This window comes from Amycolatopsis sp. A133 (assembly GCF_031082405.1).
Classification (GTDB): domain Bacteria; phylum Actinomycetota; class Actinomycetes; order Mycobacteriales; family Pseudonocardiaceae; genus Amycolatopsis.
Map to the genome: position 1 here is coordinate 57672 of NZ_JAVHJU010000002.1, position 55634 is coordinate 113305.

General features: G+C 70.9%; 53 protein-coding genes and 1 pseudogene (2 of these 54 cut by a window edge). 24 read left to right on the forward strand and 30 right to left on the reverse strand.

The window, feature by feature from the left end; all coding sequences use genetic code 11:
* The 4 genes from Q5425_RS02125 to Q5425_RS02140 all read right to left on the reverse strand — a co-directional run.
* On the reverse strand, positions 1-199 hold the 5' portion of the coding sequence (locus Q5425_RS02125) for a GNAT family N-acetyltransferase (protein WP_308670338.1). The gene continues 296 nt to the left of window position 1, outside the view; the window shows 199 of its 495 coding nt (coding positions 1-199); it begins with the start codon at positions 197-199; its stop codon lies off the left edge, out of view.
* Positions 192-2372: an NAD-dependent DNA ligase LigA gene (gene ligA / locus Q5425_RS02130; RefSeq protein ID WP_308670339.1), complete on the reverse strand. Its 2181-nt coding sequence runs from the start codon at positions 2370-2372 to the stop codon at positions 192-194. Before ligA ends, Q5425_RS02125 begins: the two co-directional genes overlap by 8 nt.
* Before the next feature lie 11 nt (positions 2373-2383).
* Complete coding sequence (locus Q5425_RS02135; protein WP_308670340.1) at positions 2384-3088, reverse strand: hypothetical protein; 705 nt, start codon at positions 3086-3088, stop codon at positions 2384-2386.
* 84 nt (positions 3089-3172) lie between these two features.
* Positions 3173-4210, reverse strand: a complete 1038-nt coding sequence (locus tag Q5425_RS02140; RefSeq protein ID WP_308670341.1) for a methionine synthase — start codon at positions 4208-4210, stop codon at positions 3173-3175.
* A gap of 121 nt (positions 4211-4331) precedes the next feature.
* Here Q5425_RS02140 and Q5425_RS02145 point away from each other — a divergent pair, with 121 nt between their 5' ends.
* The 5 genes and pseudogenes from Q5425_RS02145 to Q5425_RS02165 all read left to right on the forward strand — a co-directional run bounded on the left by Q5425_RS02145 (position 4332) and on the right by Q5425_RS02165 (position 8757).
* Positions 4332-5156, forward strand: a complete 825-nt coding sequence (locus tag Q5425_RS02145; protein ID WP_308670342.1) for a phospholipid scramblase-related protein — start codon at positions 4332-4334, stop codon at positions 5154-5156.
* A gap of 104 nt (positions 5157-5260) precedes the next feature.
* A complete protein-coding gene (locus Q5425_RS02150; protein ID WP_308670473.1) occupies positions 5261-6304 on the forward strand; it encodes an MBL fold metallo-hydrolase in 1044 nt (347 codons plus the stop codon).
* 78 nt (positions 6305-6382) lie between these two features.
* Complete coding sequence (locus Q5425_RS02155; protein WP_308670343.1) at positions 6383-6784, forward strand: GNAT family N-acetyltransferase; 402 nt, start codon at positions 6383-6385, stop codon at positions 6782-6784.
* 10 nt (positions 6785-6794) lie between these two features.
* Positions 6795-7248 (forward strand): annotated as a pseudogene (locus tag Q5425_RS02160) (GNAT family N-acetyltransferase).
* Positions 7249-7476: 228 nt separating this feature from the next.
* The gene (locus Q5425_RS02165; protein ID WP_308670344.1) at positions 7477-8757 is read left to right on the forward strand and encodes a DUF222 domain-containing protein; all 1281 of its coding nucleotides are present in this window, start codon (positions 7477-7479) and stop codon (positions 8755-8757) included.
* Here Q5425_RS02165 and mnmA read toward each other — a convergent pair whose 3' ends face one another.
* The 4 genes from mnmA to Q5425_RS02185 form a co-directional block, all read right to left on the reverse strand.
* Positions 8758-9849 (reverse strand): tRNA 2-thiouridine(34) synthase MnmA, encoded by a 1092-nt coding sequence (gene mnmA, locus Q5425_RS02170; protein ID WP_308670474.1) that lies wholly within the window; start codon positions 9847-9849, stop codon positions 8758-8760.
* A 4-nt stretch (positions 9850-9853) separates the two neighbouring features.
* A complete protein-coding gene (locus Q5425_RS02175) occupies positions 9854-11050 on the reverse strand; it encodes a cysteine desulfurase family protein (protein WP_308670345.1) in 1197 nt (398 codons plus the stop codon).
* Positions 11051-11114: 64 nt separating this feature from the next.
* On the reverse strand, positions 11115-12482 hold the full coding sequence (locus Q5425_RS02180; RefSeq protein WP_308670346.1) for an MFS transporter: 1368 nt from the start codon (positions 12480-12482) through the stop codon (positions 11115-11117).
* Between the two features lie 44 nt (positions 12483-12526).
* The gene (locus tag Q5425_RS02185; RefSeq protein ID WP_308670347.1) at positions 12527-13810 is read right to left on the reverse strand and encodes a LuxR C-terminal-related transcriptional regulator; all 1284 of its coding nucleotides are present in this window, start codon (positions 13808-13810) and stop codon (positions 12527-12529) included.
* A 154-nt stretch (positions 13811-13964) separates the two neighbouring features.
* Between Q5425_RS02185 and Q5425_RS02190 the strand changes: the two genes are divergently transcribed.
* Positions 13965-14867 carry an NADP-dependent oxidoreductase gene (locus Q5425_RS02190; protein ID WP_308670348.1) on the forward strand — a complete coding sequence of 301 codons (903 nt, stop codon included), beginning with the start codon at positions 13965-13967 and terminating at the stop codon, positions 14865-14867.
* Between the two features lie 86 nt (positions 14868-14953).
* On the opposite strand, the gene Q5425_RS02195 is transcribed toward Q5425_RS02190, so the two are convergent.
* From Q5425_RS02195 to Q5425_RS02210, 4 genes are all read right to left on the reverse strand, one after another.
* The gene (locus Q5425_RS02195; protein WP_308670349.1) at positions 14954-15838 is read right to left on the reverse strand and encodes a lysophospholipid acyltransferase family protein; all 885 of its coding nucleotides are present in this window, start codon (positions 15836-15838) and stop codon (positions 14954-14956) included.
* On the reverse strand, positions 15835-16617 hold the full coding sequence (locus Q5425_RS02200; RefSeq protein ID WP_308670350.1) for a GNAT family N-acyltransferase: 783 nt from the start codon (positions 16615-16617) through the stop codon (positions 15835-15837). The genes Q5425_RS02195 and Q5425_RS02200 overlap by 4 nt, the downstream gene beginning before the upstream one ends.
* 160 nt (positions 16618-16777) lie before the next feature.
* Positions 16778-17737, reverse strand: a complete 960-nt coding sequence (locus Q5425_RS02205; RefSeq protein WP_308670351.1) for an electron transfer flavoprotein subunit alpha/FixB family protein — start codon at positions 17735-17737, stop codon at positions 16778-16780.
* 29 nt (positions 17738-17766) lie between these two features.
* Complete coding sequence (locus Q5425_RS02210) at positions 17767-18552, reverse strand: electron transfer flavoprotein subunit beta/FixA family protein (RefSeq protein WP_308670352.1); 786 nt, start codon at positions 18550-18552, stop codon at positions 17767-17769.
* A gap of 243 nt (positions 18553-18795) precedes the next feature.
* On the opposite strand from Q5425_RS02210, the gene Q5425_RS02215 reads away from it, so the two are divergent.
* On the forward strand, positions 18796-19641 hold the full coding sequence (locus Q5425_RS02215; protein ID WP_308670353.1) for a DegV family protein: 846 nt from the start codon (positions 18796-18798) through the stop codon (positions 19639-19641).
* Here Q5425_RS02215 and Q5425_RS02220 read toward each other — a convergent pair.
* The gene (locus Q5425_RS02220; protein ID WP_308670354.1) at positions 19619-20044 is read right to left on the reverse strand and encodes a hypothetical protein; all 426 of its coding nucleotides are present in this window, start codon (positions 20042-20044) and stop codon (positions 19619-19621) included. The genes Q5425_RS02215 and Q5425_RS02220 overlap by 23 nt on opposite strands.
* Positions 20045-20096: 52 nt before the next feature.
* On the opposite strand from Q5425_RS02220, the gene Q5425_RS02225 reads away from it, so the two are divergent.
* Genes Q5425_RS02225 through Q5425_RS02235 form a run of 3 tightly spaced genes read left to right on the forward strand, consistent with a single transcriptional unit; the run spans position 20097 to position 22875 of the window.
* Positions 20097-20870 (forward strand): methyltransferase domain-containing protein, encoded by a 774-nt coding sequence (locus Q5425_RS02225; RefSeq protein ID WP_308670355.1) that lies wholly within the window; start codon positions 20097-20099, stop codon positions 20868-20870.
* Positions 20867-22372 (forward strand): glycoside hydrolase family 57 protein, encoded by a 1506-nt coding sequence (locus Q5425_RS02230; protein ID WP_308670356.1) that lies wholly within the window; start codon positions 20867-20869, stop codon positions 22370-22372. The genes Q5425_RS02225 and Q5425_RS02230 overlap by 4 nt, the downstream gene beginning before the upstream one ends.
* A 14-nt stretch (positions 22373-22386) precedes the next feature.
* The gene (locus Q5425_RS02235) at positions 22387-22875 is read left to right on the forward strand and encodes a glutathione peroxidase (protein ID WP_308670357.1); all 489 of its coding nucleotides are present in this window, start codon (positions 22387-22389) and stop codon (positions 22873-22875) included.
* Positions 22876-22904: 29 nt separating this feature from the next.
* Here the strand turns inward: Q5425_RS02235 and Q5425_RS02240 are convergent, their stop codons facing one another.
* Positions 22905-24134, reverse strand: coding sequence for a YbiU family protein (locus Q5425_RS02240; RefSeq protein WP_308670358.1), 1230 nt, complete (start codon positions 24132-24134; stop codon positions 22905-22907).
* An 85-nt stretch (positions 24135-24219) separates the two neighbouring features.
* On the opposite strand from Q5425_RS02240, the gene Q5425_RS02245 reads away from it, so the two are divergent.
* Complete coding sequence (locus tag Q5425_RS02245; protein ID WP_308670359.1) at positions 24220-25338, forward strand: ROK family transcriptional regulator; 1119 nt, start codon at positions 24220-24222, stop codon at positions 25336-25338.
* Positions 25339-25413: 75 nt separating this feature from the next.
* On the opposite strand, the gene Q5425_RS02250 is transcribed toward Q5425_RS02245, so the two are convergent.
* Positions 25414-27174 (reverse strand): sugar-binding domain-containing protein, encoded by a 1761-nt coding sequence (locus Q5425_RS02250; protein ID WP_308670360.1) that lies wholly within the window; start codon positions 27172-27174, stop codon positions 25414-25416.
* 125 nt (positions 27175-27299) lie between these two features.
* On the opposite strand from Q5425_RS02250, the gene Q5425_RS02255 reads away from it, so the two are divergent.
* A complete protein-coding gene (locus Q5425_RS02255; RefSeq protein ID WP_308670361.1) occupies positions 27300-28577 on the forward strand; it encodes a glycosyltransferase family 4 protein in 1278 nt (425 codons plus the stop codon).
* Between the two features lie 266 nt (positions 28578-28843).
* Here Q5425_RS02255 and Q5425_RS02260 read toward each other — a convergent pair whose 3' ends face one another.
* Positions 28844-29623: a class I SAM-dependent methyltransferase gene (locus tag Q5425_RS02260; RefSeq protein WP_308670362.1), complete on the reverse strand. Its 780-nt coding sequence runs from the start codon at positions 29621-29623 to the stop codon at positions 28844-28846.
* Between the two features lie 56 nt (positions 29624-29679).
* On the reverse strand, positions 29680-30138 hold the full coding sequence (locus Q5425_RS02265; RefSeq protein ID WP_308670363.1) for a nuclear transport factor 2 family protein: 459 nt from the start codon (positions 30136-30138) through the stop codon (positions 29680-29682).
* Positions 30139-30379: 241 nt separating this feature from the next.
* Here Q5425_RS02265 and Q5425_RS02270 point away from each other — a divergent pair, with 241 nt between their 5' ends.
* Both Q5425_RS02270 and Q5425_RS02275 read left to right on the forward strand, forming a co-directional pair.
* Positions 30380-31579 carry an IS110 family transposase gene (locus Q5425_RS02270; protein ID WP_396135119.1) on the forward strand — a complete coding sequence of 400 codons (1200 nt, stop codon included), beginning with the start codon at positions 30380-30382 and terminating at the stop codon, positions 31577-31579.
* 99 nt (positions 31580-31678) lie between these two features.
* Positions 31679-32212: a helix-turn-helix domain-containing protein gene (locus Q5425_RS02275; protein ID WP_308670365.1), complete on the forward strand. Its 534-nt coding sequence runs from the start codon at positions 31679-31681 to the stop codon at positions 32210-32212.
* A gap of 162 nt (positions 32213-32374) precedes the next feature.
* On the opposite strand, the gene aceB is transcribed toward Q5425_RS02275, so the two are convergent.
* Complete coding sequence (aceB, locus tag Q5425_RS02280) at positions 32375-34021, reverse strand: malate synthase A (RefSeq protein WP_308670366.1); 1647 nt, start codon at positions 34019-34021, stop codon at positions 32375-32377.
* A 96-nt stretch (positions 34022-34117) separates the two neighbouring features.
* On the reverse strand, positions 34118-35398 hold the full coding sequence (gene aceA / locus Q5425_RS02285; RefSeq protein WP_308670367.1) for an isocitrate lyase: 1281 nt from the start codon (positions 35396-35398) through the stop codon (positions 34118-34120).
* 228 nt (positions 35399-35626) lie between these two features.
* Here aceA and Q5425_RS02290 point away from each other — a divergent pair, with 228 nt between their 5' ends.
* Positions 35627-37051: a short-chain fatty acyl-CoA regulator family protein gene (locus Q5425_RS02290; RefSeq protein ID WP_308670368.1), complete on the forward strand. Its 1425-nt coding sequence runs from the start codon at positions 35627-35629 to the stop codon at positions 37049-37051.
* Here the strand turns inward: Q5425_RS02290 and Q5425_RS02295 are convergent, their stop codons facing one another.
* Both Q5425_RS02295 and Q5425_RS02300 read right to left on the reverse strand, forming a co-directional pair.
* Entirely contained in the window at positions 37052-38035 is a 984-nt protein-coding gene (locus Q5425_RS02295; RefSeq protein WP_308670369.1) for a hypothetical protein, read from the reverse strand.
* On the reverse strand, positions 38032-38523 hold the full coding sequence (locus Q5425_RS02300; RefSeq protein WP_308670370.1) for a SigE family RNA polymerase sigma factor: 492 nt from the start codon (positions 38521-38523) through the stop codon (positions 38032-38034). Before Q5425_RS02300 ends, Q5425_RS02295 begins: the two co-directional genes overlap by 4 nt.
* Before the next feature lie 88 nt (positions 38524-38611).
* Here Q5425_RS02300 and ilvA point away from each other — a divergent pair, with 88 nt between their 5' ends.
* On the forward strand, positions 38612-39868 hold the full coding sequence (ilvA, locus tag Q5425_RS02305; protein WP_308670371.1) for a threonine ammonia-lyase IlvA: 1257 nt from the start codon (positions 38612-38614) through the stop codon (positions 39866-39868).
* A gap of 20 nt (positions 39869-39888) precedes the next feature.
* Positions 39889-40458, forward strand: coding sequence for an NADAR family protein (locus Q5425_RS02310; RefSeq protein WP_308670372.1), 570 nt, complete (start codon positions 39889-39891; stop codon positions 40456-40458).
* Position 40459: 1 nt separating this feature from the next.
* Here Q5425_RS02310 and Q5425_RS02315 read toward each other — a convergent pair whose 3' ends face one another.
* From Q5425_RS02315 to Q5425_RS02325, 3 genes are all read right to left on the reverse strand, one after another.
* The gene (locus Q5425_RS02315; protein ID WP_308670373.1) at positions 40460-41860 is read right to left on the reverse strand and encodes an alpha/beta fold hydrolase; all 1401 of its coding nucleotides are present in this window, start codon (positions 41858-41860) and stop codon (positions 40460-40462) included.
* 147 nt (positions 41861-42007) lie between these two features.
* Positions 42008-42385, reverse strand: coding sequence for a hypothetical protein (locus Q5425_RS02320; RefSeq protein ID WP_308670374.1), 378 nt, complete (start codon positions 42383-42385; stop codon positions 42008-42010).
* A 43-nt stretch (positions 42386-42428) separates the two neighbouring features.
* Positions 42429-43184 carry an acyltransferase gene (locus Q5425_RS02325; RefSeq protein WP_003058890.1) on the reverse strand — a complete coding sequence of 252 codons (756 nt, stop codon included), beginning with the start codon at positions 43182-43184 and terminating at the stop codon, positions 42429-42431.
* Positions 43185-43236: 52 nt separating this feature from the next.
* Between Q5425_RS02325 and Q5425_RS02330 the strand changes: the two genes are divergently transcribed.
* From Q5425_RS02330 to rox, 3 genes are all read left to right on the forward strand, one after another.
* Positions 43237-44199 (forward strand): nucleoside hydrolase, encoded by a 963-nt coding sequence (locus tag Q5425_RS02330; RefSeq protein ID WP_308670375.1) that lies wholly within the window; start codon positions 43237-43239, stop codon positions 44197-44199.
* 62 nt (positions 44200-44261) lie between these two features.
* Entirely contained in the window at positions 44262-45362 is a 1101-nt protein-coding gene (locus Q5425_RS02335) for a C40 family peptidase (RefSeq protein ID WP_308670475.1), read from the forward strand.
* A gap of 204 nt (positions 45363-45566) precedes the next feature.
* Complete coding sequence (rox, locus tag Q5425_RS02340) at positions 45567-47009, forward strand: rifampin monooxygenase (protein ID WP_308670376.1); 1443 nt, start codon at positions 45567-45569, stop codon at positions 47007-47009.
* A 90-nt stretch (positions 47010-47099) separates the two neighbouring features.
* On the opposite strand, the gene Q5425_RS02345 is transcribed toward rox, so the two are convergent.
* A complete protein-coding gene (locus Q5425_RS02345; protein ID WP_308670377.1) occupies positions 47100-48254 on the reverse strand; it encodes an MFS transporter in 1155 nt (384 codons plus the stop codon).
* Positions 48255-48371: 117 nt separating this feature from the next.
* Between Q5425_RS02345 and Q5425_RS02350 the strand changes: the two genes are divergently transcribed.
* From Q5425_RS02350 to Q5425_RS02360, 3 genes are all read left to right on the forward strand, one after another.
* Positions 48372-49142, forward strand: coding sequence for a maleylpyruvate isomerase family mycothiol-dependent enzyme (locus tag Q5425_RS02350; protein WP_308670378.1), 771 nt, complete (start codon positions 48372-48374; stop codon positions 49140-49142).
* Positions 49143-49206: 64 nt separating this feature from the next.
* On the forward strand, positions 49207-49779 hold the full coding sequence (locus tag Q5425_RS02355) for a PadR family transcriptional regulator (protein ID WP_308670379.1): 573 nt from the start codon (positions 49207-49209) through the stop codon (positions 49777-49779).
* Positions 49780-49788: 9 nt separating this feature from the next.
* Positions 49789-51231, forward strand: a complete 1443-nt coding sequence (locus Q5425_RS02360) for an FAD-dependent monooxygenase (protein WP_308670380.1) — start codon at positions 49789-49791, stop codon at positions 51229-51231.
* A 53-nt stretch (positions 51232-51284) separates the two neighbouring features.
* On the opposite strand, the gene Q5425_RS02365 is transcribed toward Q5425_RS02360, so the two are convergent.
* The gene (locus Q5425_RS02365; protein ID WP_308670381.1) at positions 51285-51836 is read right to left on the reverse strand and encodes a GNAT family N-acetyltransferase; all 552 of its coding nucleotides are present in this window, start codon (positions 51834-51836) and stop codon (positions 51285-51287) included.
* A 99-nt stretch (positions 51837-51935) separates the two neighbouring features.
* Positions 51936-52838, reverse strand: a complete 903-nt coding sequence (locus Q5425_RS02370) for a TetR/AcrR family transcriptional regulator C-terminal domain-containing protein (RefSeq protein ID WP_308670382.1) — start codon at positions 52836-52838, stop codon at positions 51936-51938.
* A gap of 139 nt (positions 52839-52977) precedes the next feature.
* On the opposite strand from Q5425_RS02370, the gene Q5425_RS02375 reads away from it, so the two are divergent.
* Positions 52978-53715 (forward strand): DUF2306 domain-containing protein, encoded by a 738-nt coding sequence (locus Q5425_RS02375; RefSeq protein ID WP_308670383.1) that lies wholly within the window; start codon positions 52978-52980, stop codon positions 53713-53715.
* Positions 53716-53724: 9 nt separating this feature from the next.
* On the opposite strand, the gene Q5425_RS02380 is transcribed toward Q5425_RS02375, so the two are convergent.
* The 3 genes from Q5425_RS02380 to Q5425_RS02390 form a co-directional block, all read right to left on the reverse strand.
* The gene (locus Q5425_RS02380) at positions 53725-54570 is read right to left on the reverse strand and encodes a LysR family transcriptional regulator (RefSeq protein ID WP_308670476.1); all 846 of its coding nucleotides are present in this window, start codon (positions 54568-54570) and stop codon (positions 53725-53727) included.
* Position 54571: 1 nt separating this feature from the next.
* Positions 54572-54949 (reverse strand): DUF427 domain-containing protein, encoded by a 378-nt coding sequence (locus tag Q5425_RS02385; RefSeq protein ID WP_308670384.1) that lies wholly within the window; start codon positions 54947-54949, stop codon positions 54572-54574.
* Positions 54950-55010: 61 nt separating this feature from the next.
* Positions 55011-55634, reverse strand: partial view of an HAD family acid phosphatase gene (locus tag Q5425_RS02390; protein WP_308670385.1) — the 3' portion only. 141 nt of this gene lie beyond the right edge of the window; the window shows 624 of its 765 coding nt (coding positions 142-765); its start codon lies beyond the right edge, outside the window — the gene reads right to left on this strand; the stop codon is at positions 55011-55013.

Consider the following 55634-nt stretch of genomic DNA (forward strand, 5'->3'; position numbering starts at 1 on the left):
CGGTGCCGAGTACCTCCCCCGCCCCGTCCACGGCAACGAGGACCTCAGCTTCTTCGACCCGCCGCGCAACATCACGCAGCCTCGCGTCGTAGCCGACGTCGTCGTCCAGGTGGCCGTCGGCTTCGTACGCCTGCACTGTGACCTCGCCCGCCGCGGCGTACTCCTCGGGCCGCGGCGGCCGGATCTCGACATCACCCATCCGTCTCCCCAGTCTCTTCTTCGGCGGTCTCGTCGCCGGTCGGCAGCGCCACCTCCCGCGCCGCGTCGGGGCCCTGCTCCAGCAGGACGCGGAAGCCGGCTTCGTCGAGCACCGGCACCTTGAGCTGAACGGCCTTGTCGTACTTCGAACCAGGCGAGTCCCCGGCGACGACGAACGCGGTCTTCTTCGAGACCGACCCGGCGGCCTTGCCGCCGCGGGCCATGATGACCTCCTTGGCCTCGTCGCGGGAGAAGCCGTCGAGCGACCCCGTCACCACGATCGACAGACCCTCGAGGTGGCGGGGAATCGATTCGTCGCGCTCCTCCGCCATCCGGACGCCGGCGCGTCGCCATTTTTCGACGATCTCGCGGTGCCAGGCGACCTCGAACCACTCCTGCGTCGCGTGGGCGATGGTCGGGCCGACGCCGTCGACCGCCGAGAGCTCCTCCTCGGTGGCCTGCTCGATCCGGTCGATCGACCCGAACTCGCGGGCCAGCGCCTGCGCCGCGGTCGGCCCCACGTGCCGGATCGACAGTGCGACCAGCACCTTCCACAACGGCCGGTCCTTCGCCGCGTCGAGGTTGGCGAGCAGCTTCCGCGCGTTCGCCGACAACTCGCCGGCCTTGGTCCGGAACAGCTCGACCTCGGCGAGGCTGTCCTCGTTCAGGTCGAAGACGTCGCCCTCGTCGGCGACCACCCGCGCGTCGAGCAACGCGACCGCCGCCTCGTACCCGAGGACCTCGATGTCGAAGGCGCCGCGCCCGGCCAGGTGGAAGAGCCGCTCCCGCAGCTGCGCGGGACAGAACCGGGTGTTGGGGCAGCGGATGTCCTTGTCGCCTTCCTTCTGGTAGGCGAGCTCCGTGCCGCATTCCGGGCAGTGGGTGGGCATGACGAACTCGCGCTCGTCGCCCGTGCGCGCGTCCACGACCGGCCCGAGGACCTCGGGGATGACGTCGCCGGCCTTCCGGATGACGATCCGGTCGCCGATGAGCACACCCTTGCGCTTGACCTCCTCCTGGTTGTGGAGGGTGGCCCTGGCCACGGTCGACCCCGCGACCGTGACGGGCTCGGTGACCGCGAACGGCGTCACCCGCCCGGTCCGCCCGACGCCGACCTGGATGTCCAGCAGCGTGGTGATCGCCTCTTCCGGCGGGTACTTGTAGGCGATCGCCCACCGCGGCGCGCGCGACGTCGTGCCCAGCCGTCGCTGCAACGTCACCTGGTCGACCTTGATGACCACGCCGTCGATCTCGTGCTCGGCGTCGTGCCGGTGCTCGCCCCAGTAGGCGATGTGCGCAGTGAGCTCGTCAGCCGAAGTCAGGACTTTGCTGTGCGGCGACACCGGCAGCCCCCACGCGGCCAGCGCGTCGTACGCCTCCGACTGGCGCTGGGGCTCGAAGCCCTCGCGCTTGCCGAGCCCGTGGCAGATCAGCCGCAGCCGGCGCTCGCGAGTGATCTTGGGATCTTTCTGCCGCAGCGAGCCGGCCGCGGTGTTGCGCGGATTCGCGTACGGCGGCTTGCCGGCTTCGACCATCTTCGCGTTCAGCTCGAGGAAGTCCTCGACGCGGAAGTAGACCTCACCGCGCACCTCGACCAGGGCGGGCACCGGGAACTGATCGGTGCCGGTCAGCGTCAGCGGGACCTGGTCGAGGGTGCGGACGTTGAGCGTGACGTCCTCACCGGTCCGGCCGTCACCCCGCGTGAGCGCGCGGGTCAGATGGCCGTTTTCGTACAACAGGTTGATCGCCAAGCCGTCGATCTTCAGCTCGGCGAGGAACTCGGTGCGCCCGACCTCCTTCTCGACGCGTTCGACCCACGCCAGGAACTCGTCTTGGTCGAACACGTTGTCCAGGCTGAGCATGCGCTCGAGGTGGTCGTGCGCGGTGAACTCGGTCGAGAACGTGCCCCCGACCCGCTGGGTCGGCGAATCGGGCGTGACCAGCGCCGGATGCGCTTCCTCGAGCCGCTGCAGTTCGCCCAGGAGCTCGTCGAACTGCCCGTCGGAGATGATCGGCGAGTCCAGGACGTAGTAGCGGAACTGGTGGTCGCGCAGTTCCTCGGCGAGGGCGCTGTGCCGCTCGCGCACGTCGGCCGGGACGTCGGTGACGTCCTCGGCGGCCACCGGGGCGTCGACCGCCGCCACCTGGTCCTGGGGAAGTTCGGTGCTGCTCACGGGTGGTAACCCTAGCCGGAGGTACCGACATTTTCGTCCGGTCCGGTGCCCAGTCCGCGGACCAGTTCACGGAGCTCCAGAAGGGTGATGGCACCGGCCGGCTCGGTCTCCGCGGTCTCGACGCGCCGTAACCGTTCGGCGGCGAGCCGTTCACCGAGTGTCGCGTCGAGCGGCAGGAATGTCATGGTCCGCCGGGTGGCGTCGTCGAGGTCGCCGAAGCCCGGGTGGAAGACTGCGACGTCGACCACGTGCTCGTCGTCGTCCACCTGGGCGACGACGCGGACGTCGGCCAGCGCGATCCGGTGCTCGCCGAGGTTGACCGTCACCTCGGTCGGATCGGGCACCGGCGGCACCGAATCGTGGTACTCCCAGATCGCGTCGTCCGGCGGCGCGGCAGCACGCCACGCGTCGGTGAACGGCCGCACTTCGGGGTCTTCCTGACCGGTCACGACCAGGGCGTAGATCGCCTGGCGACCACGCTCCAGCGAGAAGTGCAGCCGGGGGTGCAGGGCCTCGACCAGCTGGCAGAGCTCGTGCTCGACCCGGTGCGGCTCTCCCTCGCCCAGCGCCGCGCTGACCATCGGGAGCAGCTCGAACCAGCCGTGCCAGAACGCCTCCGCGGCGGCCGCCGGGTCGTCCGGCACGGGCTGCTCGGGCCACGCGGTGCGCGGGTCGGGCGGATCGGCGGCGGCGCTTTTGCGGCGGAACAGGCGCATGGTGACGGGTGGTCCTCGTTCGGTCGGCTACCCCGACACGCTACTTGCCGGCCGGAGGGGACGTCGGCGAGTTGCCGGATCCCGTCACCAGCCTTCCGGCGGCTCCAAGAAGGCCTTGCCGAGGTCCCGCGTCAGCGAGAGGGCCCGGCGCATCCAATCCGGTGTCGCGCCGGCCAGACCGCAGGCGGGCGTCGGTACGGCCCGTTCGGCGAGGACGCTGCGGTTGAAGCCCAGCCGGTCGGCCAGCCGGAACGCCGGCTCGCCGAAGTCCTTCAGACTCGGCGGGGACGCGGGAGAAGTGGCCGGGACCGCACCCAGGAACAGCGTCGCCTCGCCGTCCCACACTTCGCCGATCTCGTCCAGGAACGCGGCAGAGGCGCCGTCGAGCGCGGCGAGGTCGAAGGCCAAGGCGTCCGCACCCGCCTCCCGCAGCAGTCCCAAGGGCGGCTTCCCGGCGCAGCAGTGCAGGATCACCGGACGGTCGGTGATCCGCCGGGCGCCGTCGATCACGGTGGCGAGCAGCTGGCGCGCCTCGGGCTCCGGCACCGCCGGGACGCTCCCGTAGCCGGACGGCGTCGACAGCCCGCCTGCCAGCACCGTGGGCAACGACGGTTCGTCGAACTGGACGACCACCGGAGCCCCGGTCCTGGCCCGCACTTCCGCGACATGTTCGGCGAGACCGTCCAGCAGGGACGACGTGAAGTCCCGCAACGCGCCGCGATCGGTGAGCACCCGATGGCCACGGGGCAGTTCGATCCCCGCCCCGAGCGTCCACGGCCCGGCCAGCTGGACCTTGAAGACGGGCGGGGTGACCCCGGCCGCCTCACGCGCTTCCTGCACGGCGTCGAGATCCCAGCGAAGCAGGTCGACGGCCCGGCGGTGCTCGTGCCCGGGCCGGGACGCAACGCGGTAGCCACTCGGCACGACCTCGACGGCCAGGTCGACCAGCAGCGCGGCGGTCCGGCCGAGCATGTCCGCCCCGACACCGCGAGCCGGCAGCTCGGGCAGGTGCGGGAAGTCGGGCAGTTCGCCGAACACGACCGCCGCTGCTTCGGCGGGGTCGCTGCCCGGCATCGAGCCGATCGCCGTCGCCGCTCCGCTGGGCCAGATTCGCTCACTCACGACCGCCGATTCTGGTCGACCCCCGAGTGCGGGCACCGGCCGGGGCGCCAAGATGCGGACATTCACCGCATTTCCCTTGAGCAACACCATGAGCGGGTCCGCGGCGATAGGCTGACCGGCCATGACGAGTTCGCCACCGCAGCCGGGCTGGTACCCGGACGCGCGGGACCCCCGTCTGCACCGATGGTGGGACGGACAGGCCTGGACCGCCGACACCCGGCCGGCGTACCAATCCCCGCCACCGAGCGACTCCGAGCCGATCGAACTGGACATCGAACGCGCCCACGACCCTGCCCGGATCCAGAACCAGGTCAATCGCGCGACACGCGGTCGAAGCGGCACGCACACCGGCGGCGGCACTCTGTTCACCGAGCCGGTGCTCGTGGTCAACCAGCGCGCCAAGCTGATCGAGATGGCCAACGAGTTCGGCGTCTTCGACCAGCACGGCAACCGGCTCGGCGGGGTCGTCGAGGTGGGGCAGAGCACGTTGAAGAAGGCGATCCGCCTCCTGACCAACTACGACCAGTTCCTGACTCACAAGTTCGAGGTCCGCGACGCCAACCACAGCACCGTGCTCAAGGTGACGCGGCCGGCGAAGGTGTTCAAATCCCGGTTCCTCGTCACCAGGGCCGACGAGACCCCGATCGGTGAGATCGTCCAGGAGAACGTCTTCGGCAAGATCCGGTTCGGCTTCGTCGTCGACGGCCGCTCGGTCGGCGGGATCTTCGCCGAGAACTGGCGCGCCTGGAACTTCTCGATCCGCGACCACGCCGGCACCGAGGTCGCCCGGGTGACCAAGACCTGGGGTGGTTTCCTCAAAGCCGCCTTCACCACGGCCGACAACTACGTCGTCGAGATCCCCCACCCGCTGCCGGATCCGCTGGCCAGCATGGTGGTCGCCGCCGCCCTGACGATCGACACCGCCTTGAAGCAGGACACCGACTGATCTAGTGACCGGCGTCTCATCTCAACCAGGTGGACAGCGGGCCCGGCACGGCTCAGGGTGAAGAAAGGCCGGGACGCCGCAGTCTCGCCGGGACGGAGGTCACCGTGGAACCGTTGCCGGAAAGCAGCGACAGGAACTGGACCGAGCCCGGAATCTACGAGGTCTCGGCCGGCGTCTACCGGATCCCGTTGCCCCTGCCCAACGACGCTTTGCGCGCGGTCAACGTCTACGCGGTCACCGACGGCGAGAAGCTGGTCCTGGTCGACTCCGGATGGGCGCTGACCGTGGCCCGGCAACAGCTCGCGGACGCCTTGGGCGGGATCGGCGCCACACTCGCCGACGTCAGCGAGTTCCTCGTCACCCACGTGCACCGGGACCACTATTCGCAAGCTGTGGTCCTCCGCCGGGAATTCGGCTCCAAAATCGCACTCGGCCAGGACGAAGAGCCGTCGCTCAAGGCATCCGGCAACCCCGACCGGCTGCCGATGGAAGCCCAGGTCGATCTTCTGTTCCAGGCCGGAGCCGGCGAAGTCGTGGAAGCGCTGGCCCGGGAATTCGGCACGAACCGACGACACACGGAAGCCGACCTCTGGGAAGCACCCGACGAATGGCTGACACCCGGTCCTCGTCCGATCCTGCCCGGGCGCCAATTCGAAGTCGTCGCCACTCCGGGACACACCTCCGGGCACGTCGTCTTCGTCGACGACAATGCCGGCCTGCTGTTCTCCGGTGACCACGTGCTACCGCACATCACGCCCTCGATCGGGTTCCAGCCCGTGCCGGCCGAGTTGCCGCTCAACGACTTCATCGGCTCACTTCGCCTGGTGCGCGCCATGCCGGATCGCCGCATGCTTCCCGCACACGGCCCGGTGTCCGAAAGTGTGCACACCCGAGTCGACGAACTGCTGGAACACCATCGACAACGCCTCGAGACCATAGCCGCGCAAATCGTGGCCGGCGCAACCTGCGCGTACGAAGCCGCACACCGGATCGGCTGGACTCGCCGCAACCGCAAGCTGTCCGAAATGGACTCCTTCAACCAGACCCTCGCGGTCCTCGAAACCGCGGCACACCTCGACCTCCTGGTGTCACAAGGCAAACTCGGCGCTCAGACCGTCGAGGGGATTCGGCGCTACGCGGTGGCCTGAAGCCCACATGGCCGGCACTGCGGGTAGCCGCCTAGTTGCAGTTATGTCCGTCGTCCGGCCTCCTGCATACTGGGTGAAATGGATGTCATCAGACGTGCCCGGGCAACGGACAACGAGGCGCTCGTGCGCCTGTTCGGCGCGCCGGGCGAACCGCTGGCAGCCGCGCTCCGCGAACTCATGAACACCCCGCACGTCACGCTGGTCGTGGCCGAGGACGACAACGGCGTCGTTGGCACCGCCCAGCTGACCGTGCTCCGCGGCCTCACATGGGACGGTGCGCCCCGCGGCCTGCTCGAAGGCATCCGTGCCGCTCGGCGCGGCGTGACGAGCGCGCTCCTGACCTGGGGTATCGACGAAGCCCGCCGACGCGGCTGCACGCGAATCCACCTCGACTCGGGCATCAACCGCGGCGACCTGCGAGACTTCTACGCCCGCTTCGGTTTCGAGTACAGCTACCAAGGATTCACCCGCCTCCTGTGATACTGGCGGCGTGGCCGACTACACCATCCGCAGAGCACGACGTGAAGACATCGGTGCGATCGTGCGCATGCTGGCGGACGACCAGTTCGGCGCCACCCGGGACGGATCCAGGCGACCTCGGGCCGTACCTGCGTGCCTTCGACGAGATCGACGCGGATCCGAACCAGTTCTTGGTGGTCGTCGCGTCCGGCGACGAGCCGGTCGGCACCCTGCAGCTGACGATCATTCCGGGCTTGGCCAGGCGTGGTGCACTTCGTGGTCAAATCGAAGCTGTGCGGATCCATGCCGACCACCGGAGTGCCGGACTGGGCGCCGATCTCGTGCGCTGGGCGATCGACGAGTCGCGGCGGCGCGGTTGCGCCCTCGTACAGCTCACGTCGGACACCTCCAGGACAGAAGCGCACCGGTTCTACGAGCGCCTCGGATTCACGCCGAGCCACACGGGGTTCAAGCTCAAGATCTGAGCAGTAACAACGGCTACGCGCACCGGAGCGACGTCTGTCTATTTCGGACACCAATCCTCCCTTGACCCCAACGTGGATGCCCACGCACGCGCACCATCCCGAAACAATTGCGATCCGTCAAGCCTCGAACGGCACGAAAGGGCGGGTTCGCGCCCTTCCGCGCCCTTATACCACCCATTCCTCCGAACTTTGGTGACTTTCCTTGCGAGCCGTCCTACGGTCGGATGCATGACATCTTCACAACCAGTCCACGAGCTCGTCACTGCAACCGCTTCCCAGAGCGCCGACGCCGAGCTTCCGTTCGCGCTGCGATCGGTCCGCGCCGACCCGAACACGTTGCAGCACATGAAAGACGACCAGGTCATCGATCTCATCCGCGACACCGATGCGGAGATCTCGAAGCTGCAAGCGTTGCAGCTACGAGCGATCGCGGATCTGAGCGTGCGCCGGAGACGGGCGCCCAGCACGTCGTCGGAAATCGCGTTGGCCTTGTCCATAACGGAACACCGCGCCAGCGCCATCGTCTCCGCGGCCAACGCGCTGATCGCTCGCCTCCCCCGCATGCTCAACCTCATGGACGACGGCCGGCTCGACCTCTATCGCGCCATGAAGGTCACCGATGCGACGGCATGGCTGTCGGGAGATCACGTACGTGTCGTCGACGCAACGCTCGAGGACCGGGTTCCGGGCCGGAACGCCACCCAGATCCGCCGGGCCGCGGCCTATGCGGCTGCGCAGGCCGACCCCGAGGGCGCAGCGCAGCGCACCGAGCGAAAGCTCCTCGAGCGGCGGGTCACCCTGCACCACCAGGACGCCGGCGTGGCCCATCTGTCGGTCAACAACGCGCCGACGGAGAAGGCGACCGCTGCCTACGCCCGCGTCGATCAGGCCGCCCGTGCGTTGAAGACGCCGGACGAACCGCGAACGCTGGACCAGCTGCGTGCGGATGTGGCCATCGACCTGCTGCTCAGCGGCACCGGCGGCCCGAGCGAACGCACCGAGGTCTTCCTCCACATCGACCTGGCCACCTACCTCGGCCTCAACCAGTCACCTGCCACCTTGGCCGGTCGCGGGCCCGTGGCGGCTGCGCTGGCTCGTCACATCATCGGAGGACCGGATACGACCCTGCGTCGGGTCCTCACGGACCCGCGAACCGGTCACGCGGTCGAACTGTCTCCGACCCGCTACCCGCTCGAGCAGGACGAGTTCATCCGGGTTCGCGACCAAGAGTGCCGGCAGCCCGGATGCACGCGTCCCGCGCAGAGCTGCGGGATCGAAGCGATCCACGCCAAGGGCGAGGCCGAAGGAGTTGCGGATCAGCCGGTCACGTTCTGCTCGCGGCACGGCAAGCTGAAGAGCCAGCCTGGCTGGAACTACGAAGTCACACAGGACGGCATCGTCAACGTCGCGACACCGGGAGGGCAACTGCATTCGACTAAGCCACCGTCAGTGCACTCGGGCCGCCGGCGAGCGAACCGACTTCGGAAGAAGCCGCGGAAGGACCGATGATCAGCGAGTGCCCGAGATCTTCGCGCTGCCGAGAACGACGTCCCCACCCTCGGGATCAGGGCGGTAGAGCACGACGACCTGGCCCGGAGCGACTCCGCGCAGCGGCTCACGCAGGTGCACTGTCATGGTGTCGGCGTCCACGTCGGCGACCGCGTCCACGATGCCTCCGTGGGCCCTGACCTGGACCACGCATTCGGTGGGTTCGGTCAGCGGCCGGCCACTGGGCCAGATCGCGCGGTCAGCCTCGATCACCTTGACGCCGAGCCCGGCCACGGAGCCGACCTTGACGGAGCCCGACACCGGTTCGAGCGACAGGACGTACCGAGGACGGCCGTCCGGCGCCGGAGCGTCGATCCCAAGGCCCTTGCGCTGGCCGACCGTGAATCCGTGCACCCCAGTGTGCTGGCCGAGGACCGCACCCGTTTCCGCGTCCACGAGCTCGCCGGGCCGCTGCCCCAGCCGGTTCTCCAGGAACTTCTTGGTGTCGCCGTCCGGGATGAAGCAGATGTCGTGGCTGTCCGGCTTGTTGGCGACGGACAGGCCTCGTCGCTCCGCCTCGGCTCGCACCTCGGTCTTCCAGGAGCCACCGAGGGGGAACATGGCGTGGCTGAGCTGTTCCGGTGTCAGCGAGGCGAGCACGTACGACTGGTCCTTGCCGCTGTCCGCACTACGACGCAACTCGGGCACACCGTCGACCACCGAGAGGCGCGCGTAGTGGCCTGTGGCGACCGCGTCGAATCCCAGCGCCATCGCCTTTTCGAGGAGCGCTTCGAACTTAATCTTCTCGTTGCAGGTGACACACGGATTGGGGGTACGTCCAGCGGCGTATTCGCCGACAAAGGTTTCAACGACCTCTTCGGTGAAGCGCTCCGCGAAATCCCAGATGTAGAAGGGGATCCCAAGGATGTCGGCGGCCCGCCGGGCGTCGTGCGAATCCTCGATCGTGCAACACCCGCGTGAGCCGGTACGCAGAGTTCCCGGTTTCGCCGACAGGGCCAGGTGCACGCCGACGACGTCGTGCCCGGCGTCGACCGCGCGCGCCGCGGCGACCGCCGAGTCCACTCCTCCGCTCATCGCGGCCAAAACCCGCATTGCCTTACACCTCTTGCTTCTGAATCTGCTTGCGCATTCCGGCGAGGCCCGCCTGCCGGGCGCGCATGACGACACCACCGATCTCCGCAGCCACCGCCTCGACGTCGGCGGCGGTGGACGTGTGGCCGAGGGAAAACCGGAGGGAACCACGGGCCGCCGCCGGGTCGGCTCCCATGGCGAGCAGTACGTGGCTCGGCTGGGCGACGCCTGCCGTGCACGCAGAGCCCGTCGAACATTCGATGCCCCTGGCGTCGAGCAACATCAGCAGGCTGTCGCCGGCGCAGCCGGGGAAGGTGAAGTGTGCGTGGCTGGGCAGTCTCTCGCCATCGCCACCGTTGAGGACGGCGTCGGGCACCTCGCGCCGGATGGCCTCGACGAGCCCATCGCGGAGTTCCTCGACACGCTTCGCGTACTCGGCTCGGGTGGCGACGCTGATCCGGACGGCAGCCGCGAACCCCACGATCGCCGGGACGTCCAGGGTGCCGGAGCGGACATTGCGCTCTTGGCCTCCGCCGTGCAGCAAGGGCGCACAAGGGACGTCGCGTCTGAGCAGGAGTGCTCCCACTCCGAACGGGCCTCCGAGCTTGTGGCCGGTCAGAGTGAGCGCGGCCGCGCCACTGGCCGCGAAGTCGACCGGAGCGGCGCCGACAGCCTGAACGGCGTCGGTGTGGAACGGGATGTCGAATTCCGCGCACACTGCCGCCAGCTCGGCGATCGGGTTGATCGTGCCGACCTCGTTGTTCGCCCACATCACGGTGGCCAACGCGACGGTCTCGGGTTCCGCGGCGATGGCTGCACGGAGGACGTCGGGCGAGACCCGCCCCTGGCTGTCGACGTCGAGCAGAACGACCTCGGCGCCGCTGTGGGCTTCGAGCCATTCGACGGTGTCCAGCACGGCGTGATGCTCCGCGGCACCGCATAGGATGCGACGACGCTGCTCCTGCTCGTCGCGGCGGGCCCAGTAGATGCCCTTGATCGCGAGGTTGTCGCTCTCGGTGCCGCCGCCGGTGAAGATCACCTCGGAGGGACGGGCGCCCAGCGCGTCGGCGATGGTTTCGCGAGCTTCCTCGACCATCCGGCGAGCCCGGCGGCCCGAAGAGTGCAGCGCCGAGGCGTTGCCCACGGTGGACAGCGCCTCGGTCATCGCCGCTATGGCTTCGGGCAACATCGGAGTGGTCGCCGCGTGGTCGAGATAGGTCATCGCTATTTCAGGGTAGTCCGCTCCAGCGCGTGACGGAGCCCGCCCTGGCTCTCGAAGTGGGCTGTCACACCTTCGACGGCCACCGGCCGGTCAATCGGACGCCCACCATCGCGAGCGCGACCAAGGCCACTGTGAGCAGGGCCATTGCCGGAGACGGGTCGAGAACCGAGCCGGCCACGCTGAGCAGGACGCCACCCAGGCCGATGAGCAGCGCGGAGCCGACCCAGTCCGCCAGCTGCATCGCCGAGGTGTTGAAACCGCGCTCACCTTCGGGTGAGTAGCGGAGCAAGAGGACGGAGATGGCGGGCATCGCGATCCCCATGCCGGCGCCGCCGATCGCGCAGGCCACGAACGCCACCCAGCCGGGGAACCACGGCTGCGAGACCAGGCCGAAGCCGACCAGGCCCGCCGCGACCAGCCAGAAGCCGGTGCGCAGCGACGCCTCCCTCGACCAGCCGAGGTACCGGCCTTGCGCCGCCGAGGCCGCGGACCAGCCCAACGCCGTGATCGTCAGCGGCAGGCCGGCGAGGGCGGGGCTGTAACCGTGGACCGCGCTCATCGTCAGCGGGAGATACGCCTCCATTCCTGCGTACGCGCCGGCGATCAGGGCCCGGGAGGCGACGACGGTCGGCAGGCCCGGGCGGGAAGTCAGCGTCCCGGCCGGCAGCAGCGTCCGGAGTGCGTAGCCCAGCGCGATGAGCCCGACCGTGCCGTAGCCGAGCGCAACGAGTGACTGGTGCTGGGCAGCCCACGTCAACGCTGCGACGCCGAGCGCGGCGATGATCGCCCGGGACACGCTCGCCTGTCGGCCGCCGGTGGCGGCTGCGTGCGCAGGCAAGCGCCGGACGACCACCAACAGCATCAGCACCCCGACGGCCACGAGCGGGACCAAGCCCAGGAAGACCCACCTCCAGCCGACGCTGACCGTCACGACTCCGGCCACCGAAGGCCCGATGACCGCCGGCAGGACCCAGGCCGCAGCGTTCGCGGCGTAGATCACCGGACGTTCGTGGTCGGTGAACGTCAGCGCGATCAACAGCGAGACCGAGACCAAGAGCAGTCCCGAGCCGAAGCCCTGCAGCGCGCGGCCGAGGAGGAGCATCGGCATTCCGCTCGCCGTTCCCGCGACGACGAGGCCGATCGCGAACAGCAAGGGGCCAGCCAGCAGCGCCGGCGCCGGACCGCGGCGGTCGCCGATCCGGCCCGAAAGCACTGTCGCGACCACGCTGGAGATCAGGAAGATCGTGAAAGGCCACGAGTAGAGCGACAACCCGTGGAGGTCGGCAACGAGGGTGGGCATCGCCGTGGCCACGCCCATGCTCTCGAACGCGACCAAGGTGACCACGAGCAGCAGCGCGATCGTGGTCAGGCGGTGTTCCGCACTCCAGAGCACACTTCGGCGACGGGGTGCGGAGTCGATCGTCGAGGCCATGATCAGCAGCGTGCAACCTCCAGCCCAGTGGAGGTCAAGGCGATTCAGGCGGAGCGATGCGTCACCGGTTCCAGCGGCAGGTCGCGGGCCAGCGCGGCCGCCTCGCCGCGGGAACTCACGTCCAGCTTGTCGAGGAGGTTGCGGACGTGGAACTTCACCGTGTGCTCGCTGAGCTGCAGTTGCTCGGCGATCTGCCGGTTGCGCAGGCCTTGGGAGATGCCCGCCAGCACCTCCAGTTCGCGCGGGTTGAGCCGGTCGAGCGGGCGCAGCTCCGGCGGTTCCGCCACGCCGAGCGAGAGGACGGCGGTGACTGTCGTGCCCCAGCCGGGTACCGCGTCGACCTCCCAGTGGCCCCCGAGAGCCGTGAGCCGCTCGGTCATACCCCGTGGCGGGACTGCGTCGGCGATTTCGGGGCAATCGTCGCGGACCGTGATCCGCAGCTCCGAGCCGTCCACGCGCCAGGACGCCCGCAAGCGCGTGGTCTCGGGACGGTCCAGGGCGGCGAGCACCAGGCCGCGGGTCAGGGTGCGGGCCGTGTGGGCGATGTCCTGGGGGAGGGACGCGTCGCCGATCGGGTCGGGCAGGTCGACGTCGACCTCCGTGTGCCGGACCAGGTCGGCGAGCTGAGTCTTGAGGACCGCGAACGCCGCCTCCGCCTGCTCTGCGGACAGGACTTGGTCGCGGTCGACGACGCCTTTGAGCTCGAGCAGCGCGTTGGCGGCGAGGTCGACCGCGGTGCGGCGGGCAACGGTGTCGGAGAGCCGGCCGGAGCGGAGCACCGCCAGGAGCGTGACCAAGGTCGCCGCCTGCGTCTGACCGAGGTCGGTGATCGCCTGGGCCCGTGCGGAGGCCGCAGCGAGGCTGCTGGCCAGGACGTCCGGGCCCGGATCGGTCGCACGCTGGCCTGCGTCGGTGCTGACGATGTGCCACAGCTGGGCCGCCAGCTCCAGTTCCGCAGACGGCAGTTCCCCGGCGTCCGGCACCACCGCGAGCACGGCGCCTTGGCCGACTGCCGGTGTCGAGGCGAGCAGGACGAGACGGCGCTCGACGCCGCCGAGCACGCCGTCGAGCACCAGGGCTTTGCCCGGCTCGCTGCGGTCGACCAGGCGCTGCAGCTCGACGCTCGTCACGGCTTGGGTGATCGCTTCGTCGCCGATGGCCTTGAGCGGGCTGCGGGGGCAGTCGCCCGTCTGCATCGCGGCCGCGCGGTGTGGGATCAGCTTTCCCAGCTCGGCGGAGATCCGCCCGAGGAACTGGGGCCGCGGTGCCGACAGCAGCCGCTCGACGACGTCCAGCACGTGCCGCGGATCCGACCAGGAAGCGTCCATGGGGTCCAAGGTAGGCGCGTCCGCGGTCCGGCGACCTGCTCGTCCGGCTAGTGAACACTGCTCGTCCGGACGGTTCGGCGGCTCCGCCGGGCGAGTTGACTTCCCGGAGAGGACATTCGAAGCCGAAGGTCACGAATCGAGGAGCGAAACCACCATGCGAGCGATCATCTTCTCGGCATACGGCGGGCCGGAAGTCCTGCAGCTGTCCGACGTTCCGGCGCCGGAACCGGGCCCGGGACAAGTGCGGCTGGCCGTGCGGGCCGCCGGGGTCAACCCGATCGACTGGAAGATCCGCAACGGCGCCATGCAGCAGAACTTCCAGGTCCCCTTCCCCCACATCCCCGGTCTCGAGGTCGCCGGGGTCGTCGACGCCGTCGGCGACGACGCGGACTTCGCTGTGGGCGACGAGGTGTTCGGCTGGTCGGAAACCGGTGCCTACGCCGAGTACGCGCTGGCGAAGACGATCACGCCGAAGCCCGCGAGCCTCTCGTGGGCAGACGCCGCCGCGCTGCCGGTCGCCGGCGAGACCGCGCTTCGCGTCCTCGGGCTGCTCGGTGTCCGCGAGGGCGAGACGCTGCTGCTCCACGGGGCCAGCGGCACGGTCGGGCGGTTCGCCGCTCAGGTCGCCGTCGCGCGGGGTGTGACCGTCGTCGGGACCGGGGGAAGCCGGAGCCTCGAAGACCTGAAGTCGCTGGGCGTCGTTCCCGTGCGCTACGGCGACGGCTGGGTCGAGCGGGTCCGCGAGGCCACGTCCGGGCCGGTGGACGCCGTGTTCGACGCCGCCGGGCACGGGGTGCTGCCCGGTTCCGTCGAGCTGCGGGGCAGCAAGGACCGGATCATCACCATCGCCGATGCGGCCGCGTTCGAGCTGGGGATCCCGTTCTCCAGCGGGGGCGAGCAGACCCGTGAGGTTCTCGACGAGATCGCCGGCTGGGTGACCGACCGCGGGATCGGCATCGCGCAGGGCCGGAGCTACCCGCTCGCCGAGGCGGCCGCGGCGCAGGTCGAGAGCGAGGGCGGGCACCCCGGCGGAAAACTGACGATCGCCGTCGGCTGAACGAACCCGGACGGGACCTGCCACCGGGTGGCGGTGGCAAGTCCCGAACCTGGGCCTGCCGCCGGATCGCGGCGACAGGGCCCGGATCACTTCGCGGGAGGCGAAGCCAGTGGCGCCGCCTGGCGGCGCGGGGTCCGGCGCCGCGGCTGGGCCGGGATCTGCACTGTGCCCAGCGCGGAATGGACCGCGGCCTCGGCGAGGGCGGCCAGTTCGCGGCGGGTCTCCGCGCGGCCCGGGGCGATTTCCGGGCAGACGTGGACCTCGAGCACCAGGCCGCGCAGGGCCGCGACCCGGCGCAGGGATGCGATCAGCGACTCCGGGCCGATGAACGCCGGGCGGCTCGTCTCGCGGCCGTCGGCGAGGCGGTACCGCAGCGCGATCGGGCGCACCGGGACGCCGCCGTCGATGGCCGCCTGGAACGTCGCCGTCGTGAAGCGGCCCGAGGCCAGGCCGCACCACGTCGTGCCTTCCGGGGTGACGCTCACCAGCGACCCGGACCTGAGCGCGTCGGCCAGCGACGCCATCGTGGCCGGCAGCGACGTCAGCCGCTCGCGGTCGAGGAAGATGCTGCCGCCGCGGCGGACCAGGCCGCCGAGCACCGGCCAGCCCGCGATCTCCTTCTTGGCCAGCGCGCGCATCGGCCGCAGCGCGTTGATCGCGACGATGTCGAGCCACGAGATGTGGTTGTTGACCACCAGCGCGCCACGGCCGGCGGGCGCGGTCAGGAAGTCGGCGCCGCCCCGGATGTCCAGCCGGACGCCGAAGGCCCGCAGCACGCCGAGGAAGATCAGCCGGAGCAGGCGCTCGCGGCCCGGGGCCACCAGCAGCAACGGCGCAGACAGCACGGCCGCGAAAACGACGGAGATCGCCGCCGCGAAGCGCAGGATCCGGCGCGGGAAGCCGACGACCGGGTCGTCGGCGGTGAGGCAGCCGTCGCCGCACGGCGAGGACGGCATCCAGGCGTGGCTCATGCCTGGTCCCCGAGGAAGTACTTCAGGTAGCGCTCGTCGACGTTCTGCAGGTCCAGCACCACGAAGAAGTCCGCGACGCCGAAGTCGGCGTCGAGCGCGGGCGGCCCGTGGACCTTGGCGCCGAGCCGGACGTAGCCCTTGATCAGCGGCGGCAACGTGGCCCGCGCCGGGCGCTCGATGCCGGAGGCGTCCCAGGGGATCAACGGGGTGACGCGGGTGGTCTCGTCGGAGTAGTGCTTGGCGCGCAGGACGTCCCACACGCCGGCGGCGAAGGAGCCGTCGTCCACCAGCGGGACGGACGCGCAACCGGCGAGGTAGCGGTGGCCGGAAAGCAGCATGTAGCGGGCGATCCCGGCCCAGACCAGGCTGACGACGGCGCCGCTGCGGTGGTCCGGGTGCACGCACGACCGGCCGGTCTCGACCAGTGACGGTCGCAGGCCGTCGATCGAGGTCAGGTCGAACTCGCTGTCGGCGTAGAGCTTCCCGGCCTGGACGGCGCGCTCCGGCGGGAGCATCCGGTAGCAGCCGACGATGTCGCCGGTGTTGTCGTCGCGGACCACGAGGTGGTCGCAGAACTCGTCGAACTCGTCGACGTCGAGACCGGGCCGCAGGGAGTGGAGGCGCGCGCCCATTTCCTCGGCGAAAACCCGGTGGCGCAGTTTCTGCGCCGCAACCACTTCGTCGTTCGCGTGCGCGACGAGAAGTGAGTACCGAGGGGCGTCGGCGGGGCGCTCGGCACCCGCCTGATCAGTGCTGACGAGGAGCTGTGACGTCGTCATGGTCAAGGTTTACCTGCGCGGAGGAAGCCGCGGAGAGTGCCATCCGATGACCGATCAGTGCACGTTCAGTTAATGGCGGGTTCTCAGGCTTCTCTCAGGTCCCCGGAATGCACGAAAGGCCTCCCGGGACGTGCCGGGAGGCCCTTCGAGGAGGCTGGAATCAGCCCTTGCGCTTTTCGACCGCTTCGGTCAGCTGCGGCGCGACGTTGAACAGGTCGCCGACGATGCCGAAGTCGGCGATCTCGAAGATCGGCGCTTCCGCGTCCTTGTTGACGGCGATGATCGTCTTCGACGTCTGCATGCCGGCGCGGTGCTGGATCGCGCCGGAGATGCCGAGCGCGATGTACAGCTGCGGCGAGACCGTCTTGCCGGTCTGGCCCACCTGGAACTGCGCCGGGTAGTAGCCGGAGTCGACAGCGGCACGCGACGCACCGACAGCCGCGCCGAGCGAGTCGGCCAGCTTCTCGACGACGTCGAACTTCTCCGCCGAACCGACACCGCGGCCACCGGAGACCACGATCGAGGCCTCGGTCAGCTCGGGGCGGTCACCGCCGGTCACCGGCTCGACGCCGGTGATCTTGGTGGCCTTCGCCGCGTCGACGGCGGGGACCTCGACGGTCTCCTCGGCCGCCGCGCCCTCGGCGGGCTCCGCCTCGACCGCGCCCGGGCGGATGGAGACGACCGGCGCGCCCTTCGCGGACTTGGACTTCACCGAGAACGCGCCACCGAAGATGGACTGGTCGATGACGCCGTCGCCGTTGACGCCCACGGCGTCGTAGATGAGGCCGGAGCCCAGGCGCACGGCCAGGCGGGCGGCGACCTCCTTGCCCTCACCGCTGGCGGTGACGAGCACGGCAGCCGGGGACGCCTGCTGCGCGAGCGCGGCGAGCACGTCGACCTTGGGCGTGACCAGGTAGTTCGCGGCGTCGTCGCCTTCCGCGACATACACCTTGGCGGCGCCGTGCGACGCCAGCGCCTGCTTCGCCTTGGCGGCGGTGCCGGTCGGGCCAACGACGACGGCCGACGGCTCACCGAGCGCGCGGGCGGCGGTCAGCAGCTCGAGCGTGACCTTCTTGACCTCACCGTCGACGTGGTCGACGAGGACGAGTACTTCAGCCATTGTTCTACTTCCTCCTCGAAGAGCCGTTGTCAGATGAGCTTCTGGCCGACCAGGTACTCGGCGACCTTGGTGCCGCCGTCGCCCTCGTCCTCGACCTTCTCGCCGGCGGTGCGCGGCGGCTTCGGCGCGGACTCGGTCACCGTGGACCACGCGTTGGCGAGACCGACCTCGCCCGCGTCGACGCCCAGGTCGGCGATGGTGAACGTCTCGACCGGCTTCTTCTTCGCGGCCATGATGCCCTTGAAGGACGGGTAGCGCGGCTCGTTGATCTTCTCGCCGACGCTCACGATCGCGGGCAGGCTCGCCTCGAGGCGGGTGAGGCCGTCCTCGGTCTCGCGGGTGGCCTTGATCGTGGTGCCCTCGACGGTCAGCTCGCGCACGTAGGTGACCTGCGGCAGGCCGAGCAGCTCGGCGAGGATCGCCGGGACGGCGCCACCGCGGCCGTCGGAGGACTCGTTGCCGGCGATGACCAGGTCGAAGCCCTCGACCTTGGCGATCGCGGCGGCGATCACCTTCGCGGTGGCGATCGCGTCGGAGCCGTGCAGCGCCTCGTCGGAGACGTGGATGGCCTTGTCGGCGCCCATGGACAGCGCCTTGCGGATGGCGTCGGTCGCGCGGTCCGGGCCCACCGAGATCACGGTGACCTCGCCCTCGCCGGCTTCCTTGATCTTCAGCGCTTCTTCGACGGCCTTCTCGTTGATCTCGTCGAGCACGGCGTCGGCGGATTCGCGGTCAAGGGTGTGGTCGGACCCGTTGAGCTTCCGCTCCGAGTAGGTGTCCGGTACCTGCTTGACCAGGACGACGATGTTGGTCATGGGTCTGCTTCGACCTCCCGGTTCGTGGCCCGCGGGCGACCACGGGTCAGTGCTCTACTGGCCGGTAGATTAGGGCCAATCGGCGCGCAGGACCCGTCGAGGTGACGCCATTCACCTGGATGCGCAATCTAGTGGGACGATCGTCCCGGTAGTCGACCGGTTACCCCGCCCGAACGGCCGTTCGTCCAATCGGCCCAACTACGGCCTACTCGCAGTGGGTGCCAGGCATTAATCTCCCCCACCATGCCCGCGCGCATCGCCGTCATCACCGACTCGAGCTCCTGCCTCCCCGACCTCGTCGCCTCCCGCTGGGCCATCGGGGTCGTCCAGATCCAGCTGAGCCTGGGAAGCCATTACGACGACGAAAACCGCTTCGACCGCGGCGAGGTGATCGACGCCATGAGAGCCGGGCAGATGATCACCACAGCGCCCCCGGATCCGGGGGCGTTCTTCTGGAGTTACCAGGAAGCGGCCGCCTCGGGCGCGACCGCCATCGTCAGCATCCACATCTCCGGCCGCATGTCCGACACCGTTCGCGCGGCCCGGGAGGCCGCCCAGCAGGTCCGCATCCCGGTGCACGTCCTGGACAGCCGGACCACCGGCATGAGCCTCGGCTTCGCCGCCGTGTCCGCCGCCCGGGTAGCGGCGGCCGGCGCTGACGCCGACCGCGTCATCGAAGCCGCCGAACGGCGGTGCACCACGAGCACCGAGTTCATCTACGTCGACACGCTCGAGTACCTGCGCCGCGGCGGCCGGATCGGCGCCGCGCAGGCCATGCTCGGCAGCGCCTTCTCGATCAAGCCGCTGCTCACGGTCAAGGACGGCGAGGTGGCGCCGCTGGCCCGCATCCCCGGCACGCGGCGGGCGCTGGCCAAGATGGTCGACCTCGCGGTGAAGAAGTCCGGCGGTTTCCGCGCCGACATCGCCGTGACCCGCTTCGGCGCCAGCGACCACGAACTGGAGATCGGCAGGCAGATCGAGCGCCGGGTGCCGGCGATGGTCGAAAGCATGGTCGTCGAAGCGAGCACGGTCATCGGCGCGCACCTCGGCCCCGGCGCGCTCGGCATCACGGTGTCGCCGGTGGGCTGACCCGCCGCCCCGGCATCGCCAGCACCGCGAGCGGGATCACGACCCCCAGCCCGGTCGCCGCGATGATCAGCACCTGGTCGATCTGCTCGAAGTGCGACACGTGGCCGAGGTGGTAGAGGAAGTGCGGCAGGCCGAACAGCAGCCCCGCCACACCGGCGAGCCGCGCCAAGGCTGTGGTACCGATCACGGCGGCTCCGACCAGCAGTGCGGCGAGCGTCAGGTTGAGGCCGCCGAAGTCGCGCAGGAGGTGCTCGTTGAAGGGCCCGTCCATGGCGACCCACCCCGTGCGAAATCCGGGAAAGTCCTGGTAGAAGCCGGTCGGCGACACCAGTGGCCAGATTCCGACCACAGCCTCGACCAGGCCGAAGAAGACGAGCAGAAGGCGGGTGATGGTTCGTTGCATGACGACGGAACGAGACGGCGGTCCCGGACGTGACACCGCTAGGGTCGCGGAGGTGACCACCCCAGCCACCCGGGCCGAGGCGCTGCACCTGACCGGCGAACGGACCGTCCCCGGCATCGCCGAGGAGAATTACTGGTTCCGTCGCCACGAAGCTGCGTACGCCGCCCTGCTCCCCCACTGCGCGGACGCGACGGTGCTCGAAGCCGGCTGCGGCGAGGGCTACGGCGCGAGCCTCCTCGCGACGACAGCCCGCCGGGTGCTCGCGCTCGACTACGACGTCCCGACCACCGAGCACGTCGCCCGCCGCTACCCCGAGGTCGCCGTCGCGCGGGCGAACCTGGCGTTCCTGCCGCTGCGGGACGGCGCCGTCGACGTCGTGGCGAACTTTCAGGTCATCGAGCACCTGTGGGACCAGGCCGGGTTCCTCGCCGAGTGCCGGCGGGTGTTGTCGCCGAACGGCAAACTGCTGGTCACGACGCCGAACCGGCTGACCTTCACGCCGGACAGCGACACGCCGCTGAACCCGTATCACACCCGCGAGCTGGCGCCGTCCGAACTGGCCGAGCTGCTCACCGACGCCGGCTTCGAGATCGAATCGCTGCACGGGCTGCACCACGGCGAGGCCGTGCGCGCGCTCGACGAGCAGTACGGCGGCTCGATCATCGACGCCCAGCTCGACGTGGTCATGGGCGAGCTGCCGGGCCAGGCGGTGTGGCCGGAGGCCTTGCTCGCCGACGTCGCCGCGATCGAGGCCACCGGCTTCGACATCCACGGCGACGACCTCGACACGAGCCTCGACCTCATCGCCGTGGCGGTGCGCCGATGAGCGAGGGCACCTTCTGCCTCGTCCTGCACAGCCACCTGCCGTGGCTGCCGCACCACGGGAGCTGGCCGGTCGGCGAGGAATGGCTCTACCAGGCGTGGGCGCACTCCTATTTCCCGATGGTCGAGCTCCTGGAGCGCTTCGCCGACGAGGGTCGCCGCGACGTGCTGACGCTGGGCGTGACGCCGGTGCTCGCCGCGCAGCTCGACGACCCGTACAGCATCCGCGCGTTCCACGACTGGCTCGGCCACTGGCAGCTGCGCGCCCAGCACGCGTCGACGCTGTGGCGCGGCGACCCGCTGCTGCGCGAGCTCGCCGCCGCCGAGCACCGGACCGCGGTCCGCGCGGCCGAAGAACTCGGCACGCGCTGGCGGCACGGCTTCTCCCCCGTCCTGCGGTCCCTGGTCGACAATTCGACGATCGAGCTGCTCGGCGGGCCCTTGGCGCACCCGTTCCAGCCGCTGCTGGACCCGCGGGTGCGGGAGTTCGCGCTGAACGCCGGTCTCGCCGACACGGCGCTGCGGCTCGGAACGCGGCCCGAGGGGATTTGGGCGCCCGAGTGCGGTTACGCGCCTGGTATGGAAAACGACTACGCGGCCGCGGGCGTGCGGCGGTTCATGGTCGACGGGCCGTCGCTGCGGGGCGAGACCTGGGCGGCGCGGCCGGTCGGCGGCACCGACGTCCTCGCGTTCGGCCGGGACCTCGAGGTCACCTACCGCGTCTGGTCACCGAAGGCCGGCTACCCCGGCCACGCCGCCTACCGCGACTTCCACACCTGGCAGCACGAGGTCGGCCTCAAGGCGTCGCGGGTCACCGGGAAGACGGTCGAGCCGCCGGACAAGGCGCCGTACGACCCGGCGCTGGCGGCGGACGTGCTGGGCCAGCACGTCAAGGACTTCGTCGAGACCGTCGTGACGCGGCTGCGGTCGTTGAAGCAGCAACACGGGCGCGAAGCACTCGTGGTCGCCGCGTACGACACGGAGCTGTTCGGGCACTGGTGGCACGAAGGACCGGCGTGGCTGGAAGGCGTGCTGCGCGCGCTCCCGGATGCCGGGGTGCGGGTGACGACGCTGGAGGGCGCGATGGAGGCCGGCCACGTCGGTGCGTCGATCGACCTGCCTTCCTCGTCGTGGGGATCGGGCAAGGACTGGCGCGTCTGGGACGGCGCGCAGGTCAAGGACATGGTCGCCGCCAACTCCGCGTTGCAGGAGCGGCTGCTCGGCCTGGTCGCCGGATTGGACACCACGGCGCGGGACACCGTCGCCGACCAGGCCGTCGCCGAAGCGATGCTGGCGCTGGAAAGCGACTGGGCGTTCATGGTCACCAAGGACTCGGCCGCGGACTACGCACGGCGGCGCGCCGCGGTCCACACCAAGCGCTTCGACGCGCTCGCCGGCCTGCTGCGCCGCGGCGATCGCGCGCGGGCCGCGGAGCTCGCCGCGGCCTACCGCGCCGACGACGGACCGTTCGGGCACCTCGACGCCCGGGCGCTGAAGCACAACTGAAAGGGACTCACCGGATGGGCATCCACGAAATTCCGCTCAAGACCCTCGACGGGCGGGACAGCTCGCTCGGCGAGTTCGCCGGGAAGGCGCTGCTGGTGGTCAACGTCGCGTCGAAGTGCGGCCTGACCCCGCAGTACTCCGGTCTCGAGCGGCTTCAGGAACGCTTCGGCGGGCAGGGCTTCTCCGTCGTCGGATTTCCGTGCAACCAGTTCGCCGGGCAAGAACCGGGCAGCGCGGAGGAGATCCAGACGTTCTGCTCGACGACCTACGGCGTCACGTTCCCGCTGTTCGAGAAGATCGACGTCAACGGCGAAGGCCGGCACCCCCTCTACGCCGAGCTGACCGAGACCGCCGACGCCGAGGGCGCCGCGGGCGACGTCCAGTGGAACTTCGAGAAGTTCCTGATCGGCGCCGACGGCGAGGTCCTGGCGCGGTTCCGGCCGCGCACCGAGCCCGAAGACGAGACGGTCGTCAAGGCCATCGAAGCGGCGCTTCCGGCTTGAGACGACGGCGGGGGACGCTGATCCCCCGCTCACAAGCCGAGCTGGTCGCGCCCGACGGCGTTCAGGTCGTCGATCGTGGCGCGGCCGGCCCAGTTCACTTCGTAGTCTTCGGGCGCGAAATCGCCCGGGCTCTTGCCGTCCAGGAATGCGCGGCCGCATTTCCCGGCGTAGGCGGCGTTCTTCGCGCAATACGGGCTCGCCGGGATGTACATGACGTTTCCCCAGCGGTCCGGGTTGGTGCCGTCGGCGACCGCGTGGACGACGTCGCCGTGCCACCACACCGTGTCACCCGGCTGGACGTCGGGGATCGACGTCAGCGCGGGCAGCAGGACGTCGTGGTACTTGTCGCCGACCGGCAGCGCCTGGCCGTTCACCGCGCCGCAGAGGTCGTCGTCGGGGATGTCGTACTGCAGCGCGCGAAGCAGGACGTACATGATTGCCGACGGGATCGGCACGACGTGCAGCACACCGTCGCCTTGGCGCATTTCCGACAACGCCGTCCAGCCTTGGAATGTCCGGAAGGCCGAGCACATCACCGTCGAGGGGTACTCGTCGACTTCGGTGCGGTATGCGCCGTCCCACGGGTCGTAGCCGCGCCAATCGCCGTCGAAGACGTGCCGGAAGACGCGCTGATAGGCGGGCAGGAGCCAGCGTTCGACCGAGCCGGAGTCGGTGTGGGCGGACAGCCCGAGCGACGCCGAGCCGGGGGCGCGGCGGCGGATGCGGTCCGGGTAGGCCGTGTCGCGATCGGGGTCGAACCAGACGCGGCCCTCGGACTCGTGGCGCCAGAAGGAGTTGAGGAACCGCCGGACCGCGACCATGCGCTCGTCCTGCCGGGCCTGCATCTGCGGCTTCGACCAATAGACGGGGTAAATCTGGGGCTGGCCGGACGCGAGGCCGGCGAAGACGTCGTCGGCCGGGCCCTGGTAGGTGCCGGCGAAGTCGTTGTCCGCGAGGTATGCGGCGAGTTCGGCGTCCCAGGCTTCGGCCGTTTCGCGCGCGAAGGTGCCTTTGACGACGGCGCAGCCACGGCGCCGGATCGCCTCGGCCGTCCGCTGCGGCACGGTGCCCTCGGCGATGTCGCGAAAACGGACCACGGGGAAAGCGTCGGGATCGGCGGCAACGGCGTCAACCTCTCGCCGCATCCGGTCGCGGACCCCGGCGAACGCGCCGGCGACGTCGCCGATCCGGGCGCGCAGCTCCTGCTTGGTTCGCGAGATGGCTTCGGACATGTTCGCGGGCAGTTCGGTGGTGGTCATCGGCGTCCTCCGTTTTGGTTAGGACTCCTTACTAGAATCGTCCGGCTACGGTAACCCCTGTCCGATCCCCGCCACAAGAGGTGCGATGTCCGACCCCGACCGGCCGCTCCCGCGCCTCGCGATGCTGCGGGCCATGACCGACCGCGCGGTGCTCGACCAGGTCTTCACCGAAAACCGGACCACGCGCGCCGAGCTCGCCACAGCCACCGGGATTTCCAAGCCGACGATCTCCGAGTCCGTCCGGCGGCTCGAGACGGCGGGCGCGCTGCGGGCCTCCGGCACTGACCAGACCGGCCGCCGCGGCCGGATCGCCACCTTCTACGAGCTGGCCGCCGACGCCGGCCGGGTCGTCGCCGCCGAGGTGAACCAGCAGGGCATCCGCACCGTGACGACCGACCTGACCGGGACCGTCCTGGCCACCGAGCGGCACGCGCCCGGCGACCGGCCGATGGCCGCCGCGGTCCGGGCGGCCGTCGCCGCCGCGGGCGCCACCGGGAGCGGGCCGGTGCGGGCGATCGTGATCTCGGTGGCGAACCCCGTCGACCCCGTCGCGCACCGAGTCGTCGCTCTGCCGGGGTCGCCCTTCCCCGAGGGCGCGCTGCGGGCTGAAGAGATCGGGCCGGACGTCCTGCTCGACAATGACGTCAACTTTTCGGCGCTTGCCGAACGGCGAGAGGGCGCCGCGCGGGAGGCGAGGAGCTTCGCGTACGTCTACGTCGGTGCTGGGCTCGGGGTCAGCCTCTACGTCGGCGACCATCTCCTCCGCGGCGCACACGGCCTGGCGGGCGAGATCGGCTACCTGGACAGTTCGGGAACCACGCTCGCCGACGAGCTGGCCGGCCAGGGCTTCGGCCGCGCGGACGCGCCTTCGCTGGACGTCGACGCAATGCTGACCACGCTCGACGACGCGGCGGCCGGGGACGCCGTGGCCGCCGGACGACTACGGCAGCTGGGGGCCACGCTCGGCCGGGCGGTCGCCGCGATCTGCACGATCGTCGACCCGGACCTGGTGGTGCTGGGCGGGCCGGCCGGGGGCCGGGCGGAGCTCGTTGCCGAAATCCGGCGAACGGTTCGCGCGGCGGCGCCCGGGCCGGTCCGGGTGGAGGCCGGCGAGGTGACGGACTCGGCGGCGCTGCGAGGTGCGCTGCTGTCCGCCCTCGACCGCGGCCGCGACAGCCTGGTCAGAGCGGTTGCCGAAAACTGACCACCGCTCCACCCGGCAGCCCAGCGGCCCGGAGTCAGGCCGACGAATCGACGAAGGCGTCCGGCGTGGTCGAGATCAGGACGAGCCCGCCGCGATCACCGCCCTCACGCACTTCGCAACCACCGCCGGGTCCGCTTTGACCACGCGACGGTCATACGTCAGAAGCCCGTTGACCTCGTTTTCGACATCCGTCGTCTGGGTGTAGACGGCCCCCGACAAGCCGCGCTCCGCGACCACTCGCTCAAGCGAGGCGCTCACCTCGGCGTAGCGCTCGGTGAGCCGCTCCGAGGTCGACGTCATCTCGTACGCGTTCGGCGGGCCGGGCCAGCGGTAGTCGTCCAAAACGAGACCAAGGCCGCCGTACTCGCCGTCGACGATCGCGCGGCCGTCGCGGACCGACGGCTCTCCGGGGCCCACGTACGTGTGGTCGTCGTAGACGTCGCCCGCGCCGCTGTCCGGTCGCGAGAAACAGCAGTTGACGCCGCTGTTCGCGATCACCAGCCGCGTCGGGTCCAGGGTTTTGACCGATTCCGCGACACGGGCCGTGTCGAACTCGCCCCAGCCCTCGTTGAACGGCACCCAGCCGACGATCGACGGGACCGCCCGCAGCTGGGTCACCATTTCGGTCAGTTCCGCCTCGAAGCGCTCACGCGCCCGCGGGACCGGGTCCGGCGCGATCCCGGGCGGTCCGTCGAACGACACGGTCAGCGACGGCATGTCCTGCCAGACGACCAAGCCCAGCGTGTCGGCCCAGAAGTACCAGCGGGCCGGCTCGACCTTGACGTGCTTGCGGACGAAGTTGAAGCCCAGCTCCTTCGTCTTCTCGAGGTCGAACCGCAGGGCGTCGTCGGTGGGCGCGGTCGAGATGCCGTCGGGCCAGTAGCCCTGGTCGAGCGGGCCGTGCAGGAAGGTGATCCGGTCGTTGAGCGCGATCCGCGGACGTCCTTGCGGGTCCGGGAGCAGGCCGATCGTCCGGAGGCCGGCGTAGCTGCCGACCTCGTCCGAAATCGCACCACGCCCGTCGAGCAGCTGGACGCGCAGCGTGTAGAGGTGCGGGTCGTCGGGCGTCCAGAGACGTGGCGAAGGAACGTCCACGCGCACCGCGCCGGCCGGGCCCGACGCCCGCGCCACCTCGGTGTCGTTCGCCGAAATGACGACGACGACTTCGGCTCCGCCAGTGACCTGCGGAAACACCGTCACACCGGTCAGGTCTGGCGTCAGGTCCAGGCGCTCGACGCGGGTGTCGGGGACCGGCTCCAGCCACACCGTTTGCCAGATTCCCGACGACGCCGTGTAGCAGATCCCGCCGGGGGCGTTGCGCTGCTTGCCGACCGGGAACGGCTCGATGTCGGTGCGGTCCTCGGCGCGGACGGTCAGTTCCTGCGGGCCCGAAGCGCGCAGGACGTCGGTGATGTCCGCACTGAACGCCGTGTAGCCGCCTTCGTGGGTCGCGACGAGCTGGTTGTTGACCCACACCTTCGCCGTCTGGTCGACCGCGCCGAAGTGCAGGAGCACCCGGGAGCCGCACCAGTCGTCCGGGATCTCGACCAGGCGGCGGTACCAGAGGACCTCGTCTCGTCGTCCGATTCCCGACAACGCCGACTCGGGCGGGAACGGGACCAGGATGCGCTCGGCGTAGCCGGACGGCCGTGACTCATCCGGCGACGACGGCCGGCCCGCGTACTCCCAGACGCCGTTGAGGTTGAGCCAGCGGGGCCGGGTCAGCTGGGGCCGGGGGTACTCGGGCAAGGCGTTGGCCGGGCCGGCCTCGCCGGTCCACGGGGTCGACAGGGGCGGGTCGAGCCGGCGCCAGCCGAGGTCCTCAGGTGAAGTCATCCCGGCCGATGGTGGCAGAGATCGGCCGGCTCGCCGGTGAATCGGCTCACATTCACCGGGCGCGTTGGCCGGTCGGCTGGCCCGGGCGCCGCCGGGCGCTTCCGACTCGCGAGTAACCTCTGCCCATGCGTGTGCTGATGCTGTCCTGGGAGTACCCGCCCGTGGCCATCGGGGGCCTGGCCCGGCACGTCCACGCGCTCGCCACCCACCTCGCCCGCCAGGGCCACGAGGTCGTGGTGCTCTGCAGGCACGCCGCGGGGACCGACGCGGGGACGCACCCGCGCACCGACCGCATCGTCGAGGGCGTGCGGGTCATCCGGGTCGCCGAGGACCCGATGCACGTGACGTTCGAACGGGACCTCGTCGCCTGGACGCTGGCCATGGGGCACGCCATGGTCCGCGCCGCGCAGGACCTGCTGCGCACCTGGCAGCCCGACGTCGTCCACGCGCATGACTGGCTCGTCGCCCACCCGGCCATCGCGATCACCGAGGCCGCGCGGGTGCCGCTGGTCGGCACGATCCACGCCACCGAGGCGGGCCGGCACTCCGGCTGGCTGTCGCACCCGCTGAACCAGCAGGTCCACTCGGTCGAGTGGTGGCTGGCGAACCGCGCGGACGCGCTGATCACCTGTTCCCAGGCGATGCGCCGCGAAGTCGCGCACCTCTTCGAGGTCGAAGCCGACGACGTCACGGTGATCCACAACGGCATCGAGGAACGCGGCTGGCAGGTGCCCGCGGACGAGATCGCGCGCGCCCGCGAGGTCTACAGCCCGGCCGGTGCGCCGCTGTTGCTCTACTTCGGACGGCTCGAATGGGAGAAGGGCGTGCAGGACCTGCTGGCCGCGCTCCCCCGCATCCGGCGCCGCCACCCGGGGACGCGCGTGGTCGTTGCCGGAAAAGGACGACACTTCGACGAGCTGGTCGAGCAGTCGCGGAAGCTGCGGGTGCGGCGCGCGGTCGACTTCGTCGGGCACCTGTCCGACCGCGACCTGCGCGCGGCGCTGGCCGCAGCCGACGCCGTGGTGCTGCCCAGCCGGTACGAGCCGTTCGGCATCGTCGCGCTGGAGGCGGCGGCCGCGAAGGCGCCGCTGGTCGCGTCGACGGCCGGCGGGCTCGGCGAGGTCGTGGTGGACGGCGAGACCGGTCTGGCGTTCAGCCCCGGGGACGTCGCCGCGCTGGCCGCCGCGGTGACGACGGTGCTCTCCGACGCCGAGGCCGCCGCCGAGCGGGCGCGGGCCGCGCAGTCGCGGCTGGCCGCGGACTTCGACTGGGGCCGCATCGCCGAAGCCACCGCCGAGGTCTACCGGCGGGCGAAACCGGGCGAGCCGGTCGAGCTGCCCCGGCCCAAGATCGCCACCGGCAACGCCTTCGAACCGGTCCCGGCCGGGATCCCGGAACAGTAAGTAGCCGCCCGCTCAGAACCGGCAGGGCCGGAAGCACTCCGTCCGCGACGCGGCGGGCGCGGGGGTAGCCCCGTCGACGATGAGCGCGAACGAACACACGACGAAGAGAGTGGCAACGGCAGCTCTCAACCTGCTGGTCATGGAGACTCCTCGGGGATAGCGGCGCGATCGGCGCCTGAAGCGAGCATCCGCGCCGCCTCCCGGGGAAACAATAAGCGGAACAGCAGGGGCCGGTACGTATTCGCCTTCCGTGACCGGAACCCGGTTCAGCGGGTTCCGGTCAGCAGCCGGATCCGCACGCGTTCCCGCAGCGGACCGTGCGGGGCCACCGCCTCCCGCACGCGCTCGGTGAACGCCGGCCGCGCGTCCGGGCCGGGCAGCTGCTCGGGGCTCATTGCCGAAAAAACGCCACCGGCCATTTCCTCGACGCTCAGGAGCGCGAAGTACTCGACGACCGTCGAGTCCACGGCGTACCCGGCGGCGGCGAGGGCCTTTGCGTACCGCTCTTGGCTTGCGTCGTCCGTGCCGCAGGTCCGGTGCAGCGGGGTGCCGAGGTAGGCGGAGAGGACCTCCCGCAGCGCGGCCGACCACGCCGTGTCCTGCAGCCACAGCGGTTCGCCGTTGGTCACCACCGCGACACCGCCGCCGGGCCGCAGCAGCGGGCGGACCGCCGCGAACAGCCGCTCGTGGTCCATCCAGTGCAACGCCTGCGCCACCGTCACCGCGCCCAGGCGCTCCGGCCCGAGGGTGGCCGTCAGCGCGCCGACGTCGGAGTCCGCGCCGAGCAGCCAGCTGACGTTCGGCTCCGCCGTCGCCTGGCGGGCCTGCGCGAGCATCGCCGGTTCCGGGTCCATGCCCAGCACCGCCCCGACCCGCGGCGCGAGGACCCGGGTGAGCTGACCGGTGCCGCAGCCGAGGTCGAGGACGACGTCGTCGCGGGTCAGCGCGAACGCCGTGACCAGCTCGTCGGCCACCTCGGGCGGGTAGCCGCGGCGGAACCGCTGGTAGTACTCGCTCACTTCGCCGCCGAACGCCGAGGTCGTCATGTCCCGAGCATGCCGACGACCCCGACCGGCCGGACGTCGTTCCGCCGAGGGCGGATTCAGAAGACCGGCAGCAGGACGCCGTGCTCGGACTGCGGGCGCGGGCCGAAGATGCGACGGTCGGCTTCGGTGATCGGAACGTCGTTGATGCTCGCTTCGCGCCGGCGCATCAGGCCTTCGTCGCTGAACTCCCAGAGCTCGTTGCCGTAGCTGCGGAACCACTGGCCGTCGGCGGTCCGGGACTCGTACTGGAACCGGACGCCGATGCGGTTGCCGCGGAAGCCCCACAGTTCCTTGCGCAACGCGTAGTCCAGCTCACGCGCCCACTTCGCGGTGAGGAACTCGACGATCTGCGCGCGCCCGGCGACGTGCCGGTCGCGGTTGCGCCACACCGAATCCTCCGTGTACGCGAGCGAAACCCGCTCCGGGTCTCGGGTGTTCCACGCGTCTTCGGCGGCTTGGACCTTTTGGCGGGCGGTGTCTTCGTCGAACGGCGGGAACGGCGGCCGTGGGGTCATGACAGCTCCATAAGATTGTTGGTGTTCAGGACGGGATGTTCTGGATGCCCAGGGCGATGGGGTGTGGCTGATGACGGCTTGCCTCGTGTGGTGGCTTCGAAGGAGTGGCCGCCCCGTCGTTCTGGACGCCCTGGCCGCTGATTGAAATCTGCGCTCGGTCGCTGTTTATGGAGCTGTCGGCGGGTCGTCCACCGGGCTGAACTGCGAAGACGGGAGGACAGACTGCGTGGCAGTGCGCAAGATGTGGGCCGGGATCGACGTCGGCAAAGGCTTCCACCACGCCTGCGCGGTGGACGAGACCGGCAAGATCGTGTTCTCCCGGAAGGTCGCCAACAGCCAAGCCGCGATCGAGCAGCTGATCGCCCGCACCACCGCGAAAGCGTCCGAGGTGGTGTGGGCGGTCGACATGACCTCCGGTGCGGCGAGCCTGCTGATCACGTTGCTGCTGGCCACCGGCCAGCCGGTGGTGTCCGTGCCGGGCCGGTTGGTCAACCGGATGGCCGGCGCGTTCGCCGGCGAAGGCAAAACCGACGCCAAGGATGCCCGCACCATCGCCGAAACCGCCCGCCTGCGCGGCGATCTCGCCCCGGTCACCAGTCCCGATGCGGTCGTGACCGATCTGGGAGTGCTCACCGCGCGCCGGGAAGACCTGATGGCCGACTGGGTCCGCGGGGTCAACCGGATCCGGGAGCTGCCGGCCTCGATTTTTCCCGCACTGGAACGGGCGTTCGACTACTCCACCCGCTCGGCGCTGGTGCTGCTCACCGGGTTCCAGACCCCGGCCGGCATCCGCGCGGCCGAAGCGGCTGGCCTGTCGGCCTACCTGGCCGAGCACGGTGCCTGGGCCAAGGGCATTCCGGCCATGGCAGACAAGGCCCTCGCCGCGGCAGCGGAGCAAACCGTGGCACTGCCGGGGGAATCGGTGACCGCACCGTTGATCGCCCGGCTGGCCCGGCAGCTGCTGGAACTGGACCGGGAAATCAAAGACCTGGACAAGCAACTCGGTGCCCGGTTCGCCGAGCACCCCGACGCCGGGCCCATCACCAGCCTCGACGGATTCGGCCCCATCCTCGGGGCCCAGCTGCTGGCCGGGACCGGCGGCGACCTGCAGGCCGCGTTCCGCAGTTCCGCACATCTGGCCGCCTACGCCGGTCTCGCGCCGGTGCCGCGTGATTCCGGGCGGATACGGGGCAACCTGCACCGGGCGAAGCGCTACCACCGCGGCCTGCGCCGGGTGTTCTACCTGGCCGCCCTGTCGGCCATCAAACGCCCCGACGGTCCCTCTCGGGCTTTCTACCTGCGCAAACGCGGCGAAGGGAAACGGCACACCCAAGCCCTGATCGCCCTGGCCCGCCGCCTGGTCGACGTCATCTGGGCGTTGCTGCGCGACGGCCGCGAGTTCCATCCCTCACCACCGAGCACGGCCACAGCCGCCGCTTGACACGATCATTGAAACTCCTTCCGAACGCAGAGAACGTGCGTTCTCCACTGCTGACGCTAGACTAGAGAACGATCATTCTCGGCGCCAGGGACAGGTGACATGGATTCCGCGGAGGCAACCGACCGGCTGCTGGAGGCCGCCGAGGACCTCTTCTACGCCCATGGCGTGCAAGCGGTCGGGATGGACGCCGTCCGCGAACGCTCCGGCGTCTCGCTCAAGCGGCTCTACCAGTGCTTCCCGGCGAAGAACGACCTGGTCGAGGCGTACCTGCTTCGCCGCGATGAACGCTGGCGCGGCTCGTTGCGCGATTTTGTCCACGCCCGCGGCGACGACCCCCTGGCCGTGTTCGGCTGGCTGGAGAACTGGTTCGCCGAGCCGGGCTTCCGCGGCTGCGCGTTCATCAATTCCTTCGGCGAGTTCGGTGAGCCCGCGCCCGGCATCGCCGCCGCGATCCGCAAGCACAAGGACGAGGTCCGCGCCTACCTGCACGGCCTCGTGCCCGACCGGCGCGTCGCCGACCAGCTGTTCTCGCTCGTTGAAGGCGCGACCGTGCTCGCCGCGATCACCGGTGACCCGCGCGAAGCGGATACGGCCCGCGAAGCCGCGAAGGTGCTGTTGAAAGCGCTCGTGTGAGTGACGACGCTGCGCAACGAGCTGCAGCCAGGTTCCCTGCTGCGAAAGACGTGAACCGGCCCGGTGACGGGGAGCCGCCGTCACCGGACCGGTCCGGACCACACCATCCCAATCAGTGTGGATCCGGCCGCCCCTCGTCAGGTAGGGGCGACCGGGGCCCTGCTACCGGGCGTCCGTGAGGTACCGCGCGTAGGCACCCGTGGTGAGGAAGCTCGGCAGCTTCTCGCCCAGCGCGGTTTCGGTGAAGATCTCGTACGCGTCGTCGAGGCGGTTGCCCTCGCCGAGGTCGGCCCGCACCGAGGCCAGCTCCTCGTCCAGGAACTCGACCGCCAGCTCGCGCGTCAGCGCCGTGCCGTCCTCGAGCTTCGTGCCGTTGCGGATCCACTGCCACACCTGGCAGCGCGCGATCTCCGCCGTGGCCGCGTCCTCCATCAGGTTGTGGATGGCCGCCGCGCCGGTGCCGCGCAGCCACGCGTCGACGTAGCGCAGGGCGACGTTGATGTTCGCGCGCACGCCCGCCTCGGTGACCTCGCCGCCGGCGCTGGCCACGTCGAGCAGGTCTTCGGCGGTGACGTGGACGTCTTCGCGCCGCTTGCCGAGCTGGTTCGGCCAGCCGCCGAGCACGCCGTCGAAGACCTCGCGGCAGACCGGGACCAGGCCCGGGTGCGCGACCCACGAGCCGTCGAAGCCGTCGCCGGCCTCGCGTTCCTTGTCGGCGCGGACCTTCTCGATCGCCGTCGCGTTGATCTCCGGGTCCTTGCTCGGGATGAACGCGGCCATGCCGCCGATGGCGTGCGCGCCGCGCTTGTGGCAGGTCCGCACGAGCAGCTCGGTGTAGGCGCGCATGAACGGCACGGTCATCGTCACCTGCGCGCGGTCCGGCAGCACGAAGTCGGCGCCGTGCGCGGCGAAGTTCTTGATCATGCTGAAGATGTAGTCCCAGCGCCCGGCGTTCAGGCCCGCGGCGTGCTCGCGCAGCTCGTAGAGGATCTCCTCCATCTCGAACGCGGCGGTGATCGTCTCGATCAGGACGGTCGCGCGGATCGTGCCGCGCGGGATGCCGAGCTCGCGCTGCGCCAGCAGGAAGACGTCGTTCCACAGGCGCGCTTCGAGGTGGTTCTCCAGCTTCGGCAGGTAGAAGTACGGGCCGACGCCGCGGGCGAGCAGCTGGCGCGCGTTGTGGAAGAAGAACAGGCCGAAGTCGACCAGGCTCGCCGACACCGGGCGGCCGTCGATGCGGATGTGCTTCTCCACCAGGTGCCAGCCGCGGGGGCGCGCGACGATCGTCGCCGGGTCGTCGCCGATCGTGTAGCGCTTGCCGCCCGCCGACGAACTCTTTCCCGCGGAGGCGGCATCAGACACAGTGGTCGTGAAGTCGATGTTCCGGCGGATGGCGTCGTAGAGGTTGAGCTGGCCGTCGATGACGTTGTGCCACGTCGGCGACGTCGCGTCCTCGAAGTCCGCCAGCCACACCTTCGCGCCGGAGTTCAGCGCGTTGACCGTCATCTTGCGGTCGGTCGGGCCGGTGATCTCGACGCGGCGGTCCTCCAGGCCCGGCGCGGTCGGGGCGACGTGCCAAGACTCGTCGTCGCGGATCCGGCGGGTTTCGGGCAGGAAGCCGAGCGGCTTCTCCCCGGACTGCAGTTCCTCGCGCCGCACGCGGCGGGCGTCGAGCAGCTCGCGCCGGCGACCGGCGAACGTGTTGTCCAGCTTGGCCAGGAAGTCGAGGGCCGCCGGGGTCAGGATCTCGGCGAACCGGCCCTCGACCGGCCCGGTGACCTCGATGCGGTAGTTCAGCCGATCAACCATGGGGGTGCCTCCGCGAGCTGTGGGCAGGGAAGGAAAGAAGGGGAAGGTCGCGGCCTGACGACGATGGGGGGTGCCGTCGTCAGGCCGCGGCCGGGATCAGTGGAACTGGGCTTCTTCGGTGGAGCCCTTGAGCGCCGTGGTCGAGCTCTCCGGGTTCAGCGCCGTCGCGACGTTGTCGAAGTAGCCGGTGCCGACCTCGCGCTGGTGCTTGGTCGCGGTGTAGCCGCGGCTCTCCGAAGCGAACTCGCGCTCCTGCAGGTCGACGTAGGCGGTCATGCCCTCGCGGGCGTAGCCGTGCGCCAGGTCGAACATCGAGTAGTTCAGCGCGTGGAAGCCGGCCAGCGTGATGAACTGGAACTTGTAGCCCATGTGGCCGAGCTCGCGCTGGAACTTCGCGATCGTGGCGTCGTCCAGGTGCTTCTTCCAGTTGAACGACGGCGAGCAGTTGTAGGCCAGCATCTGGTCCGGGAACTTCGCCTTGATCGCCTCGGCGTACTTGCGCGCCACCTCGAGGTCCGGTTCGGAGGTCTCCATCCACAGCAGGTCGGCGTACTGGGAGTAGGCCAGGCCGCGCTCGATGCAGGGCTCGATGCCGTTGCGGACCTCGTAGAAGCCCTCGGCGGTGCGGCCGCCGGTGAGGAACTGCTGGTCGCGCTCGTCGACGTCGCTGGTCAGCAGCGTCGCGGCCTGGGCGTCGGTGCGGGCGACGATCAGCGACGGCACGTTCAGCACGTCCGCGGCGAGGCGGGCGGCGTTCAGCGTGCGCTCGTGCTGCTTGGTCGGGATGAGGACCTTGCCGCCGAGGTGGCCGCATTTCTTCTCGGACGCGAGCTGGTCTTCCCAGTGCACACCCGCGGCGCCGGCCGCGATCATGCCCTTCATCAGCTCGAACGCGTTGAGCGGGCCACCGAAGCCTGCCTCGGCGTCGGCGACGATCGGGGCGTACCAGTCGATGTCGGTGTTGCCCTCGGCCCAGCTGATCTGGTCGGCGCGGCCCAGCGCGTTGTTGATGCGGCGGACCACGGCCGGCACCGAGTTGGCCGGGTAGAGGCTCTGGTCCGGGTAGGTCTGGCCGGACAGGTTGGCGTCGGCCGCGACCTGCCAGCCGGACAGGTAGATCGCCTGCAGGCCCGCCCGGACCTGCTGGACGGCCTGGTTGCCGGTGAGCGCGCCCAGTGCGTGGATGTAGTCCTCGGTGTGCAGGAGGTCCCACAGCTTCTCCGCGCCGCGGCGGGCCAGGGTGTGCTCCTCGACGACACTGCCGCGCAGCTTGATCACGTCTTCGGCCGAGTAGGAGCGCTGCACGCCCGCCCAACGGGGGTCGCTCGCCCACTGCGCGGCCAGCTCCGCGGCCGCCTGCTTGGCCTGTTCCGTCATCGGACTCTCCCGGTGTTGCGAAGTTTGCGATTGCTCGCCTTGCTTGGCCTGACCCTGACACGCCAGCGAAAACGCGGTCTAGTTGTCCAAGTTGCCAATTTGTGCGAAGAGTCCGTACGCTCTTTGCAAAGGTTGCGAATCGCAGATTCGCAGGTGATCGAAAATCCGCGTTCTTGACCGTTCACGTAACCGTTCAGGACCGGAAACCTTCCGGGAAGGAGGGCACGAATGGAGAAGACTTTCGCCGGCGCGCGATTGCGGCACCTCCGTGAAAGCCGCTCGATGAGCCAGGCCGACCTGGCTCGTGTGCTGGAGATCTCACCCAGCTACCTCAACCAGATCGAGCACAACTCGCGTCCGCTGACCGTGCCGGTGCTGCTGCGGATCACGCAGGCGTTCGGCGTCGACACCGAGTTCTTCGCCAACAACGACACGTCCCGGCTGGTCGCCGACGTCAAGGAAGCGCTGCTCGACGAGGCCCTGGGCATCGACGTCACCATGAGCGAGCTCAACGAGCTGGCCACGAACCTGCCGGCGATCGCGCAGGCGCTGGTCAAGCTGCACCGCAGCTACCGCAACGCCGTCGAAAACACCGCCGCGCTGACCACGGAAAACGGCCTGGGCCTGCACGGTAGCGCCGCCGCGCCGCTGCCGCACGAGGAGGTCCGCGACTTCTTCTACGAGCGTGAGAACTATGTCGCGGAACTGGACGAACGCGCCGAGAGGATGGCCGCGGACATCCCGCTGCAGCGTGGGCAGGTGCTGCGCGCGTTGAAGGAACGCCTTTCCCAGCGCTACGGCGTCGAGGTGACCAGCGAGGGCATCGACGAAGCCGCCGGCCAGCAGCACCGCTACGAACCGGTGACGCGGGTGCTGCGGCTGGCGCCGAGCCTGCGGGTCGGGCAGCAGGCGTTCCGGATGGCTTCGCAGATCGCGCTGCTCGAGTACGACGACCTCATCACCGAGCTCGCCGACTCGTGGGCGTTCTCCGGGCCGGCCGCCCGGTCGCTCGCCCGCGTCGGCCTGGCGAACTACTTCGCCGGGGCGCTGATCCTCCCCTACGGACCGTTCCTCGCCGCGGCCGAGCGGTTCCGCTACGACATCGAGCGGCTGTGCGACCACTACGGCGTCGGCTTCGAAACGGTCTGCCACCGGCTGTCCACGCTGCAGCGGCCCAAGCAGCGCGGGGTGCCGTTCTCCTTCGTCCGGGTGGACCGGGCCGGGAACATGTCGAAGCGGCAGTCCGCGGCCGGGTTCCACTTCTCCCGCGTCGGCGGGGCCTGTCCACTGTGGAACATCTACGAGGCGTTCACCCAGCCGGGCAAGATCCTCACCCAGATCGCCACCCTGCCCGACGGCAAGAGCTACTTCTGGATCGCGCGCACGGTGTCACGCAACATCGGCGGCTACGGCAGTCCCGGAAAGACGTTCACGGTCGGTCTGGGCTGCGAACTGCGCCACGCCGGGCGGCTCGTCTATTCGACCGGCCTCGACCTGGACGAGCCGGCCGCCGCGACGCCCATCGGGATGGGCTGCAAAGTCTGCGAACGGCCGGCCTGCTCCCAGCGCGCCTTCCCGACGATCGGCAAGCAGCTCACCGTCGACGAGAACACCAGCACCTTCGTCCCCTACCCGGCGGTGCCCAAGGGCTGATCAGCCGATCACGTGCGGCGTCCACTTCGACTCGTCCGGACCGATCAGCGTGATCCGGCTCAGCAGCTCCTGCGAGGTGATGCCCGCGGCCTGGGGCTTGTCGATCGCGACGCACGCCCGCAGCCCGTTCTTCGTCGTGCACACGGGCTTGCCGAGACCGTCCGCGTGGCCACCCGGCAAAGAGACGGTGATCGTCGCCAGAGCACCGTTCGACGAGTACTGGAGTACCGCCCGCCACGGGACGCCGTCCTGGTCGAGGCGACGCCACAGCCCGATGTCGGCAACGCGGAACGCCTCCGGCAGACCGGAGATGTGCAGCGGCAAGGGCACCGCACGGTTCGCGAACGTCACCTCCCCGGCGACGCGCAGCAAGACCTGCTCCAGGTCGGGAACGGCAAGGTAGTACGCGTTCAGCTCGGCCCAGCGGCCGTCCGCGGTCGGCCAGCGCAGGTAGCTGTTGCCCTGGTTCAGCGGGTCCCGGGCATCGGCCGTGACCCAGTAGCCGTCGCGGTCGCCGACCCGGACCGGGACCCGCACCGCCCGCCCGCCCATGTCGTGCCTGCGGTCCAACGGCGGTTCCTGGTCGTACACCGCGAGCCAGATCATCGGCGCCAGGTCGCCGCGGCCGATGGCCAGCGCGTAGTCGCCGTGGCCGCCGACGCCGTACTCGATGCCCTTGACGGGCTCCGGCAGCCAGCCGAAGCTCGCCTTCGCCACCAGCGGATTGTCGGTGGGCGCCGGCGCGACAGGCGGCGACTTGGGCAGGACGGCCGCCGGCACGATCGGGGGCGTGGGCCGCAACGCCGACACCGCCGTCAGACCGCCGGCCGTCACCACCGCGGCGCAGCCGACGACCAGCACGGTGGTCCGCACGCGCCGGCGGCGTCCCCCGATCCGGCGCGCGCGATCGACGTCGATCCGGGGCGGCGGCGCGGGCGTCTCGGCGAGTTCCTTCAGCTTGGTGGCCAGCTCGTGGTCGGTCATGCCCGTCCCTCCCGGATCGGTTCGCGCAGCAGCTCGCGGAGTGCGTCCACGGCCTTCGCGGTCTGGCTCTTGACGGTGCCTTCGGCACACCCCAGCGCCCGCGCGGTCTCCGCGACCGGCAGGTCGCAGAAGTAGCGCAGGACGACGGTCGCGCGCTGGCGGGCCGGCAGCCGTTCCAGCGCCGCCCGCAGGTCCAGCGCCATTTCGACGTCTGCGCCCGGGGCGGGCGGGTCCTGGTCGTTTCCGCGCAAATCCACCCGCCGCCACCACGACGTCCGCTGTTCGGCCAGGAACGTGTTGACCAGCGTGCGGCGCGCGTAGCCGTCCAGGTTGCCGGCGCGGGAGGCGCGTGGCCAGTTCGCGTAGAGCCGGGTGATCGACGACTGGACCAGGTCGTCGGCCCGGTGCCAGTCACCGCAGAGCAAGTACGCGACCTTGCGCAGCCAAGCTGCCCGCGCGGTCACGTACTCGGTGAATCCGGCGTCCATCGGCGCCCCCCATCTCGTTCGTCACCCCTTTGATGCGCCCGGAGGCCCGAGCGGTTGCCCGGGACGCGCGAGTCGTAGATTCAGCGGGGTGCACGACATCGACACGGTGACCGCGGCGACGATCGAAAAGGCCGCCGAGCGGCTGGCCGGGGTGGTGACCCGGACGCCGCTGGAGCCGAGCGCCCGGCTGTCGTCCCGGGTGGACGCGCAGGTCTGGGTGAAGCGCGAGGACCTGCAGACCGTCCGGTCGTACAAGATCCGCGGCGCCTACAACTTCATCGTCCAGCTCGACGAGGACGTCCGCGCGCGAGGCGTCGTCTGCGCCAGCGCCGGCAACCACGCCCAGGGCGTCGCGTACGCGTGCCGGCGCCTCGGCGCCAACGGCCGCGTGTACGTCCCCGGCACCACGCCTCGGCAGAAGCGCGAACGCATCGCGACGCTCGGCGGCGCGCACATCGAAGTCATCGTTGTCGGAGAAACGTACGAAGACGCCTTCGCCGCGGCCAACGAGGACGCCCAGCGCACCGGCGCCACCCTGGTCCCCGCGTTCGACGACGTCCGCACCGTCGCCGGCCAGGGCACGGTCGCGCTCGAGGTGGTCGAGCAGCTCGGCTTCGTGCCCGACGTCGTGGTCGTGCCGGTCGGCGGCGGCGGGCTGCTCGCCGGGGTCGGCAGCTGGCTGCGCGAGCGGCACCCGGACGTCCGGGTCGTCGGCGTCGAACCCGCCGGCGCCGCCTGCATGGCCGCGGCCATCGAGGCCGGGCACCCGGTGCGGCTGCCGGCGCTCGACTCGTTCGTCGACGGCGCCGCCGTGCGTGAAGCCGGCGCGGTCACCTATCCCCTGATCCGCGAGAGCGGCGCCGAGCTGACCGCGGTCGCCGAGGGCGCGGTGTGCACCGAGATGCTCGCGATGTACCAGTCCGACGGCATCATCGCCGAACCCGCGGGCGCGCTCGCCGCGGCGTCGCTCGGCACCGTCGTCGGCGTCGAGCCCGGCCAGACCGTCGTCTGCCTGGTCTCCGGGGGCAACAACGACGTCAGCCGCTACAGCGAGATCCTCGAACGCTCGCTGATGCACGAAGGGCTGAAGCACTACTTCCTCGTCGGGTTCCCGCAGGAGCCGGGCGCACTGCGGCGGTTCCTCGAGCAGGTGCTCGGGCCGGAGGACGACATCACCCGCTTCGAGTACGTCAAGCGCACCAATCGCGAGATGGGCCCGGCCATGGTCGGCATCGAGATTGCCCGCTCGGCCGACCTGCCGGGACTGCTGGCCAGGATGGCCGCGAGCCCGCTGCAGGTGGAGCGGATCGAGCCGGGCAGCCCCCTGTTCCACTTCCTGCTCTGAGCGCGTGGTCCACTAGTCGGATGGTGAAGGTCGACGGTGTCCGCAGTGTCGAGGCGTTGCGCGAAAAAGTCCACGAGGGTGCGGAGCCCGAATACCTGCTGTTCTACGGGCACACGCCCTCGAAGTCCGGGCGGGTGACCTCCAGCTGCCTGAGCCAGTGGTGGGTCGACCCGTTCGAGGCCGACGGCGTGCTCTACCCGACCGCGGAGCACTACATGATGGCCGGCAAGGCCGAGCTCTTCGGCGACCACGAGAAGGCCGAGCTGATCCGGGCCACGCCGGACGCGAAGACGGCGAAGGTGCTCGGCCGCGAGGTCGCCGGGTTCGACGCCGCGATCTGGGAGCGGCACCGGTTCGACATCGTCGTCGACGGCAACCTGGCCAAGTTCCGCGCCCACCGCGACCTGCGCCGGTTCCTGCTCGGCACCGGTGACGCCGTGCTCGTCGAGGCGTCGAAGAAGGACCTCGTCTGGGGCACCGGCCTCGCGCGCGAGGAGAAGAACGCGACCAAACCGGACTACTGGCGAGGGCTGAACCTGCTCGGCTTCGCGCTGATGGAGGTCCGCGAACAGCTGCGGGCCCGCATCTGACTCACGGTGCCGGGATCGGCGGCCCGGCGCACGACGCCGACGTCGTCCGGCCCGTGTCGAAGAAAGTGACCACGGCTCCGGCGCAGGGCAGCGACGAGAGCGAGCCGTGGGCGTCGTCCTCGATGGTCATGAGCGCGCCGCCGATCCGCTGCTGCATCGCGATCGCCCAGCCGATCGGGGTGACCGGCTCGTAGACGTGGCCGGCCAGCTGCAGCGGGCTTGTCCCTTTTTCGAACGACCACGGCCGGGCGGCCGGCGGCCAGCCGATGCAGAGCTGTTCGTAGAAGCCGTAGCCGCCCGCGACCGGGAGGCGCTTCATCCGGTCGAGGCGGTGCTGCCAGACGGTCTCGAAGTCGCGGGGGCTCGGCGACTCGTTGCAGAGCAGGGCCGTCTGCTGGAAGTGGTTGAACGCGTGCGGCTCGCCGTCCCAGCCCAGGCCCCCCGTTGTCTTCTTATCGACGACGGGCACGCCGCCGTCGCGGATGGCCGCGAGCTGCTTCGCCAGGCCGGCCCACTCGCGGCGCGGGTTGGCGAGCATGCCGTTGACGGTCGCGCCGTACTCGTCGCGCAGGTCGATCAGGGCTTTCGCGACCGCGGGCTCCGTGGTCCCGAATCGGTAAACGGCGTCGTACCTGGCGATCCACGACGCGAAGTCGTGGAAGGTGTTCTCGCCCGCGGTCGCCTGGCCGTCGTCCATCGCGGTGACGTCCAGGTCCGGCGGCATGACCGAGTCGAGCAGCATCTTGTCGACGTGATCGTCGAAGAGCGTCCGGTACTGGGCGCCGAGCGCGGTCCCCCACGAGACGCCGTAGTAGCCGATCTTGTCCTCGCCGAGCGCCACGCGGATGCGGTCGAGGTCGCGGGCGATCGTCGGCGTGGTCAAGTTTCGGACGAACGCCGGGTGGGCGTCGATGCACCTGCGGTTCGCCTCGGCGGCGCGCTCCGCGGCCTCGCGGGCCTTCTTTTCGTCGGGGACGCCCGGGTCCGGCTCGGGGAACTCGACCGGGCACGGCAGGTCGGCGCTGTAGCCGACGCCGCGCGGGTCGAACCCGACGAGGTCGTGGTGGACGCCGATGCCGCCGGCGTGGCTGTCGGCGATGCTGCCGGGCATGGTGAGCCCGGACTGGCCGGGGCCACCCGGGTTCAGCAGCACCGCGCCGGTCCGCGTCCCGGTCGCCCGGATCCGGCTGACGGCGATGTCGATTTCCGGACCACCGGGATCGGCGTAGTCCACGGGGACCGGGACCTGCGCGCACTCGGTGCGGTGATCGCCGGGGTCCCAGCCCGGCGCGACGGTGGCGCAGAGCTGCCAGGAGAGCCCGTCCGCGGCGGCGACCGCGGGGACGGCGGGAAGCAGCGCCGCGGCGGTGAGCAGCGGGACGGCGAACCGGATGATCGACATGGCCCTCAGGCTGCCGGGACCGAGGGCGGTGGAGATCGGCCGATCAGCCGAGGGTCGGCGCCGAACGGCCGGGAACGACCGTGGCCGATTCTCGACCAGGGGAGAATCGCAGGTCAGGGGCGGCCGCGGTCGCCGACGGAAACGAGCTCAGCCACCCGGGCAGTCGTTGCCGCCGCCGCTGCGTTCGACGCAGTGGCGGGGTCCGGGTGGAGGCGGCGGGCGGTGCCGGAGGTCGTCCGCCCAGTTCAGCGCCGCCACGACCGCGGCCAGCGCGAGGCAGATCCCGAAGAACCACGTCCACCCGCGGCGTCGTGTGGTCGCCGAAACGACCACGCCCGCCATCGGCAGGCCGGCGCCGAGCCAGGCCGCCCAGGTCAGGAGGTCGTCGCCCTCGTGCGTGCTCGTGCCGAACACCGGCGCGTTCGCCAGCGCGCCCTGGAGCACCAGGAACGGGACGACGATCAGCCACCCCACCGCCGCCAGCGCGAGCACGGCGGACACGGTGACCTCGCGGAACTCCCCCATGCGACCACTATGGCCGGAAAACGACCACGCGGCCTGAGTAGTCCTACTGCTCGCCGAGGGTCTTCTGCAGGGCCTTGTTCGCCTTGCGGGCCATGTCCGCGACGGCCTCGCGACGCGCGGCGTCGGCGGCGTAGTCGTCTTCACGGTTGCGGACGACCCGGGCCGGCGCGCCGACCGCGATCGAGTAGTCCGGAATGTCACCACGGACGACCGCGTGCGCGCCGAGCACGCTGCCGCGGCCGATGCGGGTTCCCTTGAGGACGCTGACCTTGGTGCCGAGCCAGGTGTCCGGGCCGATCCGGACCGGGGACTTCACGATGCCCTGGTCCTTGATCGGGACGTGGATGTCCGAAATGACGTGATCGAAGTCACAGATGTACACCCAGTCGGCAACCAGCGTGGCCGCGCCGAGCTCGATGTCGAGGTAGCAGTTGATCACGTTCTGGCGGCCGAACACGGACTTGTCGCCGATCCGCAGCGAGCCCTCGTGGCAGCGGATGGCGTTGCCGTCGCCGATGTGGACCCAGCGGCCGATCTCTAGCCGCCCGTAACCCGGGCGGCAGTGGATCTCGACGTCCTTCCCGAGGAAGAGCATCCCCCGCAGGATGATGTGCGGGTTGGCGAGCCGGAACTTGAGCAGCCGGTAGTACCGGACCAGGTACCAGGGCGTGTACGCGCGGTTGCGCAGCACCCAGCGCAGCGAGTCGGCGGTCAGGAACTTCGCCTGCCGCGGGTCCTGCCGGGCGCGGCGCCAGGCCCGCACCCGCGACAGCGCGGGCGCACCCCACATCGACGTCATGCCCGTGACCGTAACCTGTGTGCGGGACGGGTTCGCAGGCAAGGGGAGCTGGATGGGCACGAAGCTGATCATCGACACCGACCCGGGCGTCGACGACGCGCTGGCGATCGCGCTGGCGGCGCTGTCCCCGGACGTCGACCTGCTCGGGGTGACGTCGGTTTTCGGCAACGTCCCCCTCGACCGCACGACGTCGAACGCACGGCGGCTGCTGGAGCTGTTCGGCCGCGCCGACGTGCCCGTGGCCGCGGGGGCGCCGCGGCCGCTCGTCTACTCCAAGCCGCGTGACGCGAAAGAGGTCCACGGCGGCGACGGCCTCTCGGGCCACTCCTACACGCTGCCCGAGGCCAGCCGTCCGCTGGAGGAACGGGACGCCGTCCAGCTGATGCTCGACCTGCTCGAGACCGCCGGCGAACCGGTGACCATCGCCCCGATCGGGCCGCTGACGAACATCGCCGCGCTGCTCGCGGCGCACCCGGGCGCGGCGGCGAAGATCGCGCGGCTGGTGATCATGGGCGGCGGGGTGACGTTCGGCAACAGCACGACCGCCGCCGAATTCAACATCTGGAGCGACCCCGAGTCGGCCCGCCGGGTGCTGGTCGAGGAGGACGTCCCGGTCGTGCTGGTGCCACTGGACCTCACGCACCGCTGCGCCGTCGACGGCGAGTGGCTGGCGAAGCTCGCGGCGTCGGGGCCCGTCGGCGCCACCCTCGAAGGGCTCACCTCGACCTACCGGCAGCACTACACGCGCGTGTTCGGCGAAGACCGGATGGTCATGCACGACGCCGTCGCGGTCGCCGAGGCGATCTCGCCGGGCATCCTGCGCACCGAGACCTACCGGGTCGACGTCGACTGCGGGCTCGGCCCGGCGCGCGGGCAGACGCTGGTCGACCGGCGGCGGCTCGGCGAGGACGATCCGCAGTTCTCCCCCGGCCGCCCGATCGAGGTGGCGATGGACACCGACCTCGATGGCCTGCGCGGCTTCGTCCTCGACCGGTTGACCGGAGCGGCCCGGTGAGCGAAGAGCCCGAGGTCGTCCCGGCCGGCACCGACACGCCCGAACCGCGCCGCCGGAAGCCCGTGGTCGTGATCGCGGCGGTGGTCGTCGTCGCGGGCGCGCTGGTGGCCGGCATCCTGCTGGCGCCGAAGCAGCAGGAGACGACGAACGCCGCCGCGACGGCCACCCCGGCGTCGCCGGTGCCGTCGAAGCCGACGTCCAAGCCGCCGACGACCGCGCCACCGCAGACCCCGACGCCGCCGAAGGTGCCCGAGGCGAGCGAGTTCGACGCCTGGGCGTCCAAGACCAGCCAGTGGCTCGACGTCCCGCTGCGCGCGATGGTCGGCTACGCGAAGGCGACGACAAAAATCGGCAAGGACGTCCCCGGCTGCCACCTGTCCTGGGTGACGCTGGCCGCGGTCGGAAAAGTGACCACGGACCACGGCCGGGCGCAGGGCGGGCAGCTCGGCACCACCGGCGTGCTGGACAAGCCGCTCGGCACGATCGAGGTGCGCGACTTCTACAACAAGGTCGTCTCGACGGCGAACGCCGCCGGGCCGATGCAGCTGTCGCCGGCGATCTGGGCGAAGTACCAGGCGAGCGCGTCGGGCGCGAAACCCGATGTCCAAAACATCGACGACGCCGCTCTGACCACCGGCCGCGCGTTGTGCGCCGACGGCCACGACCTCTCCCAGGGCCAGGTGTGGTGGAACTCGGTCGGCACGCTGCAGCCGGCGCCGCTGTTCCTGCACCGGACGCTGGCCACGGTGAACGTCTACGGCACGGTCGGCCAGGGCTCGGCGGCGCCGAACCCGGCGGTGCTGAGCGCGGTGAACTTCGCGATCGACAAGATCGGCCTGCCCTACATCTGGGGCGGCAACGGCACCGGCGGCCACGACCCGGGCTTCGACTGCTCGGGATTGACCACGGCGGCGTACGGGAGCGCCGGGATCAAGCTGATGCGCACGGCCGACACGCAGTTCCGGAGCGTGCCGCACGTGACCGACCCGCAGCTGGGCGACCTGATCTTCTACGGCGAGCCGGCGACGAAGATCCACCACGTCGGGCTCTACATCGGCAACCAGCAGATGATCGACGCCCCGCAGACCGGCCAGGCGGTCCAGGTCCACTCCTACCGCCGCGACGGCGACGACTACGCGGGAGCGGGCCGCCCGACGGCGTGAGCCGGGGGCCGGGCGCCGGGCGCCGGAAAAGGGTTGGACGGCGTTGCGCCCGGGCGGTAGCTTGCTGCGGACGTGACACTGCCCGAGGAGGTGAGACCCATGAACGCTGTATCGACGTGGGTGCTCCCCCTTCCCGTCACGGCCGGCGATTGACGTAGGTGTCGCCGGGAGCGCCTCCACCAGGCACTCCCGAAAGGCACCACCATGGACTCTCCGTCCCCCGAATTCGACGTGATCATCGCCGGCTGCGGCCCGGCCGGCGCGGTGCTGGCCGCCGAACTGCGGCTGCACGAGGTGCGGGTCCTCGTCCTGGAGAAGGAAACCGAGCCAGCGTCGTTCGTGCGCATCGTCGGCCTGCACATCCGCAGCCTCGAGCTGATGGCCATGCGCGGACTGCTGGATCGCCTTCTCGAACGCGGGCGGAAGCGCCCGGCCGGCGGATTCTTCGCGGCCATCCCCAAACCGGCGCCCGCGGGCCTCGATTCCGCGCACGCCTACCTGCTGGGCATCCCGCAGCCGGTCATCGTCGACCTCCTCGAAGCCCACGCGATCCACCTGGGTGCGCAGGTCCGGCACGGGTGCGCGGTGACCGGTTTCGAGCAGGACGACGAGGGGGTGACCGTCGAACTGGCCGACGGCGAACGGCTGCGTTCGCGCTATCTCGTCGGCTGCGACGGCGGACGCAGCACGGTGCGGAAACTGCTCGGCGTCGGCTTCCCCGGCGAGCCCTCGCGGACCGAGACGCTGATGGGCGAAATGGCGGTGAAGGCGCCGCCGGAGGAGATCGCCGCGAAGGTGCGCGAAGCGGGCGAGACCCACCGGCCGTTCTGGCTCAGGCCGTTCGGCGCGGACGTCTACAGCGTCGTGGTCCCCGCCGCGGGCGTCGGCGACCGCGCAAAACCGCCCACCCTCGAGGAGTTCCGGCAGCAGCTGCGCGCCATCGCCGGAACCGACTTCGGCGTGCATTCCCCGCGCTGGTTGTCCCGTTTCGGCGACGCCACCCGGCTCGCCGACCGTTACCGGGTCGGCCGGGTCCTGCTGGCCGGCGACGCGGCCCACATCCACCCGCCCCTCGGCGGACAGGGCCTCAACCTGGGCGTCCAGGACGCGTTCAACCTGGGCTGGAAGCTGGCCGCCCGGATCCGTGGCCGGGCGCCGGACGCGCTGCTGGACACCTACGAGGCGGAACGCCGCCCGGTCGCCGCGGACGTGCTGGACAACACCCGCGCCCAGGGGCAGCTGGTGTCCGCCGAACCGGGCGCGCGGGCCCTGCGCAAGCTGCTCACCGAACTGATGGACTTCGAGGAGGTGAACCGCTACCTGATCGAGAAGATCACCGCGATCGGCATCCGCTACGACTTCGGCGAAGGCCCCGACCTGCTCGGCCGCCGCCTGCCCGACATCGACGTGAAAGCGGGCCGCCTCTACGACTTGCTGCACCGCGGCCGCGGCCTGCTGCTGGACCGCACCGAACGCCTGACGACCGGCGGCTGGTCGGACCGGGTCGACCACCTCGCGGATCCGACGGCGGCCCTGGACGTTCCGGGCCTCCTGCTGCGCCCCGACGGCCACGTCGCCTGGATCGGCGACGATCAACAGGAGTTGGACAAGCACCTCTCGCGGTGGTTCGGCGAGCCCGCCGGCTGATTCCGCGGGCTGTTCCGGGCCTTCGCGGTGACGTCCGGGCGGTGGCGAGCACTTCTTCGTGTTCGCCACCGCCGGCTCAGCCCCGGGCGATCACCGTGCGGGCGCCGGTTCCCGGACCCGCAGCGACGGTGCGAGGAAGAGGATCCCGAAGGTGACCACGGCCGCCGACGACAGCGCCCAGTGCAGGCCGACGCGGGTCGCCAGCGCGCCGACCAGCACTGGTTCCACCAGGAACCCCAGGTAGCCGCAGGCCGCGACGGCGGCGACCGCCCGGCCTGGCGCGTCCGGCTGCTTCCGGCTCGCCACGCTCCACGCGATCGGCACGATCCCGGCCACGCCGAGCCCGACGACCGCGAAGCCGAGCACCCCGGCGACCGGCCACGGCGCGACGAGGACCACGGCGAAGCCCAGGACCGCGACCACGGCCGCCACCCGGACGAACGGCACCGCACCCGTCCGCGCCACGACGCGGTCGGCGACCAGGCGGACCGCGATCATCGTCCCGGAGAAGGCGAAATAGCCGAGCGAGGCGAGCGCGGGCGTCGCGCCGGTGACGTCGGCGAGGTACACCGCGCTCCAGCTGTTGACCGCGCCTTCGGCGACGAACCCGCAGAAGGCGATCACCCCCAGCGGCACCAGCGCCCGGCTCGGCCACGCGAACGCCGCGCCACCCTGGCCACGATCGGCACCGGCGAGGAACCGGGTGCGGGCGGCCCACAGCGCGAGGGCGAGCAGCACCGCGCCGGCGGCCGGGAAGTGCACGGTCACCGGGACGTGCGTGGCTTCCATCAGCGCGTCGACGCCGGAGCCCGCGAGGCCGCCGATGTTCCAAAACGCGTGGAAGCCGGCGAAGATCGGACGCCCGTAGCCTTCTTCGACGCGGGCCGCGTGCGCGTTCATCGCGACGTCGAGCAGGCTGTTGCCCACGCCGAGCACGAAGAGCGCGGCGAAGAACACCGGCGCCGACCAGGCGAACGCGACCAGCGGCAGCCCCGCGCACAGCACGACCGCGCCGAGCACGACGGCCGCCCGGCTGCCGATCCGGGTGAGCAGCGCGCCCGCGCCCAGCAACGCCAATACCGAGCCGGCGGCGAGGCCGAACAGCCCGGTCGCCAGCGCGCCGGTGCTCAGCCCGAGCCGTTCCTGCACCGCCGGCACCCGGGCCAGCCAGGTCGCGAACGCGGCGCCGCACACCGCGAACACGACGGAAACCCCCAGGCGGGCCCGCTTCAGCTCCCCAGTCACCCCGCCACCCTACGGATCATGACGCCGGGCGCGGCGGGCGTCCAGGTCCCCGGAGGTCGTCTTCGGGGCAGCCGATCACGACCCCACGGCCGCGGCCGGAGGGCCTACGGTGGCCGGGTGAAGTCCTTGAGCCACGACCGGCTGGCCGCCGCCCTCGTCTCCGAAGCGGACCGGTTCGGGACGACGATCGCGGGCGCCGGCCCGGACGTCCGCGTCCCGACGTGTCCCGAGTGGACACTGCGTGAGCTGACCTGCCACGTCGGGCTCGCCTACCACAAGTCCGCCGTGATCATCGCGAGCCGGCCCACGGGGTACGTGCCGTTCGAAGCGGTGACCGTCGACGACCCGCCGGCGTTCGAGGCCCTCGGCGGCTGGCTGCGCGACGGCGCGGAACGGCTCGTCGCCGCGGTGACCGAGGTCGGCCCCGAAACCCCGACGTCGACGTGGACCCCCGATCGGCGCGCGGGGTTCTGGACGCGACGGCTGACCCACGAAACGGTCGTCCACCGCGCGGACGCCGCCTTCGCGACGGGCACGCCGTACGACGTCGACGCCGACCTCGCCGCGGACGGGATCTCCGAAGGCCTGGACCTCGTGGCCGTCTTCTCGCGCTTGCAGCACCCGGCGCTGGACCGGACGCCGCTGCGGGGCGCCGGCGAAACGCTGCTGTTCCACGCCACCGAACCCGGCCTCGGCTGGCTGGCCCGGCGGACGCCGTCGGGCGTCGAAGTGCGCGAGGAGACCGCCGAAGCCGACGTCGTCGTCGAGGGCCGCGCCGCCGACCTGCTCCTCGCGCTGACCGGCCGCATCGCCGCGGACGACCCCCGGCTCGCCGTCTCCGGCGATGCGGGCCTGTTCCACCACTGGCTGGAGCACACGCGCTTCTAGCCGTGGTGCACCCGCCGGCTTGACGGCCGTCGTATAGTCGGTTCCGACTAATAGGGAGCGACTAGTGCCACGCAAGATCCGCAACACCCTCGCGCTGGCCCTGCTGGGTCTGCTGCTGGAACGCCCGATGCACCCGTACGAAATGGCGTCCACGCTGCGAGAGCGCTACAAGGGCTCGACGTTCAAGATCAACCCGGGTTCGCTCTACGACACCGTGGAGTCCCTGGCGAAGCACCGCTGGATCGAGCCGGTCGAGACGGTCCGGGAGGGCAACCGGCCGGAGCGGACCGTCTACGCGCACACCGAACTCGGCCGTCAGGAGTTCGTCGCCTGGCTCGACGAGCTGGTTCGCGAGCCGGTCGCGGAGTACCCGAAGTTCGTCGCGGCGGTCAGCTACCTCGGCGCGCTCGGCCCGGACCGCGCCGCCGACGCGCTGGAGGAACGCGCGCGCCACCTCGCCGACCGCATCGACGGCGCGGACACGGCACTGGCCGAAACCGTCGGCAAGGGCGCGCCGCGGCTGTTCATGATCGAGGTCGAGTTCGTCCGGCACGCCTGGCGGGCGGAGCTCGACTGGGCCCGCCGCACGGCCGCCGAAATCCGGTCCGGCTCGCTGCCGTGGCCCGACCACTTCTGAGGGGAACACATGCTCGAAACCGACGTCCTCATCGCCGGCGCCGGCCCGGCCGGCCTGCTGCTCGCCGCGGAGCTCGCGCTGGCCGGCGTCCGCACCACGATCGTCGAACGCCTGCCGGAGCGTCCGCCGTATTGCCGCGGCTTCAACCTCAACGCGCGTGCGCTGGACCTGCTGGCCCGCCGCGGGCTGGCCGAGGGACTGGTGGCGGAGGGGCACCGGGTGCCGCACGCGCCGGTCACCGGCCTGCCCGGGCCGCTGCTGCTCGACGGCGCGGCGACCGACCACCCGTTTTCGCTGGGCATCCCGCAAACCCGCGTCGAAGAGGTCTTGGAGGCGCGGGCCCTCGAACTCGGCGTCGAGATCCTGCGCGGGCACGACCTGCGGTCGTTCACCCAGTCCGCGGACGACGTCGCCGCGGTGGTCCACAACGGACGATTCGGCCGGACGGTCCGGGCGCGCTTCCTCGCCGGCTGCGACGGCAGCCGCAGCATCGTCCGCAAGCAGGCGGGCATCGATTTTCCGGGTGCCGACGCGCGCTGGTACGCGCTGCTCGGCGACGTCGAATGCGAGCTGCCGTACGGCCCTTCGGCGGGTCCGGACGGGCGAAGCGTGTTCGTCATCCCGCGGCCCGGGTACGTCCGGATCGTCGTGCGGGAGGACGACCCGCCGTCGGACAAGAACACGCCGGTCACGCTGGAGCGGCTGCAGGCGCAGGTGGACGCGGTGCTCGGCCGGCACGTCGAGCTGCGCGCGCCCCGCTGGCTGAGCCGCTTCGGCGACGCGGCGCGGCTGGCCTCGCGGTACCGCTCCGGACGCGTCCTGCTCGCCGGCGACGCGGCGCACATCCACCCGCCGGCGGGCGCGATCGGCGTGAACGTCGCCCTCGACGACGCCTTCAACCTCGGCTGGAAGCTCGCGGCGACGGTTCACGGAACGGCCCCGGAGGGCCTCCTGGACACCTACCACGAGGAGCGGCACGCGGCGGGTTCGCGGATTCTGGCGAACACGCGGGCGCAGGTGGCGTTGGAGGAAGCCGGCGAGGAGCCGTGGGCGGACCTGATGCGGCGCGTGGCGGCGCACCCGGCGGGCAACCGCGCGCTGGCGGAGATCATCACGGGGCTGGACGCGTGCTACGAGCCGGGCGGGCACCCGTGGCTGGGCCGGCTGGCCCCGGACGTGCCGCTTCAGGTGTCGGGCACCGAGACGCACCTGGCGGCACTGCTGCATGCCGGACGTCCGGTGCTGCTGGACCTCACGGGGTCGTTCGCGGCGTGGTCGGCGGGGATGGAGGTGGTCGCGGCGTCGAGTTCGTCCACTTCGGACATCGAGGCGGTGCTGCTGCGGCCGGACGGGCACGTCGCCTGGGTGGGCACCCCGGGTTCGGGTGAGGCGGGGTTGGCGGCGGCTGTGCACCGGTGGGTCGGTGATGTTCCGGTTCCGGCGTCCGCTTGACCGGAGCGTTCGCGCGCCCCTGCCGACTGGGGCGGAGCCGGGTTGCGTGGTCGCTATTGCTGCCTGCGTGAGACGACCTGGGTGCGGCGGACGGGACGATCCAGGACCGCCCGCTGCTCCTCCCGGCCGTCCAGCGTGAACTTGCTGTGCGGCGTGAACCCGAGCTTCTCCACGACCCGCGCCGAGGCCTTGTTGACCGGTTCGTACACCGCCATCAGGCGGTCCGCCCAGCCGGATTCGAAAACCCGGTCGCGGACCGCCGTCGTCGCTTCCGTCGCGTAACCCCGGCCCCAGCCGGTGGGGGCGATCCACCAGCCCATCTCCACCGCCGGCAGGCCGAGGCCCGACTCCGTGGCGCCGCGGCGGACCAGGGACACCACGCCGTCGAAGGAACCGGGGGCCGCGGACACCGCGAACCAGCCGAAGCCGTGCTCAGCCCAGTGCGAAAGCGTCGCCTGGTGCTTGCCGAGCGTGTATTCGCGGGTCCACGGCTCGCCGGTGCCGACGTAGCGGACCGTCTCGGGAATCCGGGCGAGGGCGAACAAGTCGTCGAAGAACTCATCGGACCACGCGTGCAGCGTGAGCCGTTCCGTGGTGATCAGCACCGCAAACAGTCTAGGTGTGCGCGGTCTTCCCGTCATCGATCACCGGCTGAGCACCGCCGGCCGGGCCGCGTTTCGACGCCGGGCAGGCGCGGCCGTCCGTCAACCCTGCTGGTGTTCTCCCAGCAGCACGCCGATGCCGTCGAGCTGGCGGCGCAGCCCGAACTCGAACGCCTCGTCGAGGTCGACGTCGTCCAGTCCGGTCAGCACCTCGGCCAGCTCCGGGAACCGGCCCGACTGCAGGTACCCCAGCAGCAGGGACTGGTCCGCTTCGAGCCGCTGGTCGCCCGAGATCCCGCTCTCCTGCTCGGTCTGGACCTCGAAGGAGTTGCTCACCGCGAGGCCGCCGACCCAGCCGTTGAGCGTCATGATCACCTGCAGCTTGACCCGCCGCCGCAGGCCGGTGCCGGCCAGCGCGCGCAGCGACCAGTCGACCAGCCGCAGCCCGGACGCCACGATCGGCGGCCGGACCAGCGAGTTCAGCAGGATCGGCGCGAGCCACGGGTGACGGCGGTAGGCGCTCCACTGCGCACGGGCGGCCAGTTCGAGCCGCGGCCGCCACGGCACCGGTCCCGGCTCCGGGAGTTCCGCTTCCCCGAGCGCCGCGTCGGCCATCAGGCGGAGCAGCTCGTCCTTGTCCGGCACGTGCCGGTAGAGCGCCATCGGGCCGACGCCGACCTCGGCGGCGAGCCGCCGCATCGACAGCGCGGCGAGGCCTTCGGCGTCGGCGAGCGCGACGGCCGCGCGGACCAGACCGTCCCGGCCCAGCGGCGGCTTGACCGGTGCCCGCTCGGCCACGACCGTGCCACTGCCCGGCACCGCGCGCACCCAGCCCTGCTCGCCCAGGACGGAGAGCGCTTTCGCGGCGGTCGCCATCGCGACCCCCCAGTCGCGGACCAGCGCGCGGGTCGACGGCACGCGGTCACCGGGCCGCAGTTCACCGGCGCTGATCCGGCGCCGCAGGTCCGCCGCGATCCTCAGGTAGGGCGCCGGTTCGGCCAACATCCACCTCACACCGTTCTAGAACACTTCACCAACCAGCCTAGAACACTTCCAGGGTCCTCCCCCATTGTTCCCAGCAAGCATTGCCGACCCATCCCGCCGGTCAATACGGTCCCGATACACCGTACGAACAGGGGGATGCATGACCACGATCAAAAAGCCCGAGGCCCGGCCCGCGAAGAAGGCGTGGTGGCGCCGCCCGTGGGTGTTCCCGCTGGGGCTGCTCGTCACGGTGTTCCTGGTGTACTCGCTCCCGCCCTACCTCGGCCTGGACGCGGCGCAGTCGCGTGTTCCCGCGCCCGCCGGCGCGAGCTGGTACTACCCGGTGCTCGTGGCGCACATCGGCTTCGCGAGCATCGCGATGGTCACCTGCGCGCTGCAGATCTGGCCGTGGCTGCGGCAGCGGTACCCGGCGGTGCACCGCCGCACGGGCCGCGTGTACGTCTTCGCCGGGGCGATCCCGGCGTCGATCGCCGGGTTCTTCGTGGCCCTCGGCGCGGCGTTCGGCCCGATCGGCGCGGTGTCGACGGTGCTGCTCTCGCTGCTCTGGTTCGGCTTCACCGTGCAGGGCTACCGGATGGCGCGGGCCCGGCGCTTCGGCGACCACCGGCGCTGGATGATCCGCAGCTTCGCGCTGTGCATGTCGATCATCAGCAACCGGATCTGGGGCATCGTGTGGTTCCTGGTGTTCACCCCGCAGCTGGAGACGACGTTCGGCGGCAGCGAACCGGCCATGGTCCAGGCGATCGCCGGGATCACCACGTGGACCGGCTGGGTACTGCCGCTGCTGCTCGCCGAATGGTGGCTGGAGCGGGGCCGGGGACGCCGCCGCGCGCCGGCCCCGGGCCCTGCGGACCGCGCGCCGGCGTCGACGACGTAGAACACGAAGTCACCAGCGGGCGGCGTCGGCCAGCAGCGCGTCCCGCACCGCCGCGGGACCCGGGCGGCACGGCTCCGTCCGGGTGACCGCGAAGAGCGTGTTGATCGGCGGCTCCTCCGGCTCCAGCAACACCACCAGCTCCCCCGAAGCCAGCTCGGCCGCGCACAGGTACCGCGGCAGCACGCTGACGCCGAAGCCCGCCAGCACGCACACCAGGACTCCGCGCAGGTCGGGGACGACCACCGCGGGACCCGCCGGTGGACGCGCGCCCAGCACCGACCGCCAGTAGCGGCGGATGATCGGCAGGTCCTCGGCGTACGCCACCAGTGGCGCCGTCTTCGGGTCGCCGGTGAAGCCGCGGGCGCCGACCAGGACGAACTCCTCGTCGGTCAGCGGGGTGGCCGTGAAGCCGCGGCCGCGGGGGCGGATCGTCGAGACCACCAGGTCGAACCGCCGCTGCGCCAGGCCGGCCAGGAGGTCCTCGGCCAGGCCGAACGTCACGCGCAGCCGGAGGCCGGAGGCGACCAGGCCCGCCAGTGCGGGCAGGACCCGCGCGGTCGTCAGCTCGGCCGGTCCGGCCAGGTGCACCGGTGCGGCGAAGACGTCGGCCTCACCGACGGTCAGCGCAGCCAGCGCGTCGATGTGCGGGGCGATCCGGGCGGCCAGTTCGTCGGCGATCGTCGTCGGGGTCACGCCGCGGGCGCGCCGGACGAACAGCTGCCGGCCGAGCTGCTCCTCCAGGGCTCTGACCTGCGCGGTCACCGTCGGCTGGGACAGACCCAGTGACGGTGCCGCGCCGGTCAGCGAGCCCGCGCGGTGGACGGCCAGGAACGTGCGCAGCAGGTCGAGGTCCAGCTCAGTCCTCGACCAGCTCGATCGAGTCCACCACGTTCGGGTAGAACGCGACGTGGTCCTTGATCGGCGCGACCGCGTCGTACGGCTTCTCGTACGTCCAGATCGCGTTCTCGGCCTTCACCTCGCCGGCGTTGAGGCTGTAGTAGCTGCTCTCGCCCTTGTACGGGCAGTACGTCTCGTGGTCGGTCCGCTCCAGCACGCTGAAGTCGACGTCCTCCCGCGGGATGTACTGGACGGCCGGGTAGGTCGATTCCTGCAGGGTGAGCGCGTTGCGGCTGTCGGCGACGACGCGTCCACCCGCCTTGACCACCACGCGGGCCTTCGTCGGCTCGACGGTGATCGGGTGGTCCGGGCCCGGCTGCAGAACCTTCTTCGCCATGTCAGCTCCCTTGAATCCGTGTATGGGGAGCAGCACGCCGGGCCCGGTGGTTATTCCGCGATCAGGGCAGGTAGTACATCGGGTTCGGCAGCTTCACCGGGCGCAGTGCGTAGCCGCCTTCGAGGTCGCTGAACTGGTCGCCGAGGTTGAGCACGATCTTCGCGCCGGTCGCCTCGATGTGCGCCCGCGTGCCCGACTTGTACTGGACCGTGGTGCAGGTCAGGCCGCACGGCAGGTAGGCGGGAGCCGTGGTCTTCGGCTTGAAGAACGCGCCGGCCGGGGCGGGGTAGCCCTCGTCGGCGAGGTTCTTCAGCGACTGCGGGCCCTGGAACTCGTTGCGGCCGGTCAGGAAGTAGACCTGGACGCCGTGCTGCGCCGCCCAGTTGGCCAGCTCCAGCACCGGCTTGTTGGCGACGAACGTGCCGTTGTCGATGGCCTGCTGCTGCTTGACCGGGTCGAAGCCGAAGTCGTTGTCGGCTTCCCAGCCGTAGGTGATCTCGGACGTGTCGTCGACGTCCAGCACCACCGCCGGGTTCTTCACCCGGCCCAGCTGCCGCTGCAGGAAGCGCTTCGCGTCCGAGACGATCCGGCTGGTGTCCTTCACGAACCGGCTGGTGTCGGAGTAGTGGTGCTTGCCCGCGGCGTCGACGTAGTCGCCGTAGTACGCCTTGACGTCCAGCTTGAC

Coding starts and splice junctions, on each gene's coding strand:
- Q5425_RS02260 (WP_308670362.1), bottom strand. CDS start 29,623: ATGACGACCTCGGCGTTCGGCGGCGAAGTGAGCGAGTACTACCAGCGG.
- Q5425_RS02175 (WP_308670345.1), bottom strand. CDS start 11,050: ATGACCTATCTCGACCACGCGGCGACCACTCCGATGTTGCCCGAAGCC.
- Q5425_RS02270 (WP_396135119.1), top strand. CDS start 30,380: ATGTGGGCCGGGATCGACGTCGGCAAAGGCTTCCACCACGCCTGCGCG.
- Q5425_RS02230 (WP_308670356.1), top strand. CDS start 20,867: ATGAGCGAGGGCACCTTCTGCCTCGTCCTGCACAGCCACCTGCCGTGG.
- rox (WP_308670376.1), top strand. CDS start 45,567: ATGGACTCTCCGTCCCCCGAATTCGACGTGATCATCGCCGGCTGCGGC.
- aceA (WP_308670367.1), bottom strand. CDS start 35,398: ATGACGGAACAGGCCAAGCAGGCGGCCGCGGAGCTGGCCGCGCAGTGG.
- Q5425_RS02300 (WP_308670370.1), bottom strand. CDS start 38,523: ATGGACGCCGGATTCACCGAGTACGTGACCGCGCGGGCAGCTTGGCTG.
- Q5425_RS02275 (WP_308670365.1), top strand. CDS start 31,679: ATGGATTCCGCGGAGGCAACCGACCGGCTGCTGGAGGCCGCCGAGGAC.
- Q5425_RS02255 (WP_308670361.1), top strand. CDS start 27,300: ATGCGTGTGCTGATGCTGTCCTGGGAGTACCCGCCCGTGGCCATCGGG.
- Q5425_RS02310 (WP_308670372.1), top strand. CDS start 39,889: ATGGTGAAGGTCGACGGTGTCCGCAGTGTCGAGGCGTTGCGCGAAAAA.
- Q5425_RS02245 (WP_308670359.1), top strand. CDS start 24,220: ATGTCCGACCCCGACCGGCCGCTCCCGCGCCTCGCGATGCTGCGGGCC.
- Q5425_RS02330 (WP_308670375.1), top strand. CDS start 43,237: ATGGGCACGAAGCTGATCATCGACACCGACCCGGGCGTCGACGACGCG.
- Q5425_RS02375 (WP_308670383.1), top strand. CDS start 52,978: ATGACCACGATCAAAAAGCCCGAGGCCCGGCCCGCGAAGAAGGCGTGG.
- Q5425_RS02290 (WP_308670368.1), top strand. CDS start 35,627: ATGGAGAAGACTTTCGCCGGCGCGCGATTGCGGCACCTCCGTGAAAGC.
- Q5425_RS02250 (WP_308670360.1), bottom strand. CDS start 27,174: ATGACTTCACCTGAGGACCTCGGCTGGCGCCGGCTCGACCCGCCCCTG.
- mnmA (WP_308670474.1), bottom strand. CDS start 9,849: ATGCGGGTTTTGGCCGCGATGAGCGGAGGAGTGGACTCGGCGGTCGCC.
- Q5425_RS02180 (WP_308670346.1), bottom strand. CDS start 12,482: ATGGCCTCGACGATCGACTCCGCACCCCGTCGCCGAAGTGTGCTCTGG.
- Q5425_RS02195 (WP_308670349.1), bottom strand. CDS start 15,838: ATGAGCCACGCCTGGATGCCGTCCTCGCCGTGCGGCGACGGCTGCCTC.
- Q5425_RS02320 (WP_308670374.1), bottom strand. CDS start 42,385: ATGGGGGAGTTCCGCGAGGTCACCGTGTCCGCCGTGCTCGCGCTGGCG.
- Q5425_RS02315 (WP_308670373.1), bottom strand. CDS start 41,860: ATGTCGATCATCCGGTTCGCCGTCCCGCTGCTCACCGCCGCGGCGCTG.
- Q5425_RS02210 (WP_308670352.1), bottom strand. CDS start 18,552: ATGACCAACATCGTCGTCCTGGTCAAGCAGGTACCGGACACCTACTCG.
- Q5425_RS02205 (WP_308670351.1), bottom strand. CDS start 17,737: ATGGCTGAAGTACTCGTCCTCGTCGACCACGTCGACGGTGAGGTCAAG.
- Q5425_RS02385 (WP_308670384.1), bottom strand. CDS start 54,949: ATGGCGAAGAAGGTTCTGCAGCCGGGCCCGGACCACCCGATCACCGTC.
- Q5425_RS02190 (WP_308670348.1), top strand. CDS start 13,965: ATGCGAGCGATCATCTTCTCGGCATACGGCGGGCCGGAAGTCCTGCAG.
- Q5425_RS02240 (WP_308670358.1), bottom strand. CDS start 24,134: ATGACCACCACCGAACTGCCCGCGAACATGTCCGAAGCCATCTCGCGA.
- Q5425_RS02220 (WP_308670354.1), bottom strand. CDS start 20,044: ATGCAACGAACCATCACCCGCCTTCTGCTCGTCTTCTTCGGCCTGGTC.
- Q5425_RS02235 (WP_308670357.1), top strand. CDS start 22,387: ATGGGCATCCACGAAATTCCGCTCAAGACCCTCGACGGGCGGGACAGC.
- aceB (WP_308670366.1), bottom strand. CDS start 34,021: ATGGTTGATCGGCTGAACTACCGCATCGAGGTCACCGGGCCGGTCGAG.
- Q5425_RS02370 (WP_308670382.1), bottom strand. CDS start 52,838: ATGTTGGCCGAACCGGCGCCCTACCTGAGGATCGCGGCGGACCTGCGG.
- Q5425_RS02295 (WP_308670369.1), bottom strand. CDS start 38,035: ATGACCGACCACGAGCTGGCCACCAAGCTGAAGGAACTCGCCGAGACG.
- Q5425_RS02155 (WP_308670343.1), top strand. CDS start 6,383: ATGGATGTCATCAGACGTGCCCGGGCAACGGACAACGAGGCGCTCGTG.
- Q5425_RS02145 (WP_308670342.1), top strand. CDS start 4,332: ATGACGAGTTCGCCACCGCAGCCGGGCTGGTACCCGGACGCGCGGGAC.
- Q5425_RS02165 (WP_308670344.1), top strand. CDS start 7,477: ATGACATCTTCACAACCAGTCCACGAGCTCGTCACTGCAACCGCTTCC.
- Q5425_RS02325 (WP_003058890.1), bottom strand. CDS start 43,184: ATGACGTCGATGTGGGGTGCGCCCGCGCTGTCGCGGGTGCGGGCCTGG.
- Q5425_RS02265 (WP_308670363.1), bottom strand. CDS start 30,138: ATGACCCCACGGCCGCCGTTCCCGCCGTTCGACGAAGACACCGCCCGC.
- Q5425_RS02360 (WP_308670380.1), top strand. CDS start 49,789: ATGCTCGAAACCGACGTCCTCATCGCCGGCGCCGGCCCGGCCGGCCTG.
- Q5425_RS02200 (WP_308670350.1), bottom strand. CDS start 16,617: ATGACGACGTCACAGCTCCTCGTCAGCACTGATCAGGCGGGTGCCGAG.
- Q5425_RS02215 (WP_308670353.1), top strand. CDS start 18,796: ATGCCCGCGCGCATCGCCGTCATCACCGACTCGAGCTCCTGCCTCCCC.
- Q5425_RS02135 (WP_308670340.1), bottom strand. CDS start 3,088: ATGCGCCTGTTCCGCCGCAAAAGCGCCGCCGCCGATCCGCCCGACCCG.
- Q5425_RS02185 (WP_308670347.1), bottom strand. CDS start 13,810: ATGGACGCTTCCTGGTCGGATCCGCGGCACGTGCTGGACGTCGTCGAG.